The sequence below is a fragment of the Luteimonas sp. GW821-FHT14E02 genome (assembly GCF_058803905.1).
Genome location: NZ_JBXAPK010000002.1, coordinates 546,509 through 599,667, shown reverse-complemented (window position 1 = coordinate 599,667; position 53,159 = coordinate 546,509). Strand labels below are relative to the sequence as shown.

General features: G+C 65.1%; 48 protein-coding genes (1 of these 48 cut by a window edge). 24 read left to right on the top strand and 24 right to left on the bottom strand.

The window, feature by feature from the left end; all coding sequences use genetic code 11:
• Nucleotides 1–227 (top strand): hypothetical protein (locus AC1RNP_RS05690; RefSeq protein ID WP_493050272.1); only part of this gene is annotated, 227 nt, incomplete at its 5' end.
• Between the two features lie 117 nt (nt 228–344).
• Here the strand turns inward: AC1RNP_RS05690 and AC1RNP_RS05685 are convergent.
• Nucleotides 345–1,253 (bottom strand): LysR family transcriptional regulator, encoded by a 909-nt coding sequence (locus AC1RNP_RS05685; RefSeq protein ID WP_493050271.1) that lies wholly within the window; start codon nt 1,251–1,253, stop codon nt 345–347.
• Nucleotides 1,254–1,348: 95 nt separating this feature from the next.
• Between AC1RNP_RS05685 and AC1RNP_RS05680 the strand changes: the two genes are divergently transcribed.
• The 5 genes from AC1RNP_RS05680 to AC1RNP_RS05660 all read left to right on the top strand — a co-directional run bounded on the left by AC1RNP_RS05680 (nt 1,349) and on the right by AC1RNP_RS05660 (nt 6,661).
• Nucleotides 1,349–2,581: an MFS transporter gene (locus tag AC1RNP_RS05680; RefSeq protein WP_493050270.1), complete on the top strand. Its 1,233-nt coding sequence runs from the start codon at nt 1,349–1,351 to the stop codon at nt 2,579–2,581.
• A 132-nt stretch (nt 2,582–2,713) separates the two neighbouring features.
• Nucleotides 2,714–3,508: an SDR family NAD(P)-dependent oxidoreductase gene (locus tag AC1RNP_RS05675; protein ID WP_493050269.1), complete on the top strand. Its 795-nt coding sequence runs from the start codon at nt 2,714–2,716 to the stop codon at nt 3,506–3,508.
• A gap of 52 nt (nt 3,509–3,560) precedes the next feature.
• The gene (locus AC1RNP_RS05670; RefSeq protein ID WP_493050268.1) at nt 3,561–4,616 is read left to right on the top strand and encodes an aldo/keto reductase; all 1,056 of its coding nucleotides are present in this window, start codon (nt 3,561–3,563) and stop codon (nt 4,614–4,616) included.
• Between the two features lie 147 nt (nt 4,617–4,763).
• Nucleotides 4,764–5,645 (top strand): PhzF family phenazine biosynthesis protein, encoded by an 882-nt coding sequence (locus tag AC1RNP_RS05665; protein ID WP_493050267.1) that lies wholly within the window; start codon nt 4,764–4,766, stop codon nt 5,643–5,645.
• A complete protein-coding gene (locus tag AC1RNP_RS05660; RefSeq protein WP_493050266.1) occupies nt 5,642–6,661 on the top strand; it encodes a zinc-binding alcohol dehydrogenase family protein in 1,020 nt (339 codons plus the stop codon). Before AC1RNP_RS05665 ends, AC1RNP_RS05660 begins: the two co-directional genes overlap by 4 nt.
• Before the next feature lie 79 nt (nt 6,662–6,740).
• Here AC1RNP_RS05660 and AC1RNP_RS05655 read toward each other — a convergent pair whose 3' ends face one another.
• Nucleotides 6,741–8,792: an LTA synthase family protein gene (locus tag AC1RNP_RS05655; protein WP_493050265.1), complete on the bottom strand. Its 2,052-nt coding sequence runs from the start codon at nt 8,790–8,792 to the stop codon at nt 6,741–6,743.
• Between the two features lie 159 nt (nt 8,793–8,951).
• Here AC1RNP_RS05655 and AC1RNP_RS05650 point away from each other — a divergent pair, with 159 nt between their 5' ends.
• Both AC1RNP_RS05650 and AC1RNP_RS05645 read left to right on the top strand, forming a co-directional pair.
• The gene (locus AC1RNP_RS05650) at nt 8,952–10,979 is read left to right on the top strand and encodes an oxidoreductase (RefSeq protein WP_493050264.1); all 2,028 of its coding nucleotides are present in this window, start codon (nt 8,952–8,954) and stop codon (nt 10,977–10,979) included.
• Nucleotides 10,980–11,305: 326 nt separating this feature from the next.
• On the top strand, nt 11,306–11,767 hold the full coding sequence (locus tag AC1RNP_RS05645) for a cell wall hydrolase (RefSeq protein WP_226468788.1): 462 nt from the start codon (nt 11,306–11,308) through the stop codon (nt 11,765–11,767).
• A gap of 168 nt (nt 11,768–11,935) precedes the next feature.
• Here the strand turns inward: AC1RNP_RS05645 and prpC are convergent, their stop codons facing one another.
• From prpC to purE, 5 genes are all read right to left on the bottom strand, one after another.
• Nucleotides 11,936–13,087: a bifunctional 2-methylcitrate synthase/citrate synthase gene (gene prpC / locus AC1RNP_RS05640; RefSeq protein ID WP_493050263.1), complete on the bottom strand. Its 1,152-nt coding sequence runs from the start codon at nt 13,085–13,087 to the stop codon at nt 11,936–11,938.
• A 185-nt stretch (nt 13,088–13,272) separates the two neighbouring features.
• Nucleotides 13,273–14,157 carry a methylisocitrate lyase gene (gene prpB / locus AC1RNP_RS05635; protein WP_226468790.1) on the bottom strand — a complete coding sequence of 295 codons (885 nt, stop codon included), beginning with the start codon at nt 14,155–14,157 and terminating at the stop codon, nt 13,273–13,275.
• A 120-nt stretch (nt 14,158–14,277) separates the two neighbouring features.
• Nucleotides 14,278–16,167: a propionate--CoA ligase gene (gene prpE / locus AC1RNP_RS05630; RefSeq protein WP_493050262.1), complete on the bottom strand. Its 1,890-nt coding sequence runs from the start codon at nt 16,165–16,167 to the stop codon at nt 14,278–14,280.
• Between the two features lie 214 nt (nt 16,168–16,381).
• On the bottom strand, nt 16,382–17,530 hold the full coding sequence (locus AC1RNP_RS05625) for a 5-(carboxyamino)imidazole ribonucleotide synthase (RefSeq protein ID WP_493050261.1): 1,149 nt from the start codon (nt 17,528–17,530) through the stop codon (nt 16,382–16,384).
• Nucleotides 17,531–17,540: 10 nt separating this feature from the next.
• Entirely contained in the window at nt 17,541–18,077 is a 537-nt protein-coding gene (gene purE / locus AC1RNP_RS05620; RefSeq protein WP_493050260.1) for a 5-(carboxyamino)imidazole ribonucleotide mutase, read from the bottom strand.
• A gap of 68 nt (nt 18,078–18,145) precedes the next feature.
• On the opposite strand from purE, the gene AC1RNP_RS05615 reads away from it, so the two are divergent.
• Genes AC1RNP_RS05615 through AC1RNP_RS05605 form a run of 3 tightly spaced genes read left to right on the top strand, consistent with a single transcriptional unit; the run spans nt 18,146 to nt 19,641 of the window.
• On the top strand, nt 18,146–18,415 hold the full coding sequence (locus AC1RNP_RS05615) for a Trm112 family protein (protein WP_493050259.1): 270 nt from the start codon (nt 18,146–18,148) through the stop codon (nt 18,413–18,415).
• A 10-nt stretch (nt 18,416–18,425) separates the two neighbouring features.
• A complete protein-coding gene (gene nadC / locus AC1RNP_RS05610; protein ID WP_493050258.1) occupies nt 18,426–19,304 on the top strand; it encodes a carboxylating nicotinate-nucleotide diphosphorylase in 879 nt (292 codons plus the stop codon).
• A gap of 10 nt (nt 19,305–19,314) precedes the next feature.
• Nucleotides 19,315–19,641 (top strand): DUF3301 domain-containing protein, encoded by a 327-nt coding sequence (locus tag AC1RNP_RS05605; RefSeq protein ID WP_493050257.1) that lies wholly within the window; start codon nt 19,315–19,317, stop codon nt 19,639–19,641.
• A 269-nt stretch (nt 19,642–19,910) separates the two neighbouring features.
• Here AC1RNP_RS05605 and AC1RNP_RS05600 read toward each other — a convergent pair whose 3' ends face one another.
• The 7 genes from AC1RNP_RS05600 to AC1RNP_RS05570 all read right to left on the bottom strand — a co-directional run bounded on the left by AC1RNP_RS05600 (nt 19,911) and on the right by AC1RNP_RS05570 (nt 25,423).
• A complete protein-coding gene (locus tag AC1RNP_RS05600; RefSeq protein ID WP_493050256.1) occupies nt 19,911–20,375 on the bottom strand; it encodes a ClpXP protease specificity-enhancing factor in 465 nt (154 codons plus the stop codon).
• Between the two features lie 140 nt (nt 20,376–20,515).
• Nucleotides 20,516–21,151, bottom strand: a complete 636-nt coding sequence (locus AC1RNP_RS05595) for a glutathione S-transferase N-terminal domain-containing protein (RefSeq protein ID WP_493050296.1) — start codon at nt 21,149–21,151, stop codon at nt 20,516–20,518.
• A 204-nt stretch (nt 21,152–21,355) separates the two neighbouring features.
• Nucleotides 21,356–22,126, bottom strand: a complete 771-nt coding sequence (locus AC1RNP_RS05590; RefSeq protein ID WP_493050255.1) for a cytochrome c1 — start codon at nt 22,124–22,126, stop codon at nt 21,356–21,358.
• Nucleotides 22,119–23,390 (bottom strand): cytochrome b, encoded by a 1,272-nt coding sequence (locus AC1RNP_RS05585; RefSeq protein WP_493050254.1) that lies wholly within the window; start codon nt 23,388–23,390, stop codon nt 22,119–22,121. Before AC1RNP_RS05585 ends, AC1RNP_RS05590 begins: the two co-directional genes overlap by 8 nt.
• 3 nt (nt 23,391–23,393) lie before the next feature.
• Nucleotides 23,394–24,047 (bottom strand): ubiquinol-cytochrome c reductase iron-sulfur subunit, encoded by a 654-nt coding sequence (gene petA, locus AC1RNP_RS05580; protein WP_493050253.1) that lies wholly within the window; start codon nt 24,045–24,047, stop codon nt 23,394–23,396.
• Between the two features lie 160 nt (nt 24,048–24,207).
• A complete protein-coding gene (locus AC1RNP_RS05575; RefSeq protein ID WP_493050252.1) occupies nt 24,208–24,411 on the bottom strand; it encodes a hypothetical protein in 204 nt (67 codons plus the stop codon).
• A gap of 19 nt (nt 24,412–24,430) precedes the next feature.
• A complete protein-coding gene (locus AC1RNP_RS05570; protein WP_493050295.1) occupies nt 24,431–25,423 on the bottom strand; it encodes a lytic transglycosylase domain-containing protein in 993 nt (330 codons plus the stop codon).
• A gap of 169 nt (nt 25,424–25,592) precedes the next feature.
• Between AC1RNP_RS05570 and miaB the strand changes: the two genes are divergently transcribed.
• The 6 genes from miaB (at nt 25,593) to AC1RNP_RS05540 (ending at nt 34,148) form a co-directional block, all read left to right on the top strand.
• Nucleotides 25,593–26,996: a tRNA (N6-isopentenyl adenosine(37)-C2)-methylthiotransferase MiaB gene (gene miaB / locus AC1RNP_RS05565; protein ID WP_493050251.1), complete on the top strand. Its 1,404-nt coding sequence runs from the start codon at nt 25,593–25,595 to the stop codon at nt 26,994–26,996.
• 218 nt (nt 26,997–27,214) lie between these two features.
• Nucleotides 27,215–27,763 (top strand): RNA polymerase sigma factor, encoded by a 549-nt coding sequence (locus AC1RNP_RS05560; protein WP_493050250.1) that lies wholly within the window; start codon nt 27,215–27,217, stop codon nt 27,761–27,763.
• Nucleotides 27,760–28,764 (top strand): FecR family protein, encoded by a 1,005-nt coding sequence (locus AC1RNP_RS05555; protein ID WP_493050249.1) that lies wholly within the window; start codon nt 27,760–27,762, stop codon nt 28,762–28,764. The genes AC1RNP_RS05560 and AC1RNP_RS05555 overlap by 4 nt, the downstream gene beginning before the upstream one ends.
• Before the next feature lie 111 nt (nt 28,765–28,875).
• On the top strand, nt 28,876–31,710 hold the full coding sequence (locus AC1RNP_RS05550) for a TonB-dependent siderophore receptor (protein ID WP_493050248.1): 2,835 nt from the start codon (nt 28,876–28,878) through the stop codon (nt 31,708–31,710).
• 8 nt (nt 31,711–31,718) lie between these two features.
• Nucleotides 31,719–33,812, top strand: a complete 2,094-nt coding sequence (locus AC1RNP_RS05545; protein WP_493050247.1) for a hypothetical protein — start codon at nt 31,719–31,721, stop codon at nt 33,810–33,812.
• Nucleotides 33,813–33,917: 105 nt separating this feature from the next.
• Nucleotides 33,918–34,148, top strand: coding sequence for a hypothetical protein (locus AC1RNP_RS05540; protein WP_493050246.1), 231 nt, complete (start codon nt 33,918–33,920; stop codon nt 34,146–34,148).
• Here AC1RNP_RS05540 and AC1RNP_RS05535 read toward each other — a convergent pair.
• The 8 genes from AC1RNP_RS05535 to AC1RNP_RS05500 form a co-directional block, all read right to left on the bottom strand.
• On the bottom strand, nt 34,145–34,891 hold the full coding sequence (locus AC1RNP_RS05535; RefSeq protein ID WP_493050245.1) for a hypothetical protein: 747 nt from the start codon (nt 34,889–34,891) through the stop codon (nt 34,145–34,147). The two genes, AC1RNP_RS05540 and AC1RNP_RS05535, sit on opposite strands and share 4 nt — an antisense overlap.
• A 99-nt stretch (nt 34,892–34,990) precedes the next feature.
• Entirely contained in the window at nt 34,991–36,106 is a 1,116-nt protein-coding gene (locus AC1RNP_RS05530; protein ID WP_493050244.1) for a M15 family metallopeptidase, read from the bottom strand.
• 116 nt (nt 36,107–36,222) lie between these two features.
• Nucleotides 36,223–37,617: a DUF1501 domain-containing protein gene (locus tag AC1RNP_RS05525; protein ID WP_493050243.1), complete on the bottom strand. Its 1,395-nt coding sequence runs from the start codon at nt 37,615–37,617 to the stop codon at nt 36,223–36,225.
• A 25-nt stretch (nt 37,618–37,642) separates the two neighbouring features.
• The gene (locus AC1RNP_RS05520; protein ID WP_493050242.1) at nt 37,643–39,487 is read right to left on the bottom strand and encodes a DUF1800 domain-containing protein; all 1,845 of its coding nucleotides are present in this window, start codon (nt 39,485–39,487) and stop codon (nt 37,643–37,645) included.
• A 105-nt stretch (nt 39,488–39,592) separates the two neighbouring features.
• A complete protein-coding gene (locus AC1RNP_RS05515; protein ID WP_493050241.1) occupies nt 39,593–40,726 on the bottom strand; it encodes an ABC transporter permease in 1,134 nt (377 codons plus the stop codon).
• Complete coding sequence (locus tag AC1RNP_RS05510; RefSeq protein ID WP_493050294.1) at nt 40,723–41,658, bottom strand: ABC transporter ATP-binding protein; 936 nt, start codon at nt 41,656–41,658, stop codon at nt 40,723–40,725. Before AC1RNP_RS05510 ends, AC1RNP_RS05515 begins: the two co-directional genes overlap by 4 nt.
• A 26-nt stretch (nt 41,659–41,684) precedes the next feature.
• Nucleotides 41,685–42,641, bottom strand: coding sequence for an HlyD family secretion protein (locus tag AC1RNP_RS05505; protein WP_493050240.1), 957 nt, complete (start codon nt 42,639–42,641; stop codon nt 41,685–41,687).
• 74 nt (nt 42,642–42,715) lie between these two features.
• On the bottom strand, nt 42,716–43,426 hold the full coding sequence (locus AC1RNP_RS05500; protein ID WP_493050239.1) for a TetR/AcrR family transcriptional regulator: 711 nt from the start codon (nt 43,424–43,426) through the stop codon (nt 42,716–42,718).
• A 386-nt stretch (nt 43,427–43,812) separates the two neighbouring features.
• Here AC1RNP_RS05500 and AC1RNP_RS05495 point away from each other — a divergent pair, with 386 nt between their 5' ends.
• The 3 genes from AC1RNP_RS05495 (at nt 43,813) to ybeY (ending at nt 46,761) form a co-directional block, all read left to right on the top strand.
• Nucleotides 43,813–44,973 (top strand): DUF4185 domain-containing protein, encoded by a 1,161-nt coding sequence (locus AC1RNP_RS05495; protein ID WP_493050238.1) that lies wholly within the window; start codon nt 43,813–43,815, stop codon nt 44,971–44,973.
• A gap of 160 nt (nt 44,974–45,133) precedes the next feature.
• Complete coding sequence (locus AC1RNP_RS05490; RefSeq protein WP_493050237.1) at nt 45,134–46,144, top strand: PhoH family protein; 1,011 nt, start codon at nt 45,134–45,136, stop codon at nt 46,142–46,144.
• Between the two features lie 146 nt (nt 46,145–46,290).
• Nucleotides 46,291–46,761, top strand: coding sequence for an rRNA maturation RNase YbeY (gene ybeY / locus AC1RNP_RS05485; RefSeq protein ID WP_493050236.1), 471 nt, complete (start codon nt 46,291–46,293; stop codon nt 46,759–46,761).
• 48 nt (nt 46,762–46,809) lie between these two features.
• Here the strand turns inward: ybeY and AC1RNP_RS05480 are convergent, their stop codons facing one another.
• Nucleotides 46,810–47,313 carry a hypothetical protein gene (locus AC1RNP_RS05480; RefSeq protein WP_493050235.1) on the bottom strand — a complete coding sequence of 168 codons (504 nt, stop codon included), beginning with the start codon at nt 47,311–47,313 and terminating at the stop codon, nt 46,810–46,812.
• A gap of 279 nt (nt 47,314–47,592) precedes the next feature.
• Between AC1RNP_RS05480 and AC1RNP_RS05475 the strand changes: the two genes are divergently transcribed.
• The 3 genes from AC1RNP_RS05475 (at nt 47,593) to AC1RNP_RS05465 (ending at nt 50,861) form a co-directional block, all read left to right on the top strand.
• Entirely contained in the window at nt 47,593–48,477 is an 885-nt protein-coding gene (locus AC1RNP_RS05475) for a CorC family transporter (RefSeq protein ID WP_493050293.1), read from the top strand.
• Nucleotides 48,478–48,659: 182 nt separating this feature from the next.
• Nucleotides 48,660–49,820, top strand: coding sequence for a lipoprotein N-acyltransferase Lnb domain-containing protein (locus AC1RNP_RS05470; protein WP_493050234.1), 1,161 nt, complete (start codon nt 48,660–48,662; stop codon nt 49,818–49,820).
• A gap of 36 nt (nt 49,821–49,856) precedes the next feature.
• The gene (locus AC1RNP_RS05465) at nt 49,857–50,861 is read left to right on the top strand and encodes a magnesium and cobalt transport protein CorA (RefSeq protein WP_493050233.1); all 1,005 of its coding nucleotides are present in this window, start codon (nt 49,857–49,859) and stop codon (nt 50,859–50,861) included.
• 58 nt (nt 50,862–50,919) lie between these two features.
• On the opposite strand, the gene AC1RNP_RS05460 is transcribed toward AC1RNP_RS05465, so the two are convergent.
• Nucleotides 50,920–51,768 (bottom strand): DUF1932 domain-containing protein, encoded by an 849-nt coding sequence (locus tag AC1RNP_RS05460; RefSeq protein WP_493050232.1) that lies wholly within the window; start codon nt 51,766–51,768, stop codon nt 50,920–50,922.
• Between the two features lie 341 nt (nt 51,769–52,109).
• Here AC1RNP_RS05460 and AC1RNP_RS05455 point away from each other — a divergent pair, with 341 nt between their 5' ends.
• Nucleotides 52,110–53,159 carry the 5' portion of a carbon starvation CstA family protein gene (locus AC1RNP_RS05455; protein WP_493050231.1) on the top strand. The gene runs 1,023 nt beyond the window's last position, so only the first 1,050 of its 2,073 coding nucleotides appear in the window; its start codon is at nt 52,110–52,112; the stop codon falls past the right edge of the window.

The following is a 53,159-nucleotide window of genomic DNA, read 5'->3' as shown; positions in this document are numbered from 1 at the left end:
GGGCTGCTTCGTCGGGAAAAGCGTTTTTCTTTGGTTCGTTTCTTTTGACGCTTATCAAAAGAAATGAACTCGGCCGCATAGCGGACGAAACGCTTTTGCTCTTCAACAAGCAACAGCAAAAGCCAAATGGATCCCAGCTTTCGCTGGGACGACGATCAAAGCCAAAAAACTGGATTCCGGCTTTCGCCGGAATGACGAGCAAAACCAGCGCCAAAGTCCATGGATGACCAACCATACGACTGTTGAAAACCCCGCTTTCGCGGGAATCACGAGCAACAGCGGAAGCAAAATGGGTCCCAACTTACGCTGAGATGACAATCAAAAGCGGCTGCACCGAGACATCATCACCGTTCCCAAGGCGGATCATCCCCCAACCTCTCCGCAAGAAAATCCACAAACGCACTCACCCGCCTAGGCACCATCCGCCGCTGCGGCATCACCGCATAAATCCCCGTCTCCGTGATCGGATACTCCGGAAGCACCGGCTTCAACCGCCCGCCGCGCAGATCCTCGTGTACATGCCAGTACGAATGGATCGCGATCCCCAGATCCGCCACCGCCGCATCGCGCAACGCCTCACCGTAATTGCATTCGAAGCGACCTTGCACCCGCACCTCGATCTCGCGCCCGTCGCGATCGCGCAGGCGCCACAGGTCCTGTCGTCCGTCACGCCCGACCAGCAGGATGCAATCGTGATTGACCAGGTCCGCGGGCGTCTTCGGCACCCCGCGCCTGCGCAGATACCCCGGCGACGCGCACAGTACACGCCGATTCGCGGCCAGCCTGCGTGCCACCAGCGTGGAGTCGTCGAGCGCACCGATCCGGATCGCCAGATCAAAACCGGAGCCGACCAGGTCGGTCACGCGATCGTCCAGATTCAAACTGACCCGTAACGCCGGATGCAGCGCCAGGAATTCCGGCAGCAGCGGCGAGATGTACTGCCGCCCGAACGACGCCGAGGCGGTGACCCGCAGCGTGCCCGCCACGGCGGAACCTGCCCGGCGCAGATTGCCCGCGAGCGCCTCGAATTCGTCGACCAGGGCGCGCCCCTGCTCTGCCAGCACCAGCCCCTCGGGTGTCGCATGCAGCCGGCGCGTGGTCCGGTGCAGCAGGCGCGTGCCCAGATCCTGCTCCAGCCGCTTCAGGCGCTGGCTGGCGACCGCGGCGGACAGATCCAGGCTGCGGGCGGCGGCGCTGATCGAGCCGAGGTCAAGCACGCGCAGGAACAGGGCGAGGTCGCCAATCCGGTCCATTTTCAATATTTCATTGAAAGTGATTCTGCATTCTTCCTGTTTTTACGAATGATGCAAGTCCCTACCGTATGCGTCTCCCCTTCGGACCCGACGCCATGATCACCGCCTCTCCCGCCAGTTCGCGCATGCCGGCTGCGCTCTACGCGCTGACCGCCGGCTCGTTCGGGATCGGATGCGCCGAGTTCGTGATCATGGGCCTGCTGCTGCAGGTGGCGACCGATCTGCACATCTCGATCGCCGCAGCCGGGCTGCTCATCTCGATCTACGCCCTCGGCGTGTTCGTCGGCGCGCCGGTGCTGACCATCGCCACCCGGCGCATGCCGCGCAAGGCCGTGCTGATCGCGCTGATGGCGATCTACGCCGTCGGCAACCTCGCCTGCGCACTCGCGCCGAACTACGAAGTGCTGATGATCGCCCGTGTGATCACCTCGCTCACCCACGGCACCTTCTTCGGTGTCGGCGCGGTGGTGGCGACCAGCCTGGTCGCCGAGGACCGCAAGGCGTCTGCGATCTCGATCATGTTCTCCGGTCTCACGCTGGCCACGCTGCTCGGCATGCCTGCCGGCGCCTGGCTCGGCCTGCATTTCGGCTGGCGCTCCACCTTCTGGGCGATGACGCTGATCGGCATTGCCTCGATGGCGACCATCGCGTTGTGGGTGCCGCGCAGCCGCGAGGCGATGGCGCCGGCACCGCTGCGCGAGGAACTGCGCGCGATCGCCAAACCTCAGGTGCTGCTTGGCCTGCTGATGACGATGCTCGGCTTCGCCGGCGTGTTCGTGGTGATCACTTACGTGCAGCCGCTGCTGACCCGCATGGCCGGATTCGCGGAGAGCGCGGTGTCGCCGATCCTGTTGATGTTCGGCGGCGGCATGATCATCGGCAATCTGCTCGGCGGGCGCCTGGCCGATCGCAAGCCGGTTCCGGCATTGGTGGGCACGTTGTTGGCGTTGGCGGCCGTGCTTGGCGTCATGAGTTTCACCCTGCATAGCAAGATCGCCATCGTCGTTTTCGTCGGGCTGCTCGGCATCGCCGCGTTCGCGACTGTTTCGCCGCTGCAATTGCGCGTGTTGCGCAAGGCTGAAGGCGTCGGGCAGAACCTCGCCTCCAGCTTCAACATCGCCTTCTTCAATCTCGGCAACGCGCTTGGCGCATGGCTTGGCGGGGTGGTCATCGATCACGGCCCCGGCCTGAGTGCGGTGACCTGGGTGGCGGCATTGGTGACCTTGTCGGGGCTGCTTGTCGCGCTGTGGAGCCTGTATCTGGATCGAGAGACTTCGCCGGCATCGATCGACACCGGCATGACGACCTGCGATTCCACCGCATCGTGATTGCGAAGCCGTTCTCGATTTTTCCACATCGTTCCATCGGTCCCTCACATCGTTCTACAACGAACGTATTGAAATGAGGGAGCATCGAACGTAGTTCGATACTCGCCCCTTTCCACATCATCGAATCTCCCCATGAATACTCCCCTCTCCGGCTGGACTTCCGTCGTCACCGGCTCGACCGCCGGCATCGGCTACGCGATCGCGGAAGAACTCGCGCGCGCTGGCGCATCGGTGGTCATCAACGGCCGCACCGCCGAACGTGTCGATGCCGCCGTGCAATCGCTCTCGAAGACCGTCCCGGGCGCACAGTTGCGTGGCGTGGCCGCCGACCTCTCCACCGCCTCGGGCGCCGCGGCCTTCCTCAAGGAAGTGCCGCAGACCGATATCCTCATCAACAACCTCGGCATCTTCGTGCCGACCGCGTTCCATGACATCGACGACGAGGAATGGAACCGTCTGTGGGAAGCCAACGTGATGAGCGGCGTGCGCCTCTCCCGCCACTACTTCAAAGGCATGCTGGAACGCAATCGCGGCCGCGTGGTGTTCATCTCCAGTGAGTCCGGCCTGCAGATTCCGGCGGAAATGATCCACTACGGCGTGACCAAGACCGCGCAGATCGCACTCGCCCGCGGCATGGCTCAACTGACCGCCGGCACCGAAGTCACGGTGAATTCCGTGCTGGCCGGTCCGACCAGTTCGGAAGGCGTCGGCGTGTTCGTGAAGCAACTCGCCGAGCAGCAAGGCGTCAGCACCGAGGCCTTCGAGAAGGAATTCTTCAAGAACGTGCGACCGACCTCGCTGCTGCAACGCTTCGCTGAGCCAGCCGAGATCGCGCGCGTGGTCGCGTTCGTCGCCAGCCCGGCCGCCTCGGTTGTCAATGGCGCTGCCATCCGCGCCGAAGGCGGGCTGGTCGTCTCCGCGTTCTGATTCCCCCCCACTGTGCCGGCGATGCTCGCCGGCCTGAAAGGCAACTCCTCTCATGGAATATCGTTTTCTCGGCAATTCCGGCCTGAAAGTGCCGGCTCTCGGCTTCGGCGTCGGCACTTTCGGCGGCAAAGGCCCGTTGTTCAGCGCCTGGGGCAATAGCGACGTCAACGATGCGACACGGCTGATCGACGTCGCACTCGATGCCGGCGTGAATCTCTTCGACACCGCCGACGTGTATTCCGACGGTGCATCCGAGGAAATCCTCGGCGCGGCAATCAAGGGACGGCGCGATCGTGTGCTGCTGTCGAGCAAGGTCACGCTACGACTTGGCGACGGGCCGAACGACGTCGGCGCTTCGCGCCATCACCTGATCACCGCCATCGACAATTCGCTGCGACGTCTCGGCACGGATTATCTCGATCTCCTGCAGTTGCATCACTTCGATGCCAAAACGCCGATCGAGGAAACACTGTCCGTGCTCGACGACCTGGTCCGCGCGGGCAAGCTGCGCTACGTCGGCGCGTCGAATTACTCCGGCTGGCAGTTGATGAAATCGCTGGCCGCCTCCGGACGCCATGATCGCGCACGCTATGTCGCCCACCAGGTCTACTACTCGCTCATCGGCCGCGACTACGAATGGGAACTCATGCCGCTGGCACTCGATCAGGGCGTGGGCGCGGTGGTGTGGAGTCCGCTCGGATGGGGCCGCCTCACCGGCAAGATCCGTCGCGGACACCCTTGGCCGGAAGGCAGCCGCCTGCACGACACCGCCACGTTCGCGCCGCCAGTGGACGAGGAGCGCCTGTATCGCGTGGTCGACGCGCTCGATGCGATCGCCGCCGAAACCGGGAAGACCATTCCGCAGATCGCCTTGAACTGGCTGCTGCAACGACCGAGCGTATCGACCGTGCTGATCGGCGCGCGCAACGAAACACAGCTGCGCGACAATCTCGGCGCCGTCGGCTGGCAGTTGAGCGCGGAACAGATCGCCAAGCTCGACGCCGCCAGCGCCGTGACGCCGCCATATCCCTACTATCCCTACTGGAACGGGATGTTCAGCGAACGCACTCCGCCGCCTGTCGCCATTCCCGCTGTCGCCGCGGCTTGAACCGGTTCGCGCGATGACGCTCGACAAGGTATCGAATGCCGGCATCGCTCTGTTCCGGAAAGGCGGGATTTTCCCGTGTGGTGTGTGCGCTACTCTGCGTAACGATCCTGAGCTCCTCCGTCCTTGTCCGACTGCAAGGTAAAAAACATGACTCCCGGCGCGCTGCATCGCTATTCGGCATTCTCCGACGATCCCGCTGGCGGCAATCCCGCCGGCGTCTGGATCGGCGACGCCTTTCCCGACACCGACACCATGCAGCGAATCGCCGCCGGCATCGGCTATTCCGAAACCGCCTTCGTCGTGCCCTCTCATGGCAAGGACCGCAAGGTTCTCTACTACAGTCCGGAAGCCGAAGTCCCCTTCTGTGGACATGCCACCATCGCCACCGGCGTGGTGCTGGGCACGACGGAGGGCGATGGCGTGTATCGCCTTGCCACTTCGGTAGGCGAAGTCCCCGTCTCGGTGCAGACGCAGGGCGAGATCCGCAAGGCAGCGCTCACTTCGATCACGCCCAGGCAGGCCGAAGCCGCGCCCGCGCTGGTCGATGCCGCGCTGTCGGCGCTCGGTTGGCGACGAAACGATTTGGATGTTTCGATTCCTCCCATCAAGGCCTTCGCCGGCGCATGGCATCTGGTCCTGGCCGTCGCCGAACGCGCTCGCCTCGATGATCTGCACTACGACTTCGATCGCCTCAAACGTCTGATGCTCGATGAGGATCTGACGACACTGCAACTGATCTGGCGCGAACGCCACGACGTCTTCCATGCGCGCAATCCGTTCCCTGTTGGTGGCGTCGTGGAAGATCCCGCAACGGGCGCGGCCGCCGCCGCGCTCGGCGGCTATCTTCGTGACGCGGGATTGTTGACGGCACCGACCACAATCCTGATCCGACAGGGAGAAGCCATGGGACGCCCGAGCCGCCTGAGTGTGGAAATCCCCGCAAGCGGCGGCATCATCGTCAGCGGCACTGCCGTGGCGATTCCGACACCGCCCGCATCCCCCGATACTTTGGACACCGCCAAGCCATGAAAGCTGTCGCTCTCACGCGTTACCTGCCGATCGATGATCCGCAGTCCCTGTTCGACGTCGAACTTCCGAAGCCCGAAGCCAGCGGGCACGATCTGCTGGTGCGCGTGGACGCGATCTCCGTGAATCCGGTCGACACCAAAGTGCGCGCGCCCAAGCCGCAGGAGGAGAGCGCGCCGAAAGTCCTGGGCTACGACGCTGCGGGCGTGGTCGAGGCGGTCGGCCCGGAGGTCACGCTGTTCAAGCCGGGTGACGCGGTGTTCTACGCCGGCGACATCACGCGTCCTGGCAGCAATGCGCAATACCAGCTCGTTGACGAGCGCATCGTCGGACTGAAGCCCGAATCGCTCGATTTCACGCAAGCCGCCGCGATTCCACTCACCGCGATCACGGCATGGGAGCTGTTGTTCCAGCGCCTGCCTTTCAGCATCGACAGCGGCGGATACGAGAAGACGCTGCTGATCATCGGTGGCGCCGGTGGCGTGGGCTCGATCGCAATCCAGCTGGCCAAGCTGGCGAGCTTCACCGTGATCGCCACCGCATCGCGGCCGGAAACGGTGGCGTGGTGCAAGGCCCTGGGCGCCGATCATGTGATCGATCATCGTCAGCCGCTGGCACCACAGCTGAAAGCCCTTGGTTTCGAGCAGGTCGACGCCGCACTCAATCTCGCCGACACCGACCGCTATTGGGACGCGCTGGGCGAGTTGCTGGCGCCGCAAGGGCATGTCGGCCTGATCGTGGAGCCGCGCGGCGCGCTCAATGTCGGCGGCGCGTACAAGGCGAAATGCATCGGCATCCATTGGGAAACGATGTTCGGGCGCTCACGTTTCCACACGGACGACATGATCGAACAGCACCGCCTGCTCAATCAGGTCGCCGCACTGATCGATGGCGGCCGACTGCGCGGAACGCATACCGAAACGCTGGGCACGATCGATGCCGCCAATCTGCGCGAAGCGCATCGGAGGCTGGAATCGGGCACCACGATCGGCAAGCTGGTGCTGGCCGGTTGGGAGTGAAGGTTCGCTTCACTCATTTTTCGGCACACCCAAACGCTGTCATTCCCGCGAAGGCGGGAATGACGGGAAAACAATTTCGTTAGCGGCCGGCGGAACGACCGCGCCGAGCCGTGATCACGATACTGCGCAAATACCAGTCGCGCAGCGCGATTTCCGCGGCAACCTGCCTCGCGCGACCCAGCAATCTTGGCGAAGGCGGCTCGCCCTTGACGGCGATATGCCTCGAATCGCGCCAGGCATGCGCCTCCGGCTTCTGCAACGGGAACAGCACCGCCTCGCGCGTGTAGAGACGCTGATACAACGCCAGCGCCTGGCCGCCATCCGCCACTGGCTCCAGCAGATTCCGTCCGGTCGCGAAGTAGCGCTGTCCCGGCAACGCCAGCGACACCAGCGTCGGCACGAGATCGGCATGACCACAAAACGCCTGCTGATCCACCGGCACGGCCGGCTTCAGCGCATCCGGCACGCGCAGATACCCGAACACGCGATCCACGTCCGGCACTTCCGCCGGCAGGTCGTAGCGGTAATGCGTGCGCAGATTGTGATCACCCGCCGCCGCCAGTATCACGCGCTGCCGCAATGCCCCGCTGTCGAGACGCTCGAGAAAGGCACCGAATTGGTCGGCCTGATACTGATAGGTTTCCAGCATCTTTTGCAGCTCGGTCTTGTCCTCATCCGCGCGCGGACCGAGCGCGCCTGGATTCAACGGCAACTTCCGTCGCGGCGTGTCCAGTGAATAAGGCGGATGGTTCGTGGTGGTCAGCACAAACAAGAACAGCCGCTCGCCACGCGCGTCCGCCTGTTCGAGCAGATCGGCGGCGAAATCGAACACGTATTCGTCGTAGATGCCCCACTCCGTGCCGTGCGCTTTCGGGAATCGCTGCTGGATGTCGCGCGCGTCGTACACGCGATCGAAGCCCTGGCGCGAAAACGCCTCTCCGATCCGGCGCCAGCTGGCGCCGCCAGCGTAGACGAACGCGGTCTTGTAACCGGCGCGCTTGAACGGCAACGCGGCCGAGGTATCGAACGCGATCGTCGCATTGCGGCCGCGCGTGAGCGGCGTGATCGGCGAGCCGAGCAGCAGCGTTTCCAGTTCCGAATGCGTGCCGTTCTGCCCGGTGATGAAATTACCGAAGCGATAGCCGCGCGCCAGTTGCGGCCGCAGCCGCCCCAGCAGATCGTTGCCGGGGCCGTCGGTGTAAAGCAGATCGTTGCCGAAGGATTCCAGCAGCGCCAGCACCACGTGCGGGGACTCCGCCAGCGATCGGGGCTGTCCCGGCGCGGTCTTGAAAAGCGCCGCAGGCACCTTGGCGGGATCAATTTTCGACGAGCCTGCCACCGGCAGCCCCGCCACGGATGCGGCTTCGGCGACGCTCGAGAATCCCAGCTTGCGCAGGCCCTCCTCCGCATCGTCGCCGATCTGCGCTTCCTTGGCATTGGTGCGGATCGCCTTGTACAGCGCGAGCGGCGCGTTGAGCACCAGCTCATTGACGAACGGGTCCGTCGAGACGGTCAAGTCCTGCCGCACCAGCGGAAAGGTGCCGAAGCTGCCACGCGCGAGCGCAAGCAGAAGGAATAGCTGCACCACGATCGCGAACGGACGGCCGAGGCGCGTCGCTCTCGGAATGCGGCGGTCCAGCCACACCGCGATGCGCGGCACGCTCCAGGCCAACACGAATACCAGGGCGAGCAGCCCGATCAGTCCCTGCACGACCGGATATTCATCCCAGACCGTGCGCAGGATCGCCAGCGTATCGTCCTCGAACAGGCCGAACACGACCGGATCGAAACGCGTCTTGTAGAAGGCGTAGTAGAAATGCTCACAGGCCGCCGCGAGCACGAACACGGCCAGCGTGAACACCAGCAGCCATTCCGCGAAACGCACCGCCAGCGCGCGCCGGCGCAACAGCAGCAAGGGAATGCCCAGCAGCAGGATCAGCCAGGCGACACTGGCGCTGGTCGCCAGATCGTAGCGGACGCCCTGCCCCAGCGCGGGCCAGAGCTGCCGCAGCGGCCGTGCATCGCCCGCATAGGCCGCCCACAGCCCCAACCGTGCCGCGCCACCGACCACGACGGCCAAGGCGAGCAGCAGCCACAGTCTGGGCAGGAGCCTGGGGGAGGTGGCGGGCACCGGCATGGCCTCGGCCACCGTACCTTGATGCTTACTTTGTTGAAGTTGCGCCAATCCGATTTCGTTCACGCCGATTTTGCCCACGCACCCAGTGGCTGCTGCCACAATTATGCGCCCTGCTCATCCCGGCAGCCCTTCCCAGCTCATCCGCCAGGCCCGATGGACGCTCTCAGCACGCCCTATCCACACCTGTTCGCTCCGCTCGATCTCGGCTTCACCCAACTGCGCAATCGCGTGCTGATGGGGTCGATGCATACCGGCCTGGAGGATCGACGCAAGGATTTCCCCAGGCTTGCCGCCTATTTCGCCGAGCGCGCCGAAGGTGGCGCGGCACTGCTGGTCACCGGCGGTTTCGCGCCGAACATCGAAGGCTGGGTGAAGCCCTTCGCCGGCAAGCTGAGCTGGCCCTGGGAGGCGCGCAAGCATCGCCAGGTCACCTCGGCGGTGCATGCGCATGGCGCCAAGATCTGTCTGCAAGTGCTGCACGCCGGCCGCTACGCCTACCATCCGTTGCAGGTGGCGCCGTCGAGACTGAAGGCACCGATCAATCCGTTCACGCCGCGCGCGCTGTCCGCGCGCGGCGTCGAACGCACCATCGCGGCCTATGCCAACGCGGCGAAACTCGCGCGCGAGGGCGGTTACGACGGCGTCGAGGTGATGGGATCGGAAGGCTATCTGATCAACCAGTTCCTCAGCGCGCGCACCAACCGGCGCGACGACGCCTGGGGCGGCACGCCCGAGAAGCGCATGCGCTTCGCGATCGAGATCGTGCGCCGCATCCGCGAAGCCTGCGGGCCGGACTTCATCATCATCTATCGCCTGTCGATGCTGGAACTGGTGCCGGAAGGCTCCAACTGGGACGAGATCGTGGCGCAGGCCAAGGCGATCGAAGCCGCGGGCGCGACGATTCTCAACACGGGCATCGGCTGGCACGAAGCGCGCGTGCCCACCATCGCCACGTCGGTGCCGCGCGCGGCCTTCGCCGGCGTCACCGCGAAACTGCGTCCGCACGTGGCGTTGCCGCTGGTTGCCACCAATCGCATCAACATGCCGGAAGTGGCCGAATCCGTGCTCGCCACCGGTGGCGCCGACATGGTGTCGATGGCACGACCGCTATTGGCCGATCCGCAATGGGTGAACAAGGCGCGCGCCGGCAAACCCGATGCGATCAACACCTGCATCGCCTGCAACCAGGCCTGCCTCGATCATGTGTTCCAGAACAAGCTGGCGAGTTGCCTGGTGAACCCGCGCGCCTGCATGGAAACCGAACTCAACTATCCCAAGACCTACGCGCCCAAGCGCATCGCAGTGGTCGGCGCCGGTCCGGCGGGGCTCGCCTGCGCGACGATCGCCGCCGAACGCGGCCATCGCGTGACGCTGTTCGATGCGGCGAACGAGATCGGCGGACAGTTCAATCTCGCCAAGACGATCCCCGGCAAGGAAGAGTTCCACGAAACGCTGCGCTACTTCCGTCATCGCATCGACGAGACGCGCGTGGATCTGCGCCTATCGACCGTTGTCACCACGGAAACGCTTTCCGGCTACGACAGCGTCGTGCTGGCGACCGGCGTGACGCCACGCGCGGTGAGTTTCCCCGGACACGATCATCCCAAGGTGGTCAGCTATCTCGACGTGCTGCAGAAGCGCGTCGTGCCCGGCCATCGCGTCGCCATCATCGGTGCCGGCGGCATCGGGTTCGACGTCGCCGAATATCTGGTGCAGGGCGCGCCCTCGCCGAGCTTGAACCCTGACGCCTGGATGCACGAATGGGGCGTCGACGCCGGCTTCGACAGCGCGGGCGGCCTCACGCGCCCACGTGTGGAGCCGCCCGAGCGGGAGATCTGGCTGCTGCAGCGCAGCCCCGGCAAGCCCGGCGGCCGCCTGGCCAAGACCACCGGCTGGATCCACCGTTCGACGCTGAAGGCCAAGGGCGTGACGATGCTGGGCGGCGTCGAGTACCTCGGCGTCGACGATGCCGGCCTGCGCATCCGCGTCGGCGATACGGAACAGGCCCTGCCCGTCGACCACGTGGTGGTCTGCGCCGGCCAGGAATCGCGCCGCGATCTGCTCGCCCCACTGCAGGCCGCTGCGGTCCCGGTTCAGCTGATCGGCGGCGCGGACGTGGCCGCGGAGCTGGACGCCAAGCGCGCGATCGCTCAGGCCTCACGGGTCGCGGCCGCGCTGTAAGCGCCTGTCGCGAGCGCTGCGTCAACGGCTTACGAGCGGATTCAGAACAAAAACTCCAATCGAATCAATCATTTCTGACTACCGGTTCAGCCCAGGTTGGGAAACCGGCGGCTACCTTGCGCGCACTTTTGTTCCGCCAGCAGTTTCCGGCGGCACAGGCTCCACCCGCCCTTGCGGTCTTCGGAGTTAAGCCCGCAGCCACGACAGCCGCCAGACGACGCGGCCGGCTACGGACTTCCCAATTCGCCATGCCCGTTTCTCCGGCCCTGATGCCCCCACGGCAGCGGCGGATGGGAGCGCGGGCGCAACGGAGTAAGGAGTACTCAATGAAACTGGCTTGGATCCTGTGGTTGGCTTCTGTACTGCCGCCGCAAGCCGCTGATTCCCTCTGCCTCAGTACCACCGTGTACCTGGAGGCCCGCGACCAGTCCGCCCGCGGCCAGCAGGCGGTGGCCGAGGTCGCCCTGCGCCGCCAGGACAGCGGCCTGTGGGGCAAGTCGATGTGCGAGGTGGTCACCGCGCGCAGCCAATTCGCGCCGTCCCTGGTGCCGGCCGGAACGCGGCTGAGCAACATCGAGGCCTGGTCGCAGGCGGTCGGCATCGCCCTCGAGTCCGAACGCAACTGGGCCCTGCCGCCCGGCCAGCGCAAGGAGATCGTGCCGGGTGCCAGCCACTTCATGGCGCACGACATCGCTGCGCCGAGCTGGCGCAATGCCTATCAGGTCGCGACGATTGGTGATCACACCTTTTTGAAGGTGCAGAGTTTGAAGCCGCGGCGGCGTGGCTGATCGCGCACAAGCAAGCTTTCAGCGCACTGACCAATGCCGTCATCCCGGCGAAAGCCGGGATCCAGCCTTTCGCCCAGTAGGCGAATTCTTTCAATAAAGCTGGATCCCGGCTTTCGCCGGGATGACGAGCTGTGCGTGAACGCGTCTGCTAGTACCCGCCAGACACGTTCAGCGCTTGTCGATCGGAACGAACTTGCGATCCTCAGGCCCAACGTAATTCGCGCTCGGCCGAATGATCTTGCCGTCGATACGCTGCTCGATCACATGCGCACTCCAGCCGCTGGTACGCGCGATCACGAACAGCGGCGTGAACATCGCCGTCGGCACGCCCATCATGTGATAGCTCACCGCGCTGAACCAGTCGAGGTTCGGGAACATCTTCTTGATGTCCCACATCACCGCTTCCAGACGATCGGCGATATCGAACATCTTCGTATTCTTCTGTTCGACGGACAGCTCGCGCGAAACCTCCTTGATGACCTGATTGCGCGGATCGCTCACCGTGTAGACGGGATGTCCGAAACCGATGATCACTTCCTTGCGCTCCACGCGCGCCTTGATGTCGGCCTCGGCCTCGTCCGGCGTTTCGTAGCGCTTCTGCACCTCGAACGCCACTTCGTTGGCGCCGCCATGCTTGGGGCCGCGCAGCGCGCCGATCGCGCCGGTGATGCACGAGTGCATGTCGCTGCCGGTGCCCGCGATCACGCGCGCGGTGAACGTCGAGGCATTGAATTCGTGTTCCGCGTACAGGATCAGCGAGGTGTGCATCGCACGCACCCACGACTCGCGCGGTTTCTCGCCGTGCAGCAAGTGCAGGAAGTGCCCGCCGATGCTGTCGTCGTCGGTATCCACCTCGATGCGCTTGCCGTTGTGGCTGTAGTGATACCAGTACAGCAGCATCGAACCGAGCGAGGCCATCAGCTTGTCGGCGATGTCGCGCGCGCCGGGATGGTTGTGGTCGTCCTTCTCCGGCGAGACGCAACCCAACACGGAAACGCCGGTGCGCATCACGTCCATCGGATGCGCGGACGGTGGCAGCTGCTCCAGCGCCGTCTTCACCGCCGCGGACACGCCGCGCAAGGATTTCAGCTTCGCCTTGTAGGCGGCCAGTTCGGCCACGGTCGGCAGCGTGCCGTGCACGAGCAGGTGCGCGATCTCCTCGAACTCGCAGGTGCGCGCGATGTCGAGGATGTCGTAGCCACGGTAATGCAGGTCGTTGCCGCTGCGGCCGACGGTACACAGCGCGGTGTTGCCGGCGGCGGTGCCGCTCAGGGCGACGGATTTTTTCGGCTTGAAACCGGTGCTCGGTGTGTCGGACATTGCATATCTCCGTGGACAGCGAAAGGTTTTGCCTTTCCTTCTCCCTCCGGGAGAAGGTGGCGCGAAGCGCCGGATGAGGGAGGGAGGGAGAATGACCTGCCAGGGAACGCTCCCGTGCGCCTGAATTCCCCCACCCTCATCCGCCCCTTCGGGGCACCTTCTCCCGATGGGAGAAGGGAAAAGCGTTATTTCTTGGCGGCGAACAGCGCGTCGAGCCTGCGCTCGTAGTCGTGGTAGCCGATGCGCTCGTAGAGTTCCTCGCGCGTCTGCATCTGGTCGACCACGTTCTTCTGATGGCCGTCGCGGCGGATCGCCGTGTAGACGTTCTCCGCGGCCTTGTTCATGGCGCGGAACGCCGACAACGGATACAGCTGGATGGCGACACCCGCCGAAGCCAGCTCTTCTCGCGTGAACAGCGGCGTCTGGCCGAACTCGGTGATGTTGGCGAGCACCGGCACCTTCACCGTATCGACGAAGCGGCGATAGGTGTCGAGATCGTATGCGGCCTCGGCGAAGATGCCGTCGGCGCCGGCCTCGACACAGGCGATGGCGCGTTCGATCGCGGCATCCACGCCGTCGACGGCGATGGCATCGGTGCGCGCGATCAGGAAGAAATCGGCATCGGTCTTGGCATCGGCGGCCGCCTTGACGCGATCGGCCATTTCACCGGCGGAGACGATCTCCTTGCCGGGACGATGCCCGCAACGCTTGGCACCGACCTGGTCCTCGATATGACAAGCCGCGGCGCCCGCCTTGATCAGCGACTTCACCGTGCGCGCGATGTTGAAGGCGCTCGGCCCGAAGCCGGTGTCGATGTCGACCAGCAGCGGCAGCGGGCAGACGTCGGTGATGCGCCGCGTATCGATCAGCACATCCTCGAGCGTGTTGATGCCGAGGTCCGGCATGCCCAGGGAACCGGCCGCGACACCGCCGCCGGACAGGTAGATTGCGCGGTATCCGGCGCGCTGGGCGAGCAAGGCGTGATTGGCGTTGATGGCGCCGATGACCTGCAGCGGCGATTCTGCGGCAAGCGCGGCGCGAAACCTTGCGCCGGCGGAAGACTGGGACATCTGTGAGCTCCGTACGGATTGACTCGTGACGGCGGCATTTTACCCTGACGCGCCCGTGACGGCCTCGTCGCAGCCGACGACGGTCCGTCCTATTCTGCCTCGGCACCGGTAAACCGGCGCTCAGCCTCCCGCGTCCGCCCCGCGAGCCAGCGCCTGCTTCACTTCCTCCAGCGCGCCCGGATCGTCCAGTGTGGACAGATCTCCAGGATCGCGCTGCTCCGCCAACGCCTGCAATGAACGCCGCAACAGCTTGCCCGAACGCGTCTTCGGCAACGCAGTCACCACGTACACGCGCGCCGGCCGCGCCAACGCGCCCAGTTGCCGGCTCACGCAATCGCGCATTTCCTCCGCGGCCGTCGCCGCGACGCCCGCTTGCTTCAGCGTGGCGAACACCACGGGCACCTGCCCCTTCAATTCGTCATGCACACCGATCACCGCCGCTTCGGCGACGTTGGGATGGCCGGAGACGGATTCCTCGATCTCGCGCGTCCCGAGTCGATGCCCGGCCACGTTGATCACATCGTCGGTGCGGCCGAGGATGAAGGTGTAACCGTCCTCGTCGCGGATCGCCCAGTCGAGCGAGCTGTAGACCAGTTGCTTGAAGTGCGAGAAGTAGCTCCGCAGGAAGCGGGCGTCGTCGCGCCAGACCGTCGTCATGCAGCCCGGCGGCAACGGTGGCTCGATCACCAGCACGCCTTTCTGGTTCGGCGCGACTTCCTCGCCGCTCGCCTCGTCGATCACGCGCAGGTTGTAGCCGGGCGTCGGCAGGCCCGGCGATCCGAACTTGACCGGCTTCAGTTCCAAACCCGGCATCAATGCAAGCACCGGCCATCCGGTTTCGGTCTGCCAGTAGTTGTCGATGATGGTCTTGCCGATCCCGTCGGTGATCCAGTGCGCGGTCGGCTCGTCGAGCGGCTCTCCGGCGAGGAACAGATACTGCAATGACGACAGATCATGCTTCTTCAGCCACGACGCATCCTGCTTCTTCAACACACGGATGCCGGTCGGCGAGGAGAACATGGTGCGCACGCCGTAGCGTTCGCAGATCGACCACCAGATGCCGGGATCGGGCGCCGTGGGCAGGCCTTCGTAGAGGATCGAGGTCGCGCCCGCGATCAGCGGGCCGTAAACGTTGTAGGAATGACCGACCGCCCAGCCAACGTCGGACGTCGAGAACATCACCTGCCCTGCGCGCACGTCGTAGATCGACCACATCGACAAGGCCAGCGCCACGGCGTAACCGCCGACATCGCGCTGCACGCCCTTCGGCTTGCCGGTGGTGCCGGAGGTGTAGAGCAGATAGCTCGGTTCGTTCGATTCGAGCCAGGTCACGTCCACCTGCGCATCGGCATGCCGTTCGCGCAGCGCGGCGTAATCGACGTCGCGGCCTTCGACTCTCGCGTAATTGGGATCGAGCCCGCGATCGACCATCAGCACGCGCGGCGGCGGCGACGCGGCTTCTTCGCAGGCCGCATCCACCAGCGGCTTGTACGGAATCACCTTGCCGCCGCGACTGCCGGCATCGGCCGCGATCAGCAATTTTGGTTCCGCATCGTCGATGCGCAGCGCCAGGTTGTGCGCGGCGAAGCCGCCGAACACCACCGAATGCACCGCGCCGATGCGCGCGCAGGCCAGCATCGCGAACACCGCTTCGGCGACATTCGGCATGTAGATCACCACGCGATCGCCGCGACCGACGTCGAGCGACTTCAGCACGGCGGCGAAGATGCTCACTTCGCGATGCAACTGGTGATAGGTGATCTCGCGCGTGAGGCCGGTCTCGGTGGAGATCGCCACCAGCGCAAGTTGATCACCCCGCGCCTGCAGATGCCGGTCGACCGCGTTGTAGCAGAGATTGGTTTCCCCGCCCGCGAACCAGCGCCGGAATGGCGGGTTGTCGTATTCGAGGATCTTCTCCGGCGCCTTGTGCCAGTGGATCGCCTGCGCCTGTTCGGCCCAGAACGCTTCGGGATCCTCGATGGAGCGGCGATGGAAATCTTCGTAGCGCATGGCGCGTCTCCGGCTTTCTCCCTTCGGGAGAAGGTGGCGCACAGCGCCGGATGAGGGCGGGAAAATCACGAGCCGGGGAACGGTTCCGTGGGTTGGAATTCACCCGCCCTCATCCGCCCCTGCGGGGCACCTTCTCCCGAAGGGAGAAGGAACAGCAAAAGCGAAGGCTAACCCTGTGCCTGTGCGCCCGCGTTACGACCTTGGTCGTACTGGCTCAGCCATGCTCCCGCAGACGCGCGATCACAGGTGCGACCTGGGATTCGCGACCAAGCCCTGTCCCGACAGCCAGCAAGGCCTGCGCCAGCGCTTCCACGGAATCCGCGCGCAGCGTGGCGTGCCCGACCTTGCGCCCCTGGCGCGGCGATTTGCCGTAGTCGTGCCAATGCCCGCCGGCTTCTCGCAACACGGCGCCAGCATCCGGCATTTCACCGATCCAGTTGAGCATGCAGGCATGCCCGCGCATGCGCGTGGAGCCGAGCGGCAATCCGAGCACGGCGCGCAGATGGTTCTGGAACTGCGAAGTCTCCGCGCCCTCGATGGTCCAGTGGCCGGAGTTGTGCACGCGTGGCGCCAGTTCGTTGGCGAGCAGTTGGCCATCCCGGCAGAACAGTTCGAGCGCGAACACGCCGACGTAATCCAATGCTTCCGCCAGCGCGCGCGCGTGACCGAATGCCTGCGCGGCAAGCGCCTCGCTGGCCCGCGCGGGCGCGAGACTGGCGGATAGCACGCCATCGACATGCCAGTTCTCGGTCAGCGGCCAGGCAAGGAACTCGCCGGCGCGGCCGCGCACCGCCACCACGCTCAATTCGCGTTCGAAGGGAATGAACGCCTCGACGATCAATCCCACCGTCTGCGCCTGCGCGCCCAGTGCTTCCCAGGCGGCGTCGACGTCGGCGGTGGTCTTGATGCGGAACTGGCCCTTGCCGTCGTACCCCAGGCGCCGCGTCTTGAGGATGCACGGCGTACCGATACGGGCGACCTCGGCATCGAGCTGCGCGCGCGTGTCCACCGCCGCGAACTCGCCCACCGGAATGCCCAGGCTGCGGAACAGCGTCTTCTCGACCAGCCGGTCCTGCGCTGCCGCCAATGCATGCGGATTGGGGAAGACCGGCACGCGCTCGGCCAGCCAGCGCGCGCTTTCGGCCGGCACGTTCTCGAAATCGAAGGTCGCCACATCGACGGCGGCGGCGAACTCCGCCAGCGCCTTCTCGTCACGATAATCGCCGACCAGCAGCGGCGCGAACTGCCCCGCGCAGGCGTCCGGCTCGGTGTCCATGGCCAGGAAGCGCAATCCCAGCGGCGCGCCGGAAAGCGCCAGCATGCGGGCCAGCTGCCCGCCGCCGAGGATGCCGACCGTTGTCATGGCGTACCTATCACTTCCGTGGATCGTCGTTATTGGCGACGTCGTCGGTCTGCTTGCGGCGATAGGCCGCGAGCGCTTCACCGATCGCGGGATGATCCGCCGCCAGCAGCGCCGCGGCGAACAGGGCCGCGTTGGCCGCGCCGGCATGGCCGATGGCGAAAGTGGCGACCGGAATGCCGGCCGGCATCTGCACGATCGACAGCAGCGAATCCAGCCCGTTCAGCGCCTTCGACTGCACCGGCACGCCCAGCACCGGCACGGCGGTCTTGGCGGCCAGCATGCCCGGCAGGTGCGCGGCCCCGCCGGCACCGGCGACGATCGCCCGCAGGCCGCGTGATTGCGCGCTGGCCGCGTATTCGAACAGGACATCCGGCGTCCGGTGCGCCGAGACCACGCGCGCCTCGAACGGGACGCCCAGCGTCTCCAGCATCTGCGCGGCGTGCTGCATCGTGTCCCAGTCGGAGCGTGAGCCCATGACGAGGCCGACGAGCGGCGTGGTGGTGGCATCCCGAGTCACGGCGGTGGCAGCAGTGGGCTGGTCCGGCATTGGTCGTCCCCAGTCGCAAAGACGTATTCTACCGGCCCCACGATGTAGATGGCTGTATCAATACCACCATGGATCGCAAACTGCTCGACATCCTCGTCTGCCCGGCCACCCGCCAGTCGCTGTCCCTGCTCGACAAGGCCGGCCTGGACGCGCTCAACCGCGCGATCGACGCCGGCGGCATCCAGCGCACCGACGACAGCGTGCAGTCCGAAGCGCTGCGTGAAGCCCTCGTGACGCGCGATCGCAAGCTCGTCTACCGCGTCGACGACGGCATTCCTGTGCTGCTGGCCGAAGAGGGCATCGCGACCACGCAGGTCTCCGACTTCCCGAAGGCATGACCCGGCACACATGACGGCCGACGACAACCGCTTCGCTCCGCCACCGGCCGCGATCGTCGAGGCCGACGTCGCCCGTGCGCTCGCCGAGGATCTCGGCACCGGCGACGTCACCGCCGCGCTGCTGCCCGATCACGACGACATCGCCTATCTGCTCTGCAAGGAGGACGCCGTGGTCTGCGGGCGCCCCTGGTTCGACGCCTGCCATCACGCGCTCGACCCGCGGGTGAAGATCGACTGGCGCGTGGCCGAAGGCGACCGTGTCGCCAAGGGCACCGTGCTGGCCACGCTCGCCGGACGCGCCCGCAGCCTCGTCAGCGCCGAACGCACGTCGCTGAATTTCATGCAGACGCTCAGCGGCGTCGCCACCGTCACCATGACCTACGTCGAGGCCGTGCGCGGCACGCGGGCGAAGATCCTCGACACGCGCAAGACCATTCCGGGCCTGCGCCTCGCGGAGAAATACGCGGTGCGCGTGGGCGGCGGCAGCAACCATCGCATCGGCCTGTTCGATGCGGTGATGCTGAAGGAAAACCACATCCGCGCTGCGGGTTCGCTCACGGCCGCGATCGACAAGGCGCGCGAAGCACAGCCGGCACTGCCACTGATCGTGGAAGTGGAAACACTGACGCAGCTGCGGGAAGCGCTGCAGGCCGGCTGCACCCGCATCCTGATCGACGATTTCGATGCGGCCACACGGCGCGAGGCGGTGCGGATCGCGGCGGAAGCGCCGTTCAACGGTTCGATTCCGTTGGAAGTCTCCGGCGGTGTCGATCTGACCAGCATCCGCGCGGTCGCCGAGGACGGCGTGGACTGCATCTCGATCGGCGCATTGACCAAGCACGTGCACGCGATCGACCTGTCGCTGAAGCTCGGTCCCCCACCCGGCTGAGCCTGTCGCCATGCCTACCCTGGTCATGCTCATGATCGTCGGCGCCGCCGCATTCGCCTACTGGAACGCGGCGCGCGCGGCGACCGAACGCGCCATCGAAGTCGGCCGCAATGCCTGCCGCGCCACCGGCGTGCAGCTGCTCGACCAGACCGTGCACGCCAACGGCCTGCGCCTGCGTCGCAACGAGGACGGACGGCTGGGCTTCGAGCGCAGCTTCCGCTTCGAATATTCGTATGATGGGCAGGATCGTCATGTCGGCCGGCTGGTTCTGCGCGGCAGTGAGCTTGTCTATTTCAGCGGGCCGACACAAACCGCGAGCGTGACTCCGCTGCATTGACAGCACTAGGCAGAACGCTCGTCATCCCGGCAAAAGCCGGGGTCCAGCCTTTCATTCCACGACCAAGTTCCTTATCAAAAACTGGATCCCGACTTTCGCCGGGATGACGGCCATGCTGCCGAGTGTTTCCGGAGACTTGAGTGAAACGATCGACGAACCTCTAGACATCTTGGTCGATCCGTTGACGGCAGGAAGTCTCTTGCTCGCTGTTCCCGCGACAACGGGAACGACGGGCTCTGTATGCATCCGAATCGGAAATGCCCCAAGCGTTACTTCACCACGCGCAAATGCCCGCCTCGGCGCGGCGGCGGCGTTTCGTCATCGTCCGGCGGGCCGTCGACGATGTCGCTTTCGCTTTCGGAAACCGGCATCTCTTCATCGCCCTGCGCGTCGCCGTTGCCGGGAATGTCTTCCGGCAACGCCATCCCCTGCCCCGTCTCGCGCGCATAGATTGCCAGCACGGCGGAAATCGGCACCGCCACCGGATGGCTGACGCCGCCGAAACGCGCGGTGAAGCGGATGCTCTCGTTGTCCATTTCGAGCTTGGCGACGGCGCGCTCGGCGATGTTGAGCACCACTTTGCCTTCCTTCACCGTGTGCGCGGGCACGCGCACGCCGGGCTGGGTGGCATCGACGAGGACGTGCGGCGTCATGCCGTTGTCGATGATCCATTCGTACAGCGCCCGCAGCAGGTACGGACGATGGCTGGTCATCACGAGGGGCGCATCACTCATGCCGCCAGTGTAAAGCCGGGAGTCGGAAATGGGGAATCGGGGCGCGTCAAAAACAACGGCAAAACAGGATTCGGTTCTTGCCGGAATGACGATTTTCCAGCGAATCTTCTCTTGGTTTTAACGATTCCCGATTCCGGGCTTCACGCCGGAATCTCGCGCAGGTTCTTTTCCTGCGGCGTGAGGCTGCGCACGAATCCGGGATTGCGGAAGATGCGGTTGCCGTAGTCCTCGATCGCCTTGCCGTCCTTCGGCAGCGGGATGTCGAGCGACTGCAGGCGCCAGATGATCGGCGCCATCGCGCAGTCAGCGAGGCTCATTTCCGGATTGAGGAAAAACTTGCTGGCCTTGAACAGCGGAACCGACGCGGTGAGCAGTTCCTTCAGGCGCTTGCGGCCGGCTTCGGCCTGCTGCTTGTTGCCCAACTGAATCGCCTGCACCTGCGGCACCCAGTCGTGCTCGATGCGCAGCATCGCCAGACGCAGGCGCGCGCGGGAAAGCGGATCGACCGGCATCAGCGGCGGATGCGGATAACGCTCGTCGAGGTATTCGCTGACCACGCTGGCCGCGTACAGGACGAGGTCGCGCTCGACCAGGGTCGGCACCGAGTGGTAGGGGTTGAGGTCGATCAGGTCCTCGGGCGGACTCTGCGGATCCACCGCGATCAGATCGTAGGTGACGCCCTTCGCGGCCAGTACCAGCCGGGCGCGATGGCACAACACGTCATCGACAGAGGAAAACAGGGTCAGGGCATTACGCATACGCGGACTCGTCGCCATCATGGGCATTCTCCAACGGCCGGAATCCGCCAGCCGTACCAGCGCCGCCTGCCCCTCGCAGACGGTCGCCACGGTTCCCCCGGTCTGCGGATCCCTCCGCAAGAGTCCGCGCGCCCCGCCGCGCCGACGACGCGGCCGCGATGCGCGAACTTTCCAAGAAGCGCCGCGTGGGGCGGCATTCCATTCCTGGAAACGCCCTTCACCTCAGTGCACGTCTTTCCAGTATTCCTTCTTCAAGAGCCAGGCGAGGAACGTGAAGAACGCCAGGAACAGGATCACCCAGACGCCGAGACTCTGGCGCTTGAGCGCGGCAGGCTCGCCGGCGTACTCGAGGAAAGTGGTGATGTCGCGAACGGTCTGATTGAACTCGGCTTCGTTCTGCGTGCCGGGCTGCGCCAGTTCCAGATGCTCGACCGGCGCATCGCCGGCCGCGTCCTTCTTGCCATAGACCGGACGCTGCAGGCCCTGCATTTCCCACAGTGGGTTCGGCATCGACGCGTTCGGGAACACGGTGTTGTTCCAGCCGAGCGGGCGCGACGGATCCTGATAGAACGACTTCAGATAGGTGTAGATCCAATCGCTGCCGCGCACGCGCGAGATCACGCTCAGGTCCGGCGGCAACTTGCCGAACCATTGCTTGGCATGGTCCTCGGTCAACGACACCTGGATCTGCTCGCCGAACTTGGCGCCGGTGAAGTTGAGGTTGTTCATCACCTCGTCCTCGGTCAAACCGAGGTCGGTGGCGATGCGCGAGTAGCGCAGGTACTTCAGCGAGTGACAGCCGGAGCAGTAGTTCATGTACAGCTTGGCGCCGCGCTGAAGCGATGCGCGATCGCCGATGTCGGTGCCCGACTGCAGCAGGCCGCCGTCCTCGGAAGCGGACGCGCTGGTTGAAAGCGTGCCGAACGAGATCAGCAGGCCGGCGGTGACGGCAGCGAATTTCCGGGCGAGGTTCCGCATAGCGTTCTTAGTCATGCATCGTCACCCGTTCCGGCACCGGCTTGGTCTTGTCCGCCTTGGTCCACAGCGGCATCGTGATGAAGAAAACGAAGTACAGGAACGTGAGGACGCGGCCGATGATGGTCTCGACCGGATCGGTGCCGGGGCCGGCGCCGATCTTGCCCAGCCACACGAACGACACCGCGAAGATGCCGAGCATCAGCCACGACAGCTTGCCGCGCGACTTGAACGACCGCACCGGGCTCTTGTCCAGCCACGGCACCAGGAACAGCACCACGATCGCCGCGAACATCACCAGCACGCCCCAGAGCTTGATGGCGAAGAACGACGGCACCACGCGCAACATCGCGTAGTAGGGGGTGAAGTACCACACCGGCTTGATGTGCGCCGGCGTCACCAGGCGGTTGGCCTCGGTGAAGTTGTCGTGCTCCAGGAACCAGCCGCCGAAGGTCGGCGCGAAGAAGATGATGAAGGCGGCGATGACCAGGAAGAAGCCGACGCCGAAGGTGTCCTTCACCGTGTAGTACGGATGGAACGGGATGCCGTCGGCCGGCGCGGTCTTCGACCAGCGGTTGCCCTTCGGGCCGTGCTTGATGTCGACGCCTTCCGGATTGTTGGAACCGACCTCGTGCAGCGCGCCCAGGTGCAGCACCACCAGCAGCAACAGCACCAGCGGCAGCGCGATCACATGCAGGGCGAAGAAGCGGTTGAGGGTGGCGTCGGCGGGCAGGTAGTCGCCCATGATCCACTCGGTCAGGCCGTTGCCGATCACCGGGATCGCGCCGAACAGCGAGATGATCACCTTCGCGCCCCAGAACGACATCTGGCCCCACGGCAGCACGTAGCCCATGAAGGCTTCGGCCATCAGCACCAAGTAGATCAGCATGCCGAGGATCCACACCAGCTCGCGCGGCTTCTGGTAGCTGCCGTACATCAGCCCGCGGAACATGTGCAGGTAGACGACGATGAAGAACAGCGAGGCACCGGTGGAGTGCATGTAGCGGATCAGCCAGCCCCACTCCACGTCGCGCATGATGTACTCGACCGAGGCGAAGGCTTCCGCCGCGCTCGGTTTGAAGTGCATCGTTAGGAAGATGCCGGTGACGATCTGGTTGACCAGTACCAGCAGGGCCAGCGAGCCCATGTAGTACCAGAAGTTGAAGTTCTTCGGCGCGTAGTACTCGCTCATGTGCTTGCGGTACATCGGCATCAATGCCGGCGCACGCGCATTCACCCAGTCGAAGACGTTGTTGGCAGTACGGACAATCACATTCGACATGGCTTACGCGGCCCCCTTGCCGGTGTCGGTGGGAGCATTCTCGGTAGGATCCACGCCGATGATGATCGTGTTGTCATCCTGGTAGTGATGCGGCGGCACCAGCAGGTTGATCGGCGCTGGCACGCCCGAGAACACGCGACCGGCCATGTCGAAGCGCGACTTGTGGCAGGGGCAGAAGTAGCCGCCCTTCCATTCCGGATCGAAGGGTTCCGGCCGGATTTCGGCCTTCAGCTCGGGCGCGCAGCCCAGGTGGGTGCACAGACCCACCAGGACCGAGATCGCCGGCTTGATCGAACGCAGCTCGTTCTTGGCGTACTCGGGCTGCTGATCGGTGGTCGACTTGGGATCGGCCAGGCGCGGATCGAGCGTCGGCAGGATGTCGAGCACCTGCTTGGAGCGCTTCACGATCCAGATCGGCTGACCACGCCACTCATCCACCAGACGCTGGCCCTCGGCCAGCGCGGTGATGTCCACGGTAACGGGCGCGCCGGCCAATTTGGCGCGTTCGCTCGGATTCCAGGACTTGATGAACGGGACTGCGACAAACCCTGCACCAACGGCGCCCACCACAGCGGTGGTCGCGGTCAGGAAGCGGCGGCGGCCGTGATCGACCGTCCCTCCACCTTCACCAGGGTCAAGAACTGCTTCATTGGCCATCCGGCACTCCGCAAAACGTTCGGTAGCTGATACTTACTGGCTGCCGCGAGCCGGTTCCGACTCCGGAACGGGCCGCAAAAGACGACAAAGTGTAACGGAACGCTGAATCGGCCGACAATGCTTCGGACCTTCGCGCGGAGATTCCGGCACATCGCGACGGTCAATCGCCCCCGCCTCCACCGCCGTCGCCACCATCCGAGTCGCCACCGCCCCAGGCATCGCCTCCGGAGAATTGGTGGCGGTTGCCGGCGAAGATCAGGGCGATTCCCAGCAGTGACAGCACCGCGCCGATTTCCCCCGACGCCTGCGAGAACAAATAAAAACCGCCCACCACTGCGGCGAATCCGATCAGGCGCCTGATCATTTCCCTCGCCTCCGGTCGATTACTGCTTGGTCAGGCCACCCCGATAGCGCTGCGCAAGGATGGCGACCCGCTGCACGTAGCGCTGGGTTTCGCTGTACGGCGGCACGCCGCCGTAGCGGTCGACCGCGCCCTCGCCGGCGTTGTAACCGGCCGCGGCGAGGGTGAGGTCGCCGTTGAAGCGCTTCAGCAGCCAGGCCAGATACTGCACGCCGCCCTGGATGTTCTGGCCGACGTCGAAGGCATTGGAGACGCCGAAACGCCGCGCCGTCGCCGGCATCAGCTGCATCAGCCCCTGCGCGCCCACGCGCGAGAGCGCGCTCGGGTTGAACGCCGACTCGGCATGGATGATCGCGCGCACGACCGCCTCCTCCACGCCGTACTGGCGCGCCGCCGCGCTGATCTCGGCGGCGAAGGAGGACGTGTTCAGGCTCAGCGTATTGAAGTTCACGCCCGGATCGGGGGCACAGGCGAAGCAGGTCTCGATGAACTTGTAGCGGATGGTCCGCATCGCGGTGGCGCCGGCCAGCCCCTTGGGCGGCTTGCTGACGTAGTGGCGCACGCCATCCTTGATATAGGAGTAGAGCTGGCCCTGGACGATCCGGGTCTGCCCCCGCTTCTGCGGCGCGGATGTCGCGGGCACGGATTTCGTGGGCACAGATGTCGCGGCAACGGCCGGCGTCGGAGCGGCAGTTGCGACCGCCCCACCGCTCATGAACGTGGCCGGCGGGTTGGCGTCCAGGTTCGCCGGCGAACCGGGGACCGTGTTCGAAGCGGTAACGGCGCCGGCCGACGACGGCGCGGACGCGGCAGAGGGCTTGGGCTCGATCGAAGCCGTCTTCCGGCGCGGACTCGGCGCCGCCGACGCGATCGCCTTGCAAGTCGCCCCAGGCACACGCTTGCTACCGTAGGTGAGACCGGCGGCGCCCTCACAGCGGTAAATGGTCCCGGCGGCAAAGGCCGGCGCGGCCGCAAGCAGCCACAGAATCGCCGACAGTCCCAGAGCCCCCTTCATCCGGCCGAGTGTCCCGTGTTCGCCGCTGGTTGCCAAGTCCTTGATTGGTGAATGGAGCAGGCGGTCGCGGCTCGGGCGTCCGCGCGGGTTCAAACCGGCGTCCTCCATGGGGATAATGGCCGCCCGCCAGCTATCCGGCCCGGCATCACCTCCGCGCCCCGGAACCGCCATGACCGAAACCCTCCTCACGGGCGCCGAGCCCATTTCCGCAGCCTCCCCCGCTCCCGCCAAGGGCAAGCTGTTCATCCAGACCCACGGCTGCCAGATGAACGAGTACGACTCGGCCAAGATGGCCGACGTCCTCGCCGCCAGCGACGGGCTCGAACTCACCGACAACGTCGAGGAAGCCGACGTCGTCCTCGTCAACACCTGCTCGATCCGCGAAAAGGCGCAGGAGAAGGTGTTCAGCCAGCTCGGCCGCTGGAAGCACCTGAAAGCCGACGGCAAGCCGGTGATCATCGGCGTCGGCGGCTGCGTCGCCTCCCAGGAAGGCGAGGCCATCGTCAAGCGCGCGCCCTACGTCGACCTGGTGTTCGGCCCGCAGACCCTGCACCGCCTGCCGGAACTGATCCGCGCCCGCCGCGACTCCGGCCGACCACAGGTGGACATCAGCTTCCCCGAGATCGAGAAGTTCGACCGCCTGCCCGAGCCGCGCGCCGAAGGCCCGAGCGCCTTCGTCTCGATCATGGAAGGCTGCAGCAAGTACTGCAGCTTCTGCGTGGTGCCCTACACGCGCGGCGAGGAAGTGAGCCGGCCGTTCGAGGACGTGCTGGTCGAAGTGGCGCAGCTCGCCGCCCAGGGCGTGCGCGAAGTGAACCTGCTCGGCCAGAACGTCAACGCCTACCGCGGCCCGTATGGCGATGGAGAGATGGCCGACCTCGGCCTGCTGATCCGCGCCATCGCCGGGATCGAAGGCATCGGCCGCATCCGCTTCACCACTTCGCATCCACTGGAGTTCTCCGATTCGCTGATCGAGGCCTATCGCGACGTACCGCAGCTGGCCAACTACCTGCACCTGCCCGTGCAATCCGGCAGCGACCGCATCCTCGCCGCGATGAAGCGTGGCTACACCGCGCTCGAGTTCAAGCAGAAACTCCGCAAGCTGCGCGCGGTGCGGCCGGACATCTCGATCTCTTCCGACTTCATCGTCGGCTTCCCCGGCGAGACCGAGGCCGATTTCGAGAAGACCATGAAACTGATCGAGGACGTCGGCTTCGACCAGAGCTTTTCCTTCATTTATTCGCGCCGTCCCGGCACGCCCGCGGCCGATCTCGAGGACAACGTCTCCGATGCCGAGAAGCATGCGCGCCTGTCGCGCCTGCAGGCGCACATCAACGAACACTCCGCCGGCATTTCGCGCGCGATGGTCGGCAGTGTGCAGTCGGTCCTGGTGGAAGGCCCGTCGAAGAAGAATCCGAACGAACTCACCGGCAGGACCGAGAACATGCGCTCGGTGAATTTCCCCGCGCCTGCGCGGCTGGTCGGCCCGGCTTTAATTGGTCAATTCGTCGATGTGGTCATCACCGAAGCGCTGACCAATTCCCTGCGCGGTCGCATCGCGACGATCGCATAGACATCCGCGACAGCTCTGATCAGCAGACATACTTCTGAAATATCTGCACAAGGCTCGTCATCCCGGCGAAAGCCTGGATCCAGCCTTTGCATCACCTGCCAAGACCTGGATGACCAGCCATCCGGCTGTAAAAAACCCGGCTTTCGCCGGAACGACGAACGAAACGCGTTGCAGTGCAGCGAGGCTCTGGCGGACATCTGCGCTATGGTTCCGCCCCGATGGCGGCAAGCAAGACGCAAGCACGCGCGGAACCCGTCGCGCGATCCGAACGCGAGACCGTGCTGGTCAGACTCAACCAGCGCTATCGGCCCGCGCTGATGTCTTTCTTCCTGCGCCGCGTGCCGGACCCGAGCGAAGCCGAGGACCTCACCCAGGAAGTGTTCGCCAATCTCGCCGCCTCGCGCGAAGGCGCGACGATCGGCGTCGACGGCTACGTGTTCCAGACCGCGGCCAACCTGCTGCGCGATCGCCAGCGCCGCGAGAAGGTGCGCTCGCTGCACCGCGCGCACCTGGTATTGGATGAAAGCGCGAATGTCGAGGCGCTGGAACCGCCGCGCGTCGTGGCCGGCCGTCAGGCGCTCGACGAGGCCGCCGAAGCGCTGGACGAACTGCCGTCGCGGACACGGGCGATCTTCCTGCTGTTCCGGCTGGAACACATGAAGCAGGCCGAGATCGCCCGGCTCTACGGCATCTCCGTCAGCGCGGTGCAGAAGCATCTGCTACGCGCGATGGCCCATCTGACGGCCCGGCTGAGGGAACACGTGTGAAACGAACAGGGGGCCCATCCGATCGCGACAGTCTCGAGCGTGCCGGCGCCTGGTGTCTGCGCCTGGCCGAAGGCGGGTTGCCGGCGAACGAACAGGCCGATCTGCAAGCCTGGCTCGATGCCGATCCACGGCATCGCGCTCTGCTCGATGCCGCGCAGCGCGCCTGGCGCATCACGGGCGAACAGTCGACGCAGCCACGGATGCGGGCATTGCATCGCGCCGCCCTCGAAGACGCGCACGCCAGCCGCCGCGCGCGCCGCAGAACGGCCCTGCTCGCCACGGCCGCCTGCTGCCTGCTCGCACTTGGCCTCGTCTGGTGGTGGTGGATGCCGCGCGTCTACCAGACCGGCATCGGCGAACGCACCAGCGTCACCCTCGCGGACGGATCGACCCTGCTACTGGACGCGGCAACGCGCGTGGAAGTGCGCATCGGCAATCGACACCGCGAACTGCGGCTGGAATATGGCCGCGCGACATTCGCGGTCGCCAAGGACGCATCGCGTCCGTTCTCGGTCAACGCCGGTGACAGCACGGTGATCGCCACCGGCACCCGCTTCAGCGTCGAGCGGCTGCCGCGGCAGCTGCGCGTGGTGTTGTACGAAGGCCGTGTCGAGGTGGCGGACAACGGCGCGGCCGCGAGCAGCATCGCCCGCGCGGATGCCAGCCACAACCGCGCACTGACTCCCGGCCAGGAACTGATCGCCTCGTCCGACGCCACGCGCGACGCACGCATCGCACGCGTGGACACAGGCACCGCGCGCGCATGGGAACGCGGACTGCTGGTGTTCCGCGACGAACCGCTCGATCTCGCCGTGGCGCGCGTGAACCGCTATTCGCAGCAGACCCTGCGCGTTGGCGACGCGGCCGCATCGCGTATCCGCATCAGCGGTGTCTTCAAGGCCGGTGATACGCCCGCCTTCGTTGCTGGCGTCACTTCGGCGTTTCCCCTGCGCGCCAACCACGGCGATGACGCAATCGTGCTCGAATCCCGTTCGTATTGAGCAATCGGTCAAGGTTGTCGTCAACACCATGTGAGGGTTTGCCGCATTCATGCGTACCACCTCTTATCGAAACCGCCGCGACACTTGCGGCGGTCGGGAGGAGGAGACCACGTGGCCAAGATTTTTCAGTACCGGACCTGTCCGTATCGCAGCACCGCCCTCGCCTGCGCTCTGGCGGCGATCCTGACCTCGGCGCCGGGCGCGGCCGAGGCACAAACGGCCGACACGCAAACCGCGCAAGCCGGCAACGCGACGTTCGCCTTTGACATCCCCGCGCAGGAGTTGGGCGCGGCGCTTCGCCAATTCGGCCAGATCACCGGGCAGCAGCTCGTCTTCGACGAAGCCTTGGTGAGCGGCCGGCGCAACGCGGCACTCAACGGCAGTTTCAACGCAGAGGCAGGCCTGCAGCGGCTGCTCGCGGGCACCGGCCTGACGGCACGGCCTGCCGGCAACGGCGTCCTCACCATCACGGATTCCAATCCCGCGCAGTCGCAACAGTTATCGACAAACGCGCCCGCGCAGGCACCTCCAGGCGGGCAGGAACCCAAACTGCTCGAACGTGTCGTGGCCACCGGCACTACCGCGCGACATCGCACCGTGCTCGAATCCTCCTCCGCGATCACCGTCGCCGACCGCCAGGCGCTCGACCGCAAGGCACCGCGCAGCACGGCGCAAGCGTTGGAACTGGTGCCCGGCATCTTCGTGGAGGGCACCGGCGGCGAGATCTCGAACAACTTCTCCGTGCGCGGTATGCCCGGCGGCGGCCAGCAGTTCGTGCAACTGTCCGAGGACGGCCTGCCGATCTTCTATACCGACGCGCTGTCGGACACCATCCTCAAGCAGGAACTCTTCATCGACCGCCTGGAAGCGGTGCGCGGCGGCACCTCCGGCATCCTCACCGTCAACGGCGCCGGCGCCACGATCAACTTCATCACGCGCAAGCCCGGACCGGAACCGGCGGGATCGGTTCGCATCACCGGCTCCGACTTCGGTACCGCGCGCGTGGACCTGTGGCAAGGCGGCCCGATCAACGACGAATGGAGCTACAGCATCGGCGGCTTCTTCCGCCACTCAGACAGCATCCGCGACAACGGCTTCACCGGCGATCACGGCGGTATCTTCCGCGCCACCATCGGCCGCATCTTCGATCGCGGCGAGTTCGGCTTCAACCTCAAGCTGGTCAACGACCACAACACCTTCCTGTTGCCGATCCCGCTGCAGGATCCCCGCAATCCGCGCAGCGTCCCGGGCCTGGACGCCAACGACGGCACCATGATCAGCCGCGACAACATGATCATGAACGTGCGCACATCGCCCTATTCCGGCCGACAACTACAACGGCACGACCTGCGCGACGGCGTCGAAACGGTCGCCTTCGCGCCGGGCTACCACTTCGAGTACGACATCTCCGACACCCTCACCTTCCGCAGCAAGGGCCGCTACACCGACTTCAAGAACCACTTCAATTCGGTGTTCAGCAGCGACAACAACTCGTTGGTGCCGGCGACCTACCGGCTCGATCCGGCGAATTTCAGCGACGTCGCGCTGATGATGAATCGCTTCGGGCCACAGGGCGCGGTCAGCGCCGGATTGCGGCGCGTGTCCACCGGCGAAATCATTTCCGGCGCCGACGCGCTCAACGCCCTCAATGGCAACGGCCTGGTGACCCACAGCATCACCGGCAACAACCGCAAGGAAGTGAAGGAGTTCGTCAACGACGCCAGCCTCACCTGGGAGACCGAGCGCAATGCGTTCACCGTCGGCCTGCTCTATTTCCACACCCGCGCCAGGGATTCCAACATCGGCGCATCGAGCTTCGTCAGCGAGGTGAAGAACCATCCCGACCGGATGGACATCGTCGCGCTGGACGCCAACGGCAACGTGGTCGGCTCCCTGACCGAAAACGGCCTGCTCAACTACAGCAACTGGGGCGATTCCAACACCCATTACACAGCCGACTCCTACTCGCTCTACCTCAACGACGAATTCCACGTCACCGATCGGCTGCGCATCGACGGCGGCGTGCGCGTGGAGAAATACGACATCACCTTCTACGAAGGCATCTCCACGCCGATGATGCCGATCGACGGCGCGTTCGACGCCGACGGCAACGACGTGGACAACATCATCGCCAACAACTATCTCGCCCAGTTCGGCGGCGGCGCCTTCACCGGCCAGTACAACCGCTACAACGCCGGCTTCACCGAGACCGCGGCGACGGTCGGCGGCACCTACCTGATCACCGACAACTTCTCCCTGTATGCACGCTACGCCCGCGGCTTCCAGGCCAATGGCCGCTTCGATCCGGTGAAGATCGACTTCGGCGAGATCGGCCTGCGCTACCAGAACGACGTCGTGAGCGCGTCGCTCACCGGCTTCCGCACCACCTACAAGGATTTCCTGTTCTCGCGCCTGCCGCCCGGCGGGTCGACCGAAGTGCGGTTCTATTCCGACATCGTTTCCACCGGCGTCGAGTTCGATCTGTTGTGGAAGCCGGTCGACTGGTTCCAGTTGCAGGCGACCGGCGTGGCGCAGAAGTCCGAGGTGGAGATCACCAATGACCAGGGCACCGGCTTCGCCAGCGCGTTCGATGGCAATAAGCCTGAACGCACGCCGCCGCTGAACGTGACGGTGACGCCGAGCTTCCTGTTCCCGAACGATCGTGGCGAGGTCTACGTGTCCTACCACTATCTCGACAAGATCTACTCGGACATCGCCAACACCCTGGAACTACCGAGTTACGGCGTGTGGAGTGCCGGCGTGATCTACACCCCGACCAAGCAGTGGCAGCTGCAGGCCAGCATCGACAACATCACCAACGAGATCGGACTGACCGAGGGCAATCCGCGTTCTGGCTTTTCGGAGAATCCGGCGGTATCGGATTTCTTCTACGCGCGTCCGATCGTGGGGCGCAACCTGGTGTTCAGCGTCACCTACAACTTCTGATGCGACGCATGGGCATGCATCGTTCGATGATCGGCAGGCTGCTGGCCGTGGCCGTACTGGCTTGCGTCTCCCTCGCCGCCAACTGCGCGCCGCCCCCCGCCGACGGTGCGGCGCGCACGACAACGGATGAAACGCTGCGATTCACCATTCGGGAAGGCGACATTCTCAATGCGTTTTACCGGCAGGGACCGATCGCCGCGCACCTGCTCTTGAGCTCGGGCCGGCAGCCGCGCGCATTGGTCGCCTTCCCCGCCGGCAACAGCGGTGTTGGATTGTGGTTCGAACCCACCTTGGCACCGGTCGAGTGGCGTTTGCGCGGCGAGCCGCGCGGCATCACTAGGCGCGATCCACAAGGCCGGACATTGCGCGGGATCGAAGCGGAAGTCGAAACCGATGCACCCCGGCTGGTGACGCGGGAAGCGGTGCTGGGCAGCGTGCGCGTGCTGCGCGACTACCAGGTGCTCGGCACGCGCCCGGACGCGGTCGCGACGAAGCCTCAGGTGAAATCACGCAGTCTGCGCTGGGCACGGCCACGGCTGGACGGCGCACCCGGCTACGCGCTAACGATTGAAGTACTGGCTGGCGAGATCGCCCGTGAGTCCGGCAAACAGCAGGACGGTCCGATCACGATCACCGCGCCACGCAATCGGCCGCTGCGGCTGCACATCACCGCGCTCACCGGTGAAACGCCACTGACGCCGCTGCCCTCGTCACAACTGCTGACGGAAGCGGCCGCGAACGACACCCGCAGCCGCGATGCGCTGGCCTTCCTCAGCTACAAGGAAAAATTCCTCGCCGGTTCCTGGCGCTTCGACACCTACTTCGGCCGCGACACGCTGATGTCGATGCGCCTGCTCCTGCCCGCGCTCGCTCCCGAAGCCGCCGAAGCCGGTCTCGGCGCGGTGCTGGAACGCTTGAATGCCGGCGGTGAAATCGCGCACGAGGAGGACATCGGCGAATTCGCCGTGCTGCGGCATCGTCAGGAAGGCGGCACCGGCGACGCACCGGTCTACGACTACAACATGATCGACGATGATTTCATGCTCGCGCCGGTGGCAGCCTCGTACCTGCTCGATCATCCACAAGGCCGCACCCGGGCGGCCACCTTCCTGGCACGCAAGACCAACACCGGCGAGCGCTTCGGCGATGCGCTGGCGCGCAATTTCGCCTGGGTGGCGGCTGCGGCGGCACCGTTCGCGCGCGAACAGAACGCAAACCATTTGATCGCATTGAAGTCAGGAAGGGAGACCGGCCAATGGCGCGACAGCCAGGATGGCCTGGCCGGCGGCCGTTATCCCTATGACGTCAATGCGGTTCTCGTGCCCGCCGCACTGTCTTCGATTGCACGACTACGCGCCACAGGATTGCTGAAGCCCTACCTCACGCCACAGCAGGACAACCAACTCGCCTACGCCGACCAATCCGCGAACGTCTGGCTGCGCGCCGCGCCGCCATTGTTCGTCTTCCAGATCAGTGCCAAGCGCGCGCGTCGTGCAGTCTCCGACTATGCCAAGGCCCAAAGCGTGGATCCGGCATCGGCGCTCGCGTCATTACCGAAGGACGCATTGCGATTCAACGCAATCGCGCTCGACGCCAAGACACGCGCGATCCCGGTGCTGCATTCCGACGACGGCTTCGACCTGCTGTTTCTAGATCCTCCCGCTCCGGCACTGGAGCGCTCGGTGCAGGCGCTGATGCGTCCATTCCCTGCCGGCTTGATGACCGGCATCGGCCTGCTGGTTGCGAATCCCGCCTATGCCGACGCGCATGTTCAAAGCCTGTTCGGCCGCAACGCCTATCACGGCACGGTGGTCTGGGCCTGGCAGCAAGCGGTGCTGGCCGCAGGCTTCGACCGGCAGTTGCAGCGTAGCGACCTGCCAGAAACGACACGCGCGCGCCTCACCGACGCACGCGCACGGCTGTGGACGGCGATCGAAGCCGCGCACGATGTGCGCACTTCCGAACTGTGGTCGTGGTCCTATGCCGACGGCCGCTATCGCGTCGAGCCGTTCGGCCAGCGCGGCGGCGATCAGGACGAATCCAACGCCGCGCAGCTGTGGAGCACGGTCTTCCTCGCCCTGAAGCCGCTGGCAGCGCAGTAGCGTCAACTATCGATCGAAACCGCTCGCGTGAGCGGCTGATCGTCAGGATCAGATCATCAAGATCAGGAGTAATGTAACCGTCTTCCGATCCGATCTTTTGACGTCATGCCGCAACCTCCACGCGCCTCCTCGCCGATCCGCCGTTATGCGTTGGCCATCTGGTTCTGCGGCATCGCGGTGATCGGTGTGATGGAATTCCATCGCACCGCGTTTGCCGCAGGCCATTTCGCGCCGACGTCCGTTGCCTGGCTCTGGCTGGCGGGCACGATCGTGACCGCGATGATCGGCATCCTCCTGGCGCTGCGTGAGCGCCGGGCATCTCGATCGGATCGTTAATGCGGCTCCCGCAATCGCCAGAGCACACGTCGCCCCTCTTCCTCGAACACCCACCAACGGCCATCGGGAGAGATCGCCACAGGCGCCGACGGCAAACCAACGGCGGGCTTGCCCGAAACGATCACGCGACGCGCCTCGATCTTCCACGGCAAGCCCGGCGGCAAGGTGCGCGCGGACGGCGACGCATCGCCCTTGGATGCGGTGGCTTTCGCGTCGGTTAGCGGCTCGTAAATCTCGCGCTCGAGGCGACAATCCGCATCAAGCCGGACTCGATGCGTGACAGGCCCCACGCCATCCGAATAAGTATCGGCGGCGGCATCGATTCCCGCCTCGTCGATCGCGAGCAGGCGATCCAGTTCAACTTCGCTGTTGCACGCACGCGCCCCATCGCGCCAGCGCGAGGCGTGGCCAGCAATCACCCACAAGTCACCGTTGACGGCGTAGCCGAGATCGGACACCCAACCGCCCGCAGGATGCTCGCTCAGCGCATCGCTATCGAGATCGAGCCTCTGCAATTTCTCGCCATCGGCCCACACGAGTCGCGGATGCCGCGGATCGAACGCGACTGCGCCGGCGCCCAGCAAGGGCCTGCGATCGCGCAAGGCCAGCTGACCGTTTTCGCTCGGCAGTTCCGCCGGCGGTGAGGACCAGACCTTCGCGGCGGCGGCAGAGGCAGACGCTTTTTCCGATCGCACGGCCTGCCCGGCATGACAGACCGGCGCCAGCGCGACCAACAGCGCCATGAACAAGGAGACAGATCGCGGCAAGAACATCCCGGGCCTCGAGGGTGACGACAGCAAAGCCTGCAAGCCCAGATTACTGCGATCGCGCACGATTTGTGATCATTGCTGTCCGATTCCCATGCGATCCCAGACGCCTTCCAGCCCGTCGCGGTTATGGGTTCCGATCATCGCATCCGCATCGCTGGCGCCGAATCCCGGGTGGTATTCGACGTGCGGCCGATCGGGATTACGCCAGTTACCACCCCAGGTCAGACCGTTGTCGGCAGCGATCTCGCCGTAGCGCGACCAGTTATTGTTGCCCGCCCAGGCATCGGCGCCAGGACGGTTGCCGAAGGACAGATCGACGCCAAGGCCGTAGTTGTGCCAGGACTCGCCACCTCTGGCACCGGTCACGATATTGCCCGCCGTGGTGCGACCCTGCGCATAAAGCCGGTCCTGCTCGGCGAAAGTGCGGAAGCCTGTGTCCACGCGCAGGCTCATGCCTTCACGGCGCGCCTGCTCGATCACATCCCGCACGCGATTGGCGAAATCCTGATTCAGATTCGGATCGCCCAGACGATTGCGGGAATCCGCCGGACGCAGATCGAGCACGGTCTGCATGTTCACGCCAAGCTGCTCGCGCAGCTCCACGCGCGCATTGATGTCACCGTAGACACTGCGTGTCTGTTCCTCGCCGTTGAACTGCACAGTGCCGTTGTTGCTGATCGTGCCCATCACCTGGCCTTGTGCATCGACCAGATTGCCCTGATCAATGCTGTAGGTCTGCCCGTCCATCGTCAGCGTGCCGGCATCCGGCGACATCAGCGAATGCGACGCGGCCAGATTGACGCCGAGATCCTGCGCGACGCGCCCCTCGACGTAGGCGGCGGTGGCGGCGTTGGGCGCGGTCATGAAATCGTTGAGCGCCTGGACCTTCTGCTCCTCGGTCATGTTGTAGCAGCTGAGGTTGCCGGCCAGCCTGTCAAGCGCCTGCACGGCTTGCGGATTGTTGGCCAGTTCGGAACGGATTTCCTGCTCGCGCGTCTTGGACGCCGAGGTCTGCTCCCGAGACAACGCATCGGACAACGATGACGCCGATTGCGCGGAAGACGAAGAATCAGAAGAACCAGTGCCGCTAGTGCCGTCGACAGCCATGTGCGCTTCCTCCCATCCATAGTCAGGGTCGCGCGCCTCGCGATGCGGCAAGACGCGCAGCGAGATATCGTTGTATCGCATCGGATCGGACGCGCCACCTGGGGTAGACCCTAGTCGTCGATGTAATCGGCGGTGTAACACCTCATTTCTTGCATGTCATCGCTGCGCTTCACACCCGAAAAGCGATCGTGTGCTCGCTACACCATGAACCCAAGATTGCGGCTGGCGAAATTGCCGAGATTCGGGAAGATCAGACCGAGATCGGTATCGGCCACGCCGAACCAGCGCGCCAGCGTCGCGGCGTATTGATCGACCGACGTCGTCGGAATGATCTGCCCCCAGCCCGCATCGTCGGGGCCATCGTTCTGCAGCACCGGCATGGTCCCGTAGAAGCGTCCGCCGCGCACCGCGCCGCCGATCACGAAATGATGGGCGCCCCAGCCATGGTCGGAGCCATCGCCGTTCGACGAAAGCGTCCGCCCGAAATCGGAAGCGGTGAACGCGGTGACGCTGTTGGCGACGCCAAGCTCGACGGTCGCGGCATGGAACGCGGTGAGCGCTTGCGCGACTTGCGCCAGCAGAATCGGTTGCTCGCTGAGCAGGCGATCGTGATGATCGAAACCGCCGATCGAGACGAAGTAGATCTGGCGTTTCAATCCCAGCGTGGCGCGCACCTTGATCAGGCGCGCCACCATCTTCAGCTGCCAGGCCAGCTCGTTGTCTGGAAAGATGGTCGTCAACGGAGTGGAAGCATCCAGCGCGGTCCCGACGGCATCCGCGTTCTCGCGGGCACGGCGGAACGAGGCGGCGTAACTGCGCCCGAAGGCGTGCGTCTGCACTTCCGGCGCCATCATCCCCAGGAAGGCGCGGCGGCTGTCGCCGTCCCACTCGAAACGGCTGAAATAACGCGGCCCGTCATTGCCGATCACATATGGATTGCTGTTGGCGGCGCGCTGTAGCACGCTGCCGGAGTTGAGCGCGATGTTCATCGGGATGAAGGCGCCTGGATTGGCATCCTGCAACAGATCGGCGATGCGGCCGCCCCATCCAAGATTGCGACCGTCATCCGCGCGAGAAATCTGCCAGTAGGCCTGCTGATTGTTGTGCGAGAACAACTGCGGCGGCAGCTGCGCGGAACCGTTGCGGTATTCGGTCTTGGTGACTGGCCGGATCAACGTGCCGACATTGCCGAGGATCGCCGCCTTGCCGTTGTTGAACAACCCTTGCAGTCCGGCGACGCCGATCGTATCACCGTCGCTGGTCGACTTCTGCAGACCATAGCTCGCGCCATCGGATGCACCGCCACCGGCCTGAGGCGTCAACGGCAGCAGATCACCCTTCGCCACGGCAAGCGTGGCGCGCGCCGCCGCGTATTGCGCGTAATGCGCGTCGTCACGCGGGATCACCATGTTCAGGGCGTCATTGCCGCCAAACATGAAGACGCACACCAGCGCCTTGTAGTCGTCGAACGCCGTCGGCCCGTAGGCGCGCGTGGCTGCCTCGACCAGGCGCAGATTACCCAGCGCCGAATACAAGCCGGCGCCGCCAAGGCCGGCGCAGATCGCGTTGCGCAGGAAGTCTCTTCGATTCATCGCTGCGTTCTCCGCTTGTCCGCGCTCATTTCTGCACCACGTATTCGGGCGAATTGATGATCAGGTACAGCGCTTCCTGCACCCGCGTGCGCCGCTCCTCGGCAGTGCCCGCCGGCATGCCGTTCAGGCGTTCGAGCAGGATCTGGCGCAGCGTCGCGGACATCTGCCCGGACAGGAACAACACGTTGTAGCGATCAAGCAGCGCGCCGGGATTGGCCGCGAGCGGCGTGTCGCGATTGAGGTCGATGGTGTACTCGTTCGGCCCGACATCGGGATTTCCGACATAGACGTCGTAGATCTTTCCGCCGAAATAGCTCTCCGTGCTCGGCATCATGTAATCGGTCGCCAGCTGCAGTTCCGGCGCGGCCAGGCCGAGCTGGGTCAACTCGCCCGTGGGCCGGTATTCCGGACTGAAGAAGTTGAACACCGATGGGGCGTACTGCGGCGACTGGCCGAGATTCATCTCCAACGTCCAGAACTCGTCCAGATGCCCCGATTGCGATCGTGCATTGAGCGCGCGCCACAAGTGGGTCAATCGCAGCAGCGGCTCGCGCACCTTGCCGAAATGCGGTGGCTGCGACGCCAGGGCGCGTGCTTCGGCGTCGTACAGGATCGCCTTGATCACTGCCTTCATGTCACCGCGCACGCCGGCGCCGTTGTTGTTGAACGCCGCCGCGACACGCGACACGTAGCCCGGACTCGGATTGCTGGTGACCAGCCGCTGGATCAGCTGCTTGCCGATGAACGGCCCCACATTGGGATGATTGAAGATGTTGTCGAGCGCGGCCTTCAGATCGCTCTGTGCGGTGCCGCCGCCCGCCAGGACGCCGTTCGGCAGCGCCACACCCGGATACACCAGCAACTGCTTGCTCTGCGCAGACGCGTGGTACGCCGCCTGGCTTTCCATCCGCGTCACCCAGGCGGGATCGGCGGAATCGTAGATGTAGCAATCGGTGAAATACCCCATCGCCTCGCAACCATGGAACGTCCAGCCGGTGAAGACGTGGGCGAAGCCCTTGACCGTGTTCTGGTTATAGGTCGGGATCGGATTGCCGGCGCTGTCGCGCTTGAGCGTGCCGTCGATATTCAGTTGTACCAGGCCGACGCTGAAAAGCTGCATCACCTCGCGCGCGTAGTTCTCGTCGGGCCGGATGTTGCGCGTCTCGTCCGGCTTCTGGTTGCCGAGCATCGACAGGAAGATGCCCATCACCGGATGCAGGGTGATGTCCTCCAGCAACGTGCGGAAGTTGCCGAAAGAATCGCGCGCCAGCGTGTCGTAGTAGTGCGTCATGCCATGCGGCGCATTGCCGAGCTCGTCCGAAGCGGCATCGGACACGACGAAGATCTCGCTCAGCGCGAAGGCCACGCGTTGACGCAACTGGTCCTTGTGCACGAACGATGCATCGAACGGGTCCTGCCCGCCAATCGCGTTCATGAACCACGCATCCACGCGCCAGTCTCGCTGCGTGTCCGGGCCGGCTTCCTTCAGGAATTTCAGCTGTGAGGACACCGGTTGTGCGACCTGGTCATCGATCCAGGCCGCGTAGCCCATCTGGCGCACGCGCGCCATTTCCTCCAGCGTCGGGCCGAAGGTCGCCTGCGTGAGGAAGCGCGCCGCGTCAGCGTCAGTGAGCGCCTTGCGGACCGGCGGCGTCGGCCCCGAGATCGGCGGAATCCTGATAGCGCCACCGGACACGATCGGCACGGGCGCCGCGATCGGCAACGCCCGCCGCCTGGTGTCCTCGCGGACCGTCCCCGCCACGACTACCAGCAGGAGCACGCTCGGCCACCACGCACTCGACCACCATGCGCCAGGCCGCCACGCGCTCTGCCACCAGGGCAGACGCGTCCACCATCCCCAAACCATCATCGCCGCGCTCTCCCCTGGGCGTCGGCGTGCAATCTAGCGTTCGGGCGAAAGCTTGAACGTGATTCTCGACACAGCTTGTACGGGCGTCCAGTGCGCGCCCGTCATTCAGTCGAGGCGCTTGCGGAAGCGCAGGATCGCCAGCGTCATCATCACCGTGGTGAAGGCGAGCAACGCGAGCACGTCCGGCCAGAGTTCGAACAGGTTGGCGCCGCGCAGCATGATGCCGCGGATCAGGCGCAGGAAATGCGTCAGCGGCAAGATCTCCGCCAGCCACTGCACCACGCGCGGCATGCCGGCGAACGGAAACATGAAACCCGAGAGCAGGATCGACGGCAGGAACACGAAGAACGTCATCTGCATCGCCTGGAACTGCGATTGCGCGCGCGTGCTGATCAGCAGGCCCATGGTGAGATTCGCCAGGATCAGCAGCACCGCGGCCAGATAAACGTCGAAAATGCTGCCTCGGATCGGCACCTCGAACAGCCACATGCCCAGCACCAGGATCACGCTGGTCTGCACCAGCCCGATCACCGCGTATGGCAGCACCTTCCCGATCATCAGCTCCGAACGGCTGACGGGCGTGGCGATCAGCAGTTCCATGTTGCCCCGTTCGCGCTCGCGCACGATCGCAACGCCGGTGAACAGCACCATCGTCATCGTCAGGATCACGCCGATCAAGCCGGGCACGATGTTGACCGCGGAACGCCGCTCCGGATTGTAGAAACTCACCACACTGATCTGCCCGCCGCCGGGCAGGCCGCTGCCGGCTTGCGCGGCGCCGACGCGTGGCGAGATCAGGTTCGTCGTCGGCGTGCCATCCAGCGGCGTCTGCGCCAGTTGGATCGCGGCGCTCTGCACCACCGTGTCGCTGCCGTCCACCAGCACCTGCACCGCCTCGCGGCCATCATGGCGGCGACGCTCGAAATCCGGCGGGATCACGATGCCGACGCTGATCTCGCCGCGACGCAGGCGCTCCATGAGTTCCTGCGGCGCGGTGGTGCTGTCCCCTGGCGCGATCACGCCGGTCGCCACCATGTCCATCACCAGCGCGCGCGAAGCCGCCGTATTGGCCTGATCGGCGACGCCCGCCGACAACCCGCGCAGATTGAGATTGATGGCATAGCCGAACAGCACCAGCTGCATCACGGGAATGCCGACGATCATCGCCAGCGTGATGCGATCGCGCCGCATCTGCCGCACTTCCTTCAGCATGATGGCGAAAAGCCGGCGTAGTCTCATGCGTGCGTCTCCGGCCGCGTGTCCTCGCCCCTGCCGCGGGTGGCGGAGACGAACACATCCTCAAGATTCGGTTCGGCGGTTTCCACATCCGCCTGCAAACCTGCCGCCGACAATGCCTCGCGCAACCGGCCGACGGCATCCCCGCCGTGCTCGGACAACACGCGCAGACTGTTGCCGATCTGCGCCACGCTCAGCACGCCCGACACGTCGATCAAGGTCTGCTGCGCGTTGCGCGGCTGCGTCGCGTGCACCACGGCCGTGCGCCCTGCCAGCGCACGCGTCAGCTCGACCGGCGTGCCATCGGCGACCAGCACGCCGCGATCGAGGATGGCCAAACGGTGGCAACGCTCGGCTTCGTCCATGTAATGCGTGGACACGAGGATGGTGGTGCCGCCATCGGCGAGATCGAAGAGCTTTTCCCAGAAATCGCGACGCGACTCCGGATCGACCGCACTGGTCGGCTCGTCGAGGAACAACAGCTCCGGTTGATGGATCACCGCGCCGGCGAGCGCCAGGCGCTGCTTCTGCCCACCGCTCATCGTCCCGGCGAGCTGCTTCTGGCGATCGGCGAAGTGGTACTGCTCGACCAGCTGGTCGATGCGGCGCGCCGTCTCGGCCTTCGGCACTTCCTGCACGGCGGCAAGGAATTCCAGATTCTCGCGCACGCTCAAATCCTCGAACAGCGAGAATTTCTGCGTCATGTAGCCGATCCGGCGGCGCAATTCCTCGGCCTGCTCCGGAATCTTCAGACCGAGCACCTCGATCTGGCCATCGGTCGGCGTGAGCAGCCCGCACAGCATGCGAATGGTCGTCGACTTGCCGGACCCATTCGGCCCGAGGAAACCATAGACATGCGCCTTGGGCACGGTGAGATCGACGTGGTCGACGGCGGCGAGCTCGCCGAAGCGCTTGGTCAGCCCACGGGCACGAATGGCGACGTCGGCGGCCATCCCGGCATTCATTCGCCGTTATCCGAAACAAATTCAGCTCGCACCGGTAGCCCTGCCGGGAGTTCGCCAGCCCCTTTGTCGAGTTGAATCTCCGCAAGCCAGCTCAGCCGCGTCGCGTCCTTCCCGGACAATGCGTAGTAGGGCGTGAAACTCGGATCGCTTCGGATCATGCGAACCTTTCCGTTCAACGCCTCCTCGCGCCCGTCGACGAATACCCGCACAGCCTGCCCCACGCGCACGTTCGCACGAATCGGCTCCGGCACGTACACGCGCGCATACGGCGCCGACCCCACCAGCATCACCACCAACGGCGCGCCGACAGGTGCCTGATCCCCAAGCTTGTAAGGAATCGTATCGATACGCCCATCGCGTGGCGCGATCAGATCGAGCTTGCCCAGCGTCACCGATTGCGCCCTCGCCTGCGCTTCCGCCGCGGCGAGCGCGGACTCGCCCTGCGCGATCTGCTCGCTGCGCGTGCCGCGTTCCAGTTCCAGCAACGCCTCCTGCGCCGCGCGCACCTGCGCCTGCGTGTTGCCCGCGTTCGCGCGCGCACGATCGACGTCCGACGCCGCCACCAGCCGCTGCCGCCCCAGCGGCAACAAGCGTTCGTAATACGCCTGCGCATCGCGCGCCTGCGCCTGTATGGCCGCGAGGTTGGCGCGCGCCTGCGCGATGTCCTCGCTGCGCGGCCCGGCCTTCAGCTCGCTCAGCCGCTCGCGCGCTTCCCGCGCCTGCGCTTGCGCGGCCGCGAGTTGCGATTGCGTGAGCGCCAGTTCCAGTTGCATCAGCGGCTGTCCCGCGGTCACGCGCTGGCCCTCGCGCACGTCGATGCGGGCAATGCGTTCGGAGGTCGGCGCCGGCAGGGTGACGCGATCGTATTCGAGCGTTCCCAACGCGTGCGGGGTTTCGTCGGCGCAGGCGGCAAGCGACCACACCAGGACAGCCGCAATACCAGCGCGACGCATCGGGGAAATCCAGTTTGTCGGAATCCTGCTCATCGAAATTCGGATCATCGAAATCCGGTCTGTCGTGGCGAGCGTCATGATTTCAGCTCCAATCCGCGATCGAGCAATGCGATCGCATGGGTTCGAACATCGTCCAGGTCAAGATCGTCGGCATCGAGCACGTGGCGCCAGATCGGCGCGCCCGCGGCCGGGAACAGGGTCAGCCCGATCAGCGAGGTCATCAACAGGCGCGGATCGAGATCGAGATTGAGTTCACCGCGCGACTGCGCGTCCGCGAAGCGCTTGACGATCAGACGCGCCACGCCTGGCGCCGCATGCTTGATCAGCAGATCACGCAGCGCGCCACCTTCGCTCAGCACTTCCCGCACCCACAGTTGCGGCCACCACGGGTTCTGCTTCATCACTTCGGTGACGCCGCAGACGAAGCCGGCAACGGTCGCGGCGATGTCGTCGCCAGCGGCCTGGACGCGCGCGCGAACCGTCTGCAAGGCCGGCAGCATCCGTTCCGCGGCCAGGGCTTCCACCAGCATTGCCTTGTCGCCGAAGTAGTAATGCAACAGCGCTGGCGTGACCTTGGCTTCGGTGGCGATGTCCCGCAGCGAGGTCGCCGCGATGCCGCGGCGGACGAAGCAGGCCAATGCCGCATCGAACAGGTGGTCCCGGGAGACGGGCTCCGCGCCTTTCGGGCGCCCGGGCGCGCGCTTCTTGGCGGCTGGGATCGGCTTCCCGCCCCCGGGCGGCGAAGCCGGGGAACGTTTGCGCGTCTGGGGTGGGCGGGAGCTCATCGCAAATATTTAATTCAATAATTAATTAAAATGCAAGCCCTTCCTTCTTCCCGCCGCCTGGACCTGCGCCCGGCTCGCCGTGCTGCCTGCCGAGTCAGTGGCCGTCGCCCCCACTCCGGCAAACCCCGTGTCTGACTGCCGCTGCACGCGCTCACGCGGAAAATCCTGAATCCGGGCCCTGAACCCGCTCACCCCGCCCCTATCACCACATCCACAGGGGCGCTGCGATCTCTCGCAACCCCTTCACTTCTCCGGTGTTATCGATAACGGAGCGTCCCCACAGGGCCGATGCGCGCGATCGCCATGCCGATCGCGCGGGGAAGCCGGACTCACGATCCAGTGCCGCGACAGGACATCCCGATCCCATCTTTTCGAGGAGCATGCGCATGACGTCGAACCAAAATCGGTCTCCAGCCCTGATCCTGCCGCCCAAGCGCGAACTGATCGATCCTTCGCGCCGCTCCTTCCTGGGCACGACCCTTGCGGCGGGCACGGTCGGCGCGCTGGCGGGCTGGTCGCCGGCGAGTTCGGCCGCATCGGCCAGCACGCGCATCGTCGCCAAGCTGACCGGCCCGAACTCCTGGAACGACAAATGGGCGCTGGTCGGCACCGACCTCGGCGTGATGTGGGACGACATGCGCGGCAACGTGCTGTTCGCCTTCGGCGATACCGCCAACACCATCAATCCCAATGGCGGGCCGGGCAACTTCCAGGCGAAGAACGCGCTGGTGCGCAGCCGCGCCACATTCGAGGACATGCGCAACGGCATCATCTTCGATTCCGGCGTGCGCGATCCCTGGGGCAACGTGCGCACCATCTTCGAGCCGCTGTATCCGCAGTGGTCGTGCATTCCCACATCCGGCTTCGCCGCGGGCTTCGGTTCGACCTCGCGCCAGATCATGAGCTACATGCAGGTCTACGACTGGAACGACGACGGCGGCTGGAGCTGGAAGACCGATCACAGCGGCCTGGCCTGGTCCGACGACGACGGCGAGCACTGGCTGTGGATGGAAGGCGCGTCCTGGGCCAACAATCCCGATCGCTCCGATGTGTTCCAGGTGATGGCGCTGGCGCCGGATGACGATGGCTGGGTTTACCTGGGCGGCACCCAGAATGGCCGCCGCAACGACGGCCTGCACATGGCGCGCGTGCGCATCGATCGCATGCACGACCGCACCCAGTACGAATATTGGGACGGGCGCGAGTACCGTGTCGGCGCGCCGGCGGTCTCGATCGTACCCGGCCCCGTGGGCGAACCGAACCTGCACAAGTTCGGTGCGCTGTGGCTGCTCACCTATATCAACGTGTTCGCCAATTTCTTCACGGGCGCGATCCAGTTGCGTACCGCGACGCGCCCCGAAGGCCCCTGGTCGGCGCCGCTCAATCTCATCGGACCGGCGCAGCTGCCCGGCATGTACGGCGGCTTCATGCATCCGTGGAGCCGTGGCAACACGCTCTACACCACGGTGTCGCAGTGGAATCCGTACTGCGTCCATCTGTGCGAGCACATCCTGCCGTTCAACATGAACACCGGGCCTGGGCTCTGAGCGCTTCGCGATCGCGATAGCCAAGAGGCGGGTTGGAACAGGCGCGCCAAGGATACCGGCCGGCCAGGCATCCTTCGGCATCCGCGAGGCACCCATTCTCGCGCCGGCGCCTGAGGGCGTAGTCTTGATACCCCCTCAGGCACGCCCCACATCCCTGTCGATGAGCACCCCGCACCAACGCGACTTCACCCTCGATCCCGCCGACAACGAACGCCTGGCCAATCTCGCCGGCCCGTTCGACGGGCATCTGCGCCAGATCGAACTGCGGTTGGGCGTGGAGATCGCCAACCGCGGCAACATCTTCCGCGTGACCGGCGCCGATGCCGATGCCGTCGCGCGCGCCGAAAAGCTGCTGCGCACGCTTTATGCCGAAGCCGGCGAGGAAGTCTTCGATGGCCAGAGCATCAACCTCCGTCTCAACGCGACCGGCGCCGACAAGGCCGACAGCACGGATGCAGGCTACGCGCCACAGGACGTCGCGATCCGGGTCAAGCGCGGCACGATTCGCGGACGCGGCCCCAATCAGCAGAAATATCTGCACGCCATCGCCACCCACGACATCAATTTCGGCGTCGGCCCTGCCGGCACCGGCAAGACCTTCCTCGCTGTCGCCAGCGCGGTCGAAGCGCTGAACGAATCGCGTGTGCAGCGCCTGATCCTCGTGCGCCCCGCCGTGGAAGCCGGCGAGAAGCTGGGCTTCCTGCCGGGCGACCTGTCGCAGAAGGTCGATCCCTACCTGCGCCCGCTCTACGACGCCCTCTACGAAATGATGGGCGTCGAGAAGGTGCTCAAGCTGCTGGAAAAATCGGTGATCGAGATCGCGCCGCTGGCCTACATGCGCGGCCGCACGCTCAACGATGCCTACGTGATCCTCGATGAAGCGCAGAACACCACCATCGAACAGATGAAGATGTTCCTGACGCGCCTGGGCTTCGGCAGCACCGCCGTCGTGACCGGCGATCTCACCCAGATCGACCTGCCCAAGCACGTGAAATCGGGGTTGCGCGATGCCGTCGACGTCCTGCGCAACGTCGATGGCGTGAGCTTCACTTTCTTCGAGGCACGCGACGTGGTGCGGCATCCGCTGGTGGCGCGCATCGTCGATGCCTACGACCGGCGCGATACCAGCGATGCCGAGACCGGGCCGTCAGGCGAGTCACGACATGCTTAGCGCGGCACTGCCGCGCTGTCTTGGCGAGCGCCCGGCCATTCATGGCCGGGCCGGACGACCCGCAAACCTTGGAAGTGACGCCAGGGATGGCAGTAGGTGTATCGTCACCCGGCGAATAACCACTCCCCCCGGCATGCGTTGTCACAATGACTAAAGGCCCGATCCGCCTTGATGTTTCCGTCGGCTACGCGTTGCCCCGCGCCGGGCTGCCCGCGGCGGTGAGTTTCCGCCGCTGGGTCGCGGCGGCACTGGCCGGACGCATCCGCGAAGCCGATCTGGCGATCCGCCTGGTCGACGCCAAGGAAGGCCGCGCACTCAACCGCCACTATCGCGGCAAGGATTACGCCACCAACGTGCTGAGCTTCCCGGCGGAGTTGCCGGAAGGCGTCAAGCTTCCCCTGCTCGGCGATCTGGTCCTGTGCGCGCCCGTGGTCGCACGCGAGGCACGCGAGCAGAAGAAGACACTATCGGCCCACTACGCCCATCTCACCGTGCACGGCACGCTGCATCTGCTCGGCTGGAATCACGAGGATCCCCGCGAGGCGGAATGCATGGAAGCGCTGGAGCGCGAGATTCTCGCGTCGCTCGGGATTGCGGACCCCTATCTGCTGCCCTGACCCCGGCCGAGGCCAGGCGATTCCGGTCAAGCGGAATCGCCCATTCCGCTAGAGGCAATCGATCAGCCCGTCGTAGATGGATTGATTTGAGCCGGGAAGCGTGGCGTACAGCGGTTCGCTGCCTTGCAGCGCCGCCAGCAGGGACTCGATCGTGGTCCCGGACGCCAACGATGTCTTGCAACGCCAGAAAGCCTGATGCGCCGAAATCTTGCCAGTGGCTGGATCGATCTCCTCGATGCTGCCGGCGAACACCCACACGCACATGCCGATGCGGCCGGTGGCTTCATCCACGGAGCAGTTGTATCTCAGCGACTGGAGATTGCTGTAGTCGCCTTCGCAGAAGGTGTCGCCACAGATGTCGTCGAAATTGCGACGAAGTCCGTGCTGGATATCGAACCAGGCTTCGTATTCGGCATCCGTGTCCAGATACGAAATCGCCTCGACATAGTTCGTGCCCGGTTCGCTCTGCGCGAGCGCAGGCGTGCTCGTGCTCACTGCGGCGAGCGTCGCAAAAATCATCAGGGAGTGCAGAAATCGGAAACGTGAATGCATCGGAATCCTCTCGATCATGTCAGAAAATGTTTGTGTCCGCCGTTGCCCGGCGGGCACGATCAGAGTGCCGAGACGCGCGAACGGCCTGTATCGCGAATCCGAGCACCGGCGCATCGGAATGCAGGGCATCGCGCAGTCGGCTTTTCCCGACAACGACGCAAATCAATCACTTACGAAACAGATTCCGCATATCGCGGCATTTCGCAGCGTGTGGCCTATGGTTCGCCGACAGCCTGCTAAACTGGGGACAAGGCCCATCCGGGCACTGATATGACCGCAATGTCCGAGGACGACAGTAGTAAGCCCTCCCCCGAGTTCCCGGAAAAACGGGACGCTCCCGAAAAAAGACGCAGCTGGCTGGACCGGATCGGCTCCATGCTCTCGGGTGAACCTTCCTCCCGTGAAGATCTGGTGGAACTGCTGCGCGACGTGCAGGCCGACGGCCTGATCGCGGCCGACACGCTGCGCATGATGGAGGGCGCGCTCAACGTGTCCGACCTCACCGTCGGCGACGTGATGGTGCCGCGCGCGCAGATGGTGGCGTTGCCGGCGGACGGCAAGTTCCTCGACCTGATGAAGCAGGTGGTCGAATCCGGCCACTCCCGCTTCCCGGTGCACGGCGAGGACAAGGACGAGATTCTCGGCATCCTGCTCGCCAAGGACCTGCTGCGCGGCGTGGTGGCCGACAACGGCCCGGGCACGGTTCGCGAACTGCTGCGGCCGGCGGTGCTGATCCCGGAGAGCAAGCGACTGGACGTGCTGCTGCGCGAGTTCCGCCAGTCGCGCAACCACATGGCGATCGTGATCGACGAATACGGCGGTGTCGCCGGATTGCTGACGATCGAGGACGTGCTGGAGCAGATCGTCGGCGAGATCGACGACGAGCACGACGACGCCGAGGACCCGAACGCCCTGATCGCGGCCCAGGCCGATGGTCATTACATCGTCGACGCGCTGACGCCGATCGCCGACTTCAACGAGCGTTTCAGCGCCGATTTCGACGACGACGAATACGACACCATCGGCGGCCTGGTCACCGCCGCCATCGGCCACCTGCCGGAAGCCGGCGAGGAACTGACGCTCGGCCGTTTCGGCTTTCGCGTGGCCCGCGCCGATGCGCGCCGCCTGCATGCCTTGCATGTCAGCGTCCTGAGCGACAATTGACATCAGCTTTTCCTTCTCCATCCTGGAGAAGGTGGCGCGCAGCGCCGGATGAGGGCGGGGGAATCACTCGCCAGGAATGTTTCCGTGGGACAGCATTTTCCCGCCCTCATCCGCCCCTTCGGGGCACCTTCTCCCAAAGGGAGATGGGAAATCTTCTTCCTCCTTCTTTCGGTCTCTCCACCATGCGGTCGCTACCCGCCTTACTGTTGCTCCTGTGCCTGTTGTTCCCCGCTGCCGCGTCGGCCGCGCCGCGCATCGGCGTGATGACGATGGAGCCCGGCACCATCTTCTTCGAGCGCTTCGGCCATGACGCTCTCGTCGTCGACGATCCCGCGCGCGGCGAAACGATCTCGTACAACTACGGCTTCTTCGATCCGGGCGAACCCGGCTTTGTCGGACGCTTCGTCCGTGGCGTGATGATGTATCAGCTGGTGGCGCTACCGCTGGCGCAGGACCTGCAGTACTACGACGAAACCGGCCGCGGCGTGTCGATTCAATGGCTGAACCTCAACGACACCGAAGCGAGACAGCTCGCCGCCGCGCTGGCCGTGAACGCCAGGCCGGAGAACGCGCGCTATCGCTACGAGTACTTCACCGACAACTGCTCCACGCGCGTGCGCGATGCCGTCGACAAGGTACTGGGCGGCGCGCTGAAGCGGCAGATCGAAGGACGCTCGCACGGCAACACCTATCGCGGCGAGTCGGTGCGGCTGGCCTCGCCCGCCTGGTGGATGTGGCTCGGCTTCGACATCGGCCTCGGCCCGTCAGCCGACCGGCCGCTGTCGGTGTGGGAGGAATCGTTCGTGCCGATGCGCCTGGCCGATGCCCTGCGCGAGGTGAACGGCAGCGACGGCAAGCCGCTGGTGCGGTCGGAGCAGCGCCTGCTGCCGCATCGCATCGCACCGGAGCCGGCGGAATTCCGCCTGGCCTGGTGGCCCTGGCTGCTGTGCGGACTGCTGATCGCCGTCGTCGCGGTCTGGGCGGCCAGACGTCGCCCGCGCACGGTCGCGGCCGTGGCGCTGCCGTTCTGGGCCCTGTGCGCGATCCTCGGCGCACTGATGGGCTTCCTCTGGCTGTTCACCGCGCATCGCTTCGGCTGGAGCAACCACAACCTGCTGCTGTTCAACCCGTTGTGCCTGTTGCTGCTGCCCGGCGGCTGGCGCCTCGCGCGCAGGCGCGAGGCCGGGCCCTGGTTCGGCCGCTGGCTCGCCGTGATCGTGGTCTGCGCCGTCCTGGCGCTGTTCCTGCTCTGGCTCCCGGTCGAACCGCAGCGCAACGCGCACTGGCTCGCGCTGTTGTTGCCGGTCCACTACGGTCTGTTCCTCGCATTGCGTCGCCGCTGACTTGCGGACAAGCGTTGCGCGGCGCACGATTTAGCGATGAACGATGCCGTACAAGTCCCAGCAAGGCCCACGTGCGTAGTGAACTGCTCCCTGTACAACAAGCAGGGCAAGCTGCGCGACATCACCCTCGACGAAATCAGCGATGTACTCAAGGTCGACGACGACAGTTTCGTCTGGGTCGGCCTGTACGAGCCCGAGGATGAGGTGCTGGAAAAGCTGCAGGAGGAATTCTGCCTGCACGATCTCGCCATCGAGGATGCGCAGAAGGCGCATCAGCGCCCGAAGATCGAGGCCTACGGCGACTCGATGTTCATCGCCGTCAACACCGCGCAGGTGATCGACGAGCGCATCCGCTACGGCGAAACGCATGCCTTCCTCGGCCCGCGCTATCTGGTCACGGTGCGCCACGGCGCGACGCTGTCGTACGCGTCGGTGCGCGCGCGCCTGGAGCGCGAGCCGGAATTCCTGGAAATGGGCCCGTCGTACGCGCTGTACGCGGTGCTGGATGCCATCGTCGACAACTACCTGCCCATCGTCGACGAATTCAAGGACACGCTGGTCACGCTCGAGCAGGACGTCTTCACCGAAACCTTCCGCCGCGGCATCCTCAGGCGCCTGTACGATCTGAAACGCGAACTCACCTACATGCGCGTGGCGGTGACGCCGCTGCAGGATGTGCTGTCGCAGCTGGTGCGCACCACCAGCCCGCTGGTGCCCGGCGAAGTGCATCTGTATTTCCGCGACGTGCTCGACCATTCCGTTCGCATCAACGAGACCATCGACGCCCTGCGCGACATGCTGGGCACCGCGCTCGGCGTGAACCAGGCGCTGGTGACGCTGTCACAGGGCGAGGTGGTCAAGCGCCTGGCCGGCTGGGCGGCCCTGCTCGCGGCGCCGACCCTGGTCGCCAGCTGGTACGGCATGAATTTCAAGCACATGCCGGAACTGGACGGGCCCTACAGCTACTACATCCTGATCGGCGGGCTGGCACTGGCCTGTTTCGGGCTCTATCGCTACTTGAAGAAGATCAAGTGGCTTTGAAATCGCGCCGACATGTCCTCCCCTCTTCTCGTCGGCTGCAATCGCGCTTTCATTTTTCCTAGCTCGCCGCCCCTGCCAGAAAACCGTCGATCGTCGCGATTTCGATGCGCGCCCCTTGATAGTCGATGGCGATACTCTCGAAGAAGTCTCCGAGCGCTTCGTATAATCGCGCGGCAGCCGGGGAATCACTCGCGAAAGCAGAAATCTCGCGCATTTCAGCTACCCAGCGATAAGCCTTCGGATACATGTCTGGAAGCGTCGTCGTTAACCGTGCAAGCAGCTGGGGCTGGCTGGCCTGCAATTCTTCACGAAGGGCAACGGTCGCACCGGCACGACCAGCCGCCAGCACCATGGCGGCGGCGATCCCGGTCAACCCCTTGTTGATGCCGGCATAAGACATCTTGAGCGCGGACGCGGCCCCCACTGGCCCCTCGATGATCCGCGTATCCAATCCCAACCCGGCGAGACCGCCAAGCTCCCGCGCCGGCTCGCCGGAAAAATAGAAGGTCGGGCCGACCACATCAGGCGTGGGTGGAAACCCGATGATGGCGGCATCCGCGAAGCGCGTGCCGCTCGCGGTCACGATGTCGGCGACGTGTTGGACCGTCCGAACATCGATGGCATTGCAATCGACGAAGATTGGTCGATGGACACTACTTCGGAGAAAGGGTGCAAGTTCCACGGCAAGAGCGACTGCCTGGGCCGGCGGAACGATCGACAGGATCACATCGGCTTCCGCGATACGTTCCATCTCGACGCCGATCATGCCGGCTGCTTCGGCACGGCTTCGCGTGTCGGCGCTGCGCCCTTCGAGCACCGTGATCACGCGGACACCGTGATCGGTCAATCGGCGTGCCACGGCACTGCCCATTGCGCCCGGAGCGATGATGGCGATCTCGCGAAACATGAGCATTCTCCTTTTATCGAACCAAGTCGGACATCACGGCATGGGGCGCCAGCTGCGCCTCGAAACCGGTGCCTGCAAGATGGGCAGTGTCGCTCGACCATCCGCTTTCTGGACCTCTTGGCCGAATCCGCCAAAAGCATCGAACTATTCCAAATAAGCCTGATATGCCGCCGAGGCCCAGCCAGCATGATGGCTTGAAACCACGCCGGATAAAGATCTCCGACCATGCGCTGAAAGGCTGCGACCAAAGTCGTAGACCGGAAATCCCCCCCATTGCGGCATTGCGCATTGACCTTCGCCCCTCCCCGCGCGACCCTGCGCCATCGCTCGGAGGACTGGCAATGAAGAACGGTTTCGGCAAGCTGGCGTGGGCGGCACTCGCCATCATCGGCGCCTTCTGTCTCGGCACGATCGCGCTGCGTCGCGGCGAACAGATCAACGCCCTGTGGATCGTGGTGGCGGCGATTTCGCTGTACCTGATCGCCTACCGCTATTACGCGCTGTTCATCGCCAACAAGGTGTTGCAGCTCGATCCCACGCGCTCGACGCCGGCCGTGCTCAACAACGACGGCCTCGACTACGTGCCGACCAACAAGCACGTCCTGTTCGGCCACCACTTTGCCGCGATCGCTGGCGCCGGCCCGCTGGTCGGCCCGGTGCTGGCGGCGCAGATGGGCTACCTGCCCGGCTTGCTCTGGCTGATCGTCGGCGTAGTGTTCGCCGGCGCCGTGCAGGACTTCGTCGTGCTGGTGCTGTCCTCGCGTCGCAACGGCCGTTCGCTCGGCGATCTGGTCCGCGAGGAGATGGGCCAGATTCCCGGCACCATCGCCTTGTTCGGCGCCTTCCTGATCATGATCATCATCCTCGCCGTGCTGGCGATGGTGGTGGTGAAGGCGCTGGCGGTCAGCCCGTGGGGCATGTTCACCGTGGTGGCGACGATGCCGATCGCCATCCTGATGGGTGTGTACATGCGCTACATCCGCCCCGGCAAGATCGGCGAGATCTCAATCGTTGGCGTGGCCTTGCTGCTGTTCTCGATCTGGCTGGGCGGCAAGGTCGCCGCCGATCCGGTGTGGGGGCCGGCCTTCACCTTCAGCGCCACGCAGATCACCTGGATCCTGATCGGCTACGGCTTCGTCGCCTCGGTGTTGCCGGTGTGGCTGCTGCTGGCGCCGCGTGACTATCTCTCCACCTTCCTCAAGATCGGCACGATCATCGCGCTGGCGATCGGCATCTTCGTCGTGATGCCTGACCTGAAGATGCCTTCGCTGACACAGTTCACCAACGGCGATGGCCCGGTGTGGAAAGGCGGCATCTTCCCGTTCCTGTTCATCACCATCGCCTGCGGCGCGGTTTCCGGTTTCCATGCGCTGATTTCTTCCGGCACCACA

Excerpts from the sequence above, each read along its gene's own strand:
- AC1RNP_RS05685 (WP_493050271.1), bottom strand. The coding sequence starts at position 1,253 with ATGGACCGGATTGGCGACCTCGCCCTGTTCCTGCGCGTGCTTGACCTC.
- AC1RNP_RS05680 (WP_493050270.1), top strand. The coding sequence starts at position 1,349 with ATGATCACCGCCTCTCCCGCCAGTTCGCGCATGCCGGCTGCGCTCTAC.
- AC1RNP_RS05675 (WP_493050269.1), top strand. The coding sequence starts at position 2,714 with ATGAATACTCCCCTCTCCGGCTGGACTTCCGTCGTCACCGGCTCGACC.
- AC1RNP_RS05670 (WP_493050268.1), top strand. The coding sequence starts at position 3,561 with ATGGAATATCGTTTTCTCGGCAATTCCGGCCTGAAAGTGCCGGCTCTC.
- AC1RNP_RS05665 (WP_493050267.1), top strand. The coding sequence starts at position 4,764 with ATGACTCCCGGCGCGCTGCATCGCTATTCGGCATTCTCCGACGATCCC.
- AC1RNP_RS05660 (WP_493050266.1), top strand. The coding sequence starts at position 5,642 with ATGAAAGCTGTCGCTCTCACGCGTTACCTGCCGATCGATGATCCGCAG.
- AC1RNP_RS05650 (WP_493050264.1), top strand. The coding sequence starts at position 8,952 with ATGGACGCTCTCAGCACGCCCTATCCACACCTGTTCGCTCCGCTCGAT.
- AC1RNP_RS05645 (WP_226468788.1), top strand. The coding sequence starts at position 11,306 with ATGAAACTGGCTTGGATCCTGTGGTTGGCTTCTGTACTGCCGCCGCAA.
- prpC (WP_493050263.1), bottom strand. The coding sequence starts at position 13,087 with ATGTCCGACACACCGAGCACCGGTTTCAAGCCGAAAAAATCCGTCGCC.
- prpB (WP_226468790.1), bottom strand. The coding sequence starts at position 14,157 with ATGTCCCAGTCTTCCGCCGGCGCAAGGTTTCGCGCCGCGCTTGCCGCA.
- prpE (WP_493050262.1), bottom strand. The coding sequence starts at position 16,167 with ATGCGCTACGAAGATTTCCATCGCCGCTCCATCGAGGATCCCGAAGCG.
- AC1RNP_RS05625 (WP_493050261.1), bottom strand. The coding sequence starts at position 17,530 with ATGACAACGGTCGGCATCCTCGGCGGCGGGCAGCTGGCCCGCATGCTG.
- purE (WP_493050260.1), bottom strand. The coding sequence starts at position 18,077 with ATGCCGGACCAGCCCACTGCTGCCACCGCCGTGACTCGGGATGCCACC.
- AC1RNP_RS05615 (WP_493050259.1), top strand. The coding sequence starts at position 18,146 with ATGGATCGCAAACTGCTCGACATCCTCGTCTGCCCGGCCACCCGCCAG.
- nadC (WP_493050258.1), top strand. The coding sequence starts at position 18,426 with ATGACGGCCGACGACAACCGCTTCGCTCCGCCACCGGCCGCGATCGTC.
- AC1RNP_RS05605 (WP_493050257.1), top strand. The coding sequence starts at position 19,315 with ATGCCTACCCTGGTCATGCTCATGATCGTCGGCGCCGCCGCATTCGCC.
- AC1RNP_RS05600 (WP_493050256.1), bottom strand. The coding sequence starts at position 20,375 with ATGAGTGATGCGCCCCTCGTGATGACCAGCCATCGTCCGTACCTGCTG.
- AC1RNP_RS05595 (WP_493050296.1), bottom strand. The coding sequence starts at position 21,151 with ATGGCGACGAGTCCGCGTATGCGTAATGCCCTGACCCTGTTTTCCTCT.
- AC1RNP_RS05590 (WP_493050255.1), bottom strand. The coding sequence starts at position 22,126 with ATGACTAAGAACGCTATGCGGAACCTCGCCCGGAAATTCGCTGCCGTC.
- AC1RNP_RS05585 (WP_493050254.1), bottom strand. The coding sequence starts at position 23,390 with ATGTCGAATGTGATTGTCCGTACTGCCAACAACGTCTTCGACTGGGTG.
- petA (WP_493050253.1), bottom strand. The coding sequence starts at position 24,047 with ATGGCCAATGAAGCAGTTCTTGACCCTGGTGAAGGTGGAGGGACGGTC.
- AC1RNP_RS05575 (WP_493050252.1), bottom strand. The coding sequence starts at position 24,411 with ATGATCAGGCGCCTGATCGGATTCGCCGCAGTGGTGGGCGGTTTTTAT.
- AC1RNP_RS05570 (WP_493050295.1), bottom strand. The coding sequence starts at position 25,423 with ATGAAGGGGGCTCTGGGACTGTCGGCGATTCTGTGGCTGCTTGCGGCC.
- miaB (WP_493050251.1), top strand. The coding sequence starts at position 25,593 with ATGACCGAAACCCTCCTCACGGGCGCCGAGCCCATTTCCGCAGCCTCC.
- AC1RNP_RS05560 (WP_493050250.1), top strand. The coding sequence starts at position 27,215 with ATGGCGGCAAGCAAGACGCAAGCACGCGCGGAACCCGTCGCGCGATCC.
- AC1RNP_RS05545 (WP_493050247.1), top strand. The coding sequence starts at position 31,719 with ATGGGCATGCATCGTTCGATGATCGGCAGGCTGCTGGCCGTGGCCGTA.
- AC1RNP_RS05540 (WP_493050246.1), top strand. The coding sequence starts at position 33,918 with ATGCCGCAACCTCCACGCGCCTCCTCGCCGATCCGCCGTTATGCGTTG.
- AC1RNP_RS05535 (WP_493050245.1), bottom strand. The coding sequence starts at position 34,891 with ATGGCGCTGTTGGTCGCGCTGGCGCCGGTCTGTCATGCCGGGCAGGCC.
- AC1RNP_RS05530 (WP_493050244.1), bottom strand. The coding sequence starts at position 36,106 with ATGCGATACAACGATATCTCGCTGCGCGTCTTGCCGCATCGCGAGGCG.
- AC1RNP_RS05525 (WP_493050243.1), bottom strand. The coding sequence starts at position 37,617 with ATGAATCGAAGAGACTTCCTGCGCAACGCGATCTGCGCCGGCCTTGGC.
- AC1RNP_RS05520 (WP_493050242.1), bottom strand. The coding sequence starts at position 39,487 with ATGATGGTTTGGGGATGGTGGACGCGTCTGCCCTGGTGGCAGAGCGCG.
- AC1RNP_RS05515 (WP_493050241.1), bottom strand. The coding sequence starts at position 40,726 with ATGAGACTACGCCGGCTTTTCGCCATCATGCTGAAGGAAGTGCGGCAG.
- AC1RNP_RS05505 (WP_493050240.1), bottom strand. The coding sequence starts at position 42,641 with ATGCGTCGCGCTGGTATTGCGGCTGTCCTGGTGTGGTCGCTTGCCGCC.
- AC1RNP_RS05500 (WP_493050239.1), bottom strand. The coding sequence starts at position 43,426 with ATGAGCTCCCGCCCACCCCAGACGCGCAAACGTTCCCCGGCTTCGCCG.
- AC1RNP_RS05495 (WP_493050238.1), top strand. The coding sequence starts at position 43,813 with ATGACGTCGAACCAAAATCGGTCTCCAGCCCTGATCCTGCCGCCCAAG.
- AC1RNP_RS05490 (WP_493050237.1), top strand. The coding sequence starts at position 45,134 with ATGAGCACCCCGCACCAACGCGACTTCACCCTCGATCCCGCCGACAAC.
- ybeY (WP_493050236.1), top strand. The coding sequence starts at position 46,291 with ATGACTAAAGGCCCGATCCGCCTTGATGTTTCCGTCGGCTACGCGTTG.
- AC1RNP_RS05480 (WP_493050235.1), bottom strand. The coding sequence starts at position 47,313 with ATGCATTCACGTTTCCGATTTCTGCACTCCCTGATGATTTTTGCGACG.
- AC1RNP_RS05475 (WP_493050293.1), top strand. The coding sequence starts at position 47,593 with ATGTCCGAGGACGACAGTAGTAAGCCCTCCCCCGAGTTCCCGGAAAAA.
- AC1RNP_RS05470 (WP_493050234.1), top strand. The coding sequence starts at position 48,660 with ATGCGGTCGCTACCCGCCTTACTGTTGCTCCTGTGCCTGTTGTTCCCC.
- AC1RNP_RS05465 (WP_493050233.1), top strand. The coding sequence starts at position 49,857 with ATGAACGATGCCGTACAAGTCCCAGCAAGGCCCACGTGCGTAGTGAAC.
- AC1RNP_RS05460 (WP_493050232.1), bottom strand. The coding sequence starts at position 51,768 with ATGTTTCGCGAGATCGCCATCATCGCTCCGGGCGCAATGGGCAGTGCC.